Consider the following 56,955-nt stretch of genomic DNA (forward strand, 5'->3'; position numbering starts at 1 on the left):
CCCGGAACTTCACGAAGCAGAGCCGTCACACCTACGCCGAGCTGGCCAACCGCAGCCTGAACGGCACGCTGGTCCGCTCGATCAACACCTCGGTGGTGGCCCTTCTCCCGGTCAGCGCCCTGCTGTTCATCGGCGGTGGCGCGCTGGGCGGCGGCATGCTCAACGACATCGCCCTGTCGCTCTTCGTCGGCCTCGCCGCGGGCGCGTACTCCTCGATCATGATCGCGACCCCGCTGGTCTCGGACTTCAAGAGCCGTGACCCGGTGGTCGCCGCCCATGACCGCAAGGTGCTCGCCCGGCGGGCCAAGCGCGAGGAGCTCGGCCTCGGCGCGGACGCCGACGACGAGGACGAGTCCGCGGACGACGACGCCTCGCCGAGGCTCTCGGACCGGGACCTCGAGGTCCCGGGCCTCGAGCACGGCGGCCACGACAGCCACGGCGACCACGACCTTGAGGACGAGGGCCGCCCGCCCGTCGCCGCCGCGGGCGCCGCCGCCCGAGGCTCCCGCGGGCCGCGCCGCCAGCCGACGTCGCGGGGCCGCGGCAAGGGCCGTCCCTCGGGGAAGCGCCGGTGACGGCCGCCGCCCGGTCGCGCGCCGAGGTCGAGGCGCTGCTGCGTGGCCGGATCCGCGATGTCCCCGACCACCCCGAGCCCGGGATCGTCTTCAAGGACATCACCCCGCTGCTCGCCGACCCGGAGGCGTTCACCGCGCTCACCGACGCGCTGGCCGCGTTCAGCATCGAGCACGGCGCCACCAAGGTCGTCGGGCTCGAGGCCAGGGGCTTCATCCTGGCCGCCCCCGTGGCCGTCCGCGCGGGCCTGGGCTTCGTCCCGGTCCGCAAGGCGGGCAAGCTCCCCGGGGCCACCCTCGCGCAGGCGTACGAGCTCGAGTACGGCAGCGCCGAGATGGAGATCCACGCCGAGGACCTGTCGGGCTCCGACCGCGTGCTGGTCATCGACGACGTGCTGGCCACCGGAGGCACCGCCGAGGCCGCCCTGCGGCTGATCCGGCGCTCCGGCGCCCAGGTCGCCGGACTGGCCGTGCTGATGGAGCTGGGATTCCTGCCGGGCAGGGCGCGGGTGCTCCCCGCCCTCGACGGCGCCCCCTACCAGGCGTTGCTCACCGTCTGAGAACGCCCGCGCACGCTCCCGGCTCCCGTCACACGGCGGGGGCCGGGGAGCGTACGCGGGCTTGCGCGCGTGCGGATCCCCTGGGCTCGTTACCATGGCAGTCCGATCAATTCCGGCCGGACTCTCCTCAGGCCGCCCGCGGCTCGGAGGACCGCTCCCCCTCCCGGCCGTTCACGGCGGGGAAGGGCCCGAGAAGGAGTGCTCTTGCCAGACGACGCCCAGCCGCTCACCTCAGCCCAGCGGAAGAGTGCCAAGCCGTCCGCCGCCGCCCTCGGCTGGCGGGACGGGGAGGACAGCCGTGCCCCGGCACCGGCGGCGCAGTCGGCCCCCGCCGTCTCCGGCGTCTCGGGCCGCTCCGGCTCGTCGAACCGCGTACGGGCCCGCCTCGCCCGGCTCGGCGTCCAGCGCTCCAGCCCGTACAACCCCGTCCTCGAGCCGCTGCTGCGCGTCGTCAGGGCCAACGACCCCAAGGCCGACACCGCGCTGCTGCGCCGCATCGAGCGCGCCTACCAGGTCGCCGAGCGGTGGCACCGCGGCCAGAAGCGCAAGAGCGGCGACCCGTACATCACCCACCCGCTGGCCGTGACGACGATCCTGGCCGAGCTGGGCATGGACGCGGCGACGCTGATGGCCGGGCTGCTGCACGACACCGTCGAGGACACCGAGTACGGCCTCGACACCCTCCGCAGGGACTTCGGCGACCAGGTCGCCCAGCTCGTCGACGGCGTCACCAAGCTGGACAAGGTCAAGTTCGGCGAGGCGGCCCAGGCCGAGACCGTCCGCAAGATGGTGGTGGCCATGGCCAGGGACCCCAGGGTCCTGGTCATCAAGCTCGCCGACCGCCTGCACAACATGCGGACGATGCGCTTCCTCAAGCGGGAGAAGCAGGAGCAGAAGGCCCGCGAGACGCTGGAGATCTACGCCCCGCTCGCCCATCGCCTGGGCATGAACACCATCAAGTGGGAGCTCGAGGACCTGGCGTTCGCGATCCTCTACCCCAAGATGTACGACGAGATCGTCCGCCTGGTCGCCGAGCGCGCGCCCAAGCGCGACGAGTACCTCGCCACCGTCATCGACGAGGTGCAGTCCGACCTGCGCGGCGCCCGGATCAAGGCCGCGGTCACCGGGCGGCCCAAGCACTACTACAGCGTCTACCAGAAGATGATCGTGCGCGGCCGCGACTTCGCGGAGATCTACGACCTGGTGGGCATCAGGGTCCTGGTGGACACCGTCCGCGACTGCTACGCCGCGCTCGGCACCGTGCACGCGCGGTGGAATCCGGTGCCCGGGCGGTTCAAGGACTACATCGCGATGCCCAAGTTCAACATGTACCAGTCCCTGCACACGACCGTGATAGGGCCGGGGGGCAAGCCCGTCGAGCTCCAGATCCGCACGTTCGACATGCACAGGCGCGCGGAGTTCGGCATCGCCGCCCACTGGAAGTACAAGCAGCAGGCGGTCGCCGGCTCCTCCAAGGTGCGCTCCGACGCCCCGAAGAAGGGCGAGCGCAGGGGCGGCCGTTCCACCGTGGACGACATGGCCTGGCTGCGGCAGCTGCTCGACTGGCAGAAGGAGACGGAGGACCCGGGGGAGTTCCTCGAGTCGCTGCGCTTCGACCTGTCGCGCAACGAAGTGTTCGTCTTCACGCCCAAGGGCGACGTGATCGCGCTGCCCGCCGGCGCGACGCCGGTCGACTTCGCGTACGCCGTGCACACCGAGGTCGGCCACCGCACGATAGGGGCCAAGGTCAACGGCCGCCTGGTGCCGCTCGAGTCCACGCTGGACAACGGCGACACCGTGGAGATCTTCACGTCCAAGGCCGATGGCGCGGGCCCTTCGCGTGACTGGCTCGGCTTCGTCAAGTCCCCCCGCGCGCGCAACAAGATCAGGGGCTGGTTCTCCAAGGAGCGCAGGGACGAGGCGATCGAGCAGGGCAAGGACTCCATCGCCCGCGCCGTGCGCAAGCAGAACCTCCCGATCCAGCACGTGCTCAGCGGCGACGCGCTGGTCACGCTGGCCCACGAGATGCGGTACCCCGACATCTCGTCGCTCTACGCCGCGATCGGCGAGGGCCATGTCTCGGCGCAGAGCGTGGTGCAGAAGCTCGTCCAGGCGGTCGGCGGCGAGGAGGCGGCCAACGAGGACATCTCCGAGGCGGCCCCTCCGGTCCCGGTCCGCGCCAAGCGGCGCACGACCGCGGACCCCGGCGTGGTGGTCAAGGGCGTGGACGACGTCTGGGTCAAGGTCGCCCGCTGCTGCACGCCGGTGCCGGGGGACCCGATCATCGGCTTCGTCACGCGCGGGAACGGCGTCTCCGTGCACCGGGCCGACTGCCTGAACGTCGACTCCCTCGCCCAGGAGCCCGAGCGGATCCTGGACGTCGAGTGGGCGCCCACCCAGTCCTCGGTCTTCCTGGTCGCCATCCAGGTCGAGGCACTCGACCGTTCACGGCTGCTCTCGGACGTCACGCGCGTCCTGTCGGACCAGCACGTGAACATCCTCTCGGCCGCCGTCCAGACCTCGCGTGACCGGGTGGCCACGTCCCGCTTCACGTTCGAGATGGGCGACCCCAAGCACCTGGGGCATGTGCTGAAGGCCGTGCGCGGCGTCGAGGGCGTCTACGACGTCTACCGCGTCACCTCGCCGCGCAGGCCCTGACGCGAGCGGCGGCGGGGAGAGCGGTGAACGCCGCCCCTCCCCGCCGCCACCGGCGCCCCGCTCGAGCTCAGCCGCCGAACTCCTGAAGCCCCTTGAGCGCCTGGTCGAGCAGCGCCTGCCGCCCGGCCAGCTCCTGCTCGAGCTTCTGCGCCTTGGCGGCGTTCCCCTGGGCCCTGGCCCGCTCCGCCTGCTCCCGCAGCCGGTCGACGGCGTCCTGCAACTGCCCGGTCAGGCCCGCGGCCCGTGCCCGCGCCTCGGGGTTGGTGCGCCGCCACTCGACGTCCTCCGCCTCGGCGATGGCCCGCTCGACGGCGTGCATCCGGCCCTCGATCGCGGCCCTGGCGTCCCTGGGCACATGGCCGACGGCCTCCCAGCGCTCGCTGATCGAGCGCAACGCGGCACGCGCCGCCCGCAGATCGGTGATCGGCAGCAGCTTCTCGGCCTCGGCCGCCAGCTCCTCCTTGCGCGCGAGGTTGTCGCGGTGCTCGGCGTCCCGCTCGGCGAACGCCGACCCCCGGGCCTGGAAGAAGATGTCCTGCGCCGCCCTGAAGCGGGCCCACAGGTCCTCCTCGGCGTCCCGGTGCGCCCGGCCCGCCGCCTTCCACTCCCGCATCAGCTCGCGGTAACGGGCCGCCGTCGGGCCCCAGTCCGAGGACTCCGACAGGCTCTCCGCCTCCGCGATCAGCTTCTCCTTGCGCCGCCGCGTCTCCTCGCGCTGCGAATCGAGCGCGGCGAAGTGCGACTTGCGGCGCTTGGAGAACGCCGACCTGGCCTGCGAGAACCGGTGCCACAGCTCGTCGTCGGTCTTCCTGTCGAGCCGCGGCAGGCCCTTCCACGTGTCGACGAGGCCGCGCAGCCGCTCACCCGCGACCCGCCACTGCTCGCTCGCGGCCAGCTCCTCGGCCTCGGCGACCAGCGCCTCCTTGGCCGACCTGGCCTCCTCGGTCTGCCGCGCCTTGGTCGCCTTCCGCTCCTCGCGGCGCGCGTCGACCAGGGCGACCAGCTCGTCGAGGCGGCGGCCGAGCCCGGCGAGGTCGCCGACCGCGTGCCCGGCGTCGACCTGCTCGCGCAGGTGGCCGATGGCCGTCATGGCGTCCTTGGCCGACAGGTCGGTGGTCCGCACCCGCCGCTCGAGGAGGTCCACCTCGACGACGAGGCCCTCGTATTTGCGCTCGAAATAGGCGAGCGCCTCCTCGGGGGAGCCCGCCTGCCAGGAGCCGACGACCTTCTCGCCGTCCGGCGTCCGCACGTACACGGTCCCGGTCTCGTCAACACGGCCCCACGGCTCGCTGCTCACAGCGCCTCCTCGTTTGATGCGCACGACGGGGCCTGACGCCCCCGGCACCGTCCACACTTCTCGACCGGTCGGCGGCCCTGTTCTCCCGCCCGACCGGCGCAGGCACCCTGCACAACGCCAACATAGGTGACACCGTGCCCGGCTGTCCGCACCTTGCTCGCCGGAAAATACCGGTGAACGGGGCTCACTCCGCCGCAACCTCCTCCACGGTCGCCTCGTTGATCACCACCGTGGCGTTCGGCGCGGTCGTCCCGTTGGCGTCGGGCGGGGCCGCGCCCGTCCCGGCGATCAGCTCGACCACGTCGAGCCCGGCGGTCAGCGTCCCGAACGGCGTGTACTGCGCGGGCAGCTGGCTGTCCTCGTACACCACGAAGAACTGGCTGCCGCCGGTGTCGGGGCCGCTGTTGGCCATGGCCACCGTGCCCGCGGGGTAGACGCCATCGGCCACCTCGGGGGCGTCGAGGTTCTCGTCGGGCAGGCTGTACCCGGGGCCGCCCTGGCCCGTGCCCTGCGGATCGCCGCACTGGAGCACGTAGATGCCCTCGGTCACCAGCCTGTGGCAGCGGGTGTGGTCGAAGTAGCCCTCGCCGGCGAGGAAGTTGAACGAGTTCACCGTCTGTGGCGCCGCCTCGGCGTCCATCGTGATCTCGATGTCGCCGCACGTGGTCGCGAGCCGCATCACGTAGTCGTTCGCGGCGTCGACGGCCATCTCGGGCTGCTCCTCCCACTGCGCCGTGGTCGGCTCGCCCTCCGCGGGGGCCTCGCAGGGGTCGTCGAGTGGCGTGGTCGGCTCGTCGCTCGGCTGCGCGTTGTCCTCCGCCGCCGGGTCCGAGCCGCCGTCGTCCCGGTTCACGGCCACCAGGGCGGTCGCGCCGCCGGCCACGAGCACGACCAGCGCGACCGAGAGCAGGATGCGGCGGCGGCGACCCCGGCGGTGCCGATTCGCCCTCCGCTGCTGCTGCCGCTCGAACTTCGCGCGCGCGAGCTGCTTGCGCCGCTGCTCCTTGCTGACCACCGCGCTCTCCCTTGTCTGTCGGGGACTGGAACTCATGTACATCAAGTGCGCCCGTGGCGTCACCGTATACGGGTTCGCCCGTCCTGCACCGCCGCCGGTAGGCTCTGGCCAGGCAGCCACCCACGACGACCGTGAGGACGACCGTGCTCATCGCTGGCTTCCCCGCCGGGGCCTGGGGGACCAATTGCTACCTGGTCGCGCCCGCCGCGGGCGAGGAGTGCGTGATCATCGACCCGGGGCACCGGGCCGCCCCCGGCGTCGCCGAGGCCATCGCCAAGCACCGGCTCAAGCCGGTGGCCGTGATCCTCACCCATGGCCACATCGACCACGTCGCCTCGGTGGTGCCCGTCTGCGGCGCCCATGACGTGCCCGCCTGGATCCACCCGGCCGACCGCTACATGCTGGACGACCCGGAGAAGGCGCTCGGCGTCCGCATCGGCCAGCCGCTCATGGGCGAGCTGACCGTGGGGGAGCCCGACGACCTGCGGGAGCTGGCCGACGGTGCCGAGCTCGATCTCGCGGGGATGACCCTCACCGTCGCGCACGCCCCGGGCCATACCAAGGGGTCGGTGACCTTCGGGCTGCCCGAGCAGGCGGACGTTCCGCCGGTGCTGTTCTCGGGCGACCTGCTGTTCGCCGGCTCCGTCGGACGCACCGATCTGCCCGGGGGTGACCACCTCGAGATCCTGCGCTCGCTGGCCCGTGTCTGCCTGCCGCTCAGTGACTCGACCGTGGTGCTCTCCGGGCATGGCCCGCAGACCACCATCGGCCGCGAGCGCGCCACCAACCCGTTCCTGCGGGAGCTGGCCGCCGGCCGGGCGGCGGCCGACGCCGCCGCACAGCGACCAGGAATGTGAAGAATCCTTTCGTGAGCAGTTTCACCGCCCCCAAGGGCACGTACGACCTCATCCCGCCGGACTCCGCCGCGTTCACCGCGGTGCGCGACGCGCTCGCGGCCCCGCTGCGCGGCGCGGGCTACGGCTATGTCGAGACCCCGGGCTTCGAGCACGTCGAGCTGTTCTCCCGGGGCGTCGGCGAGTCCACGGACATCGTGACCAAGGAGATGTACACCCTCACCACCAAGGGCGGCACGCGCCTCGCGCTGCGCCCCGAGGGCACCGCGTCCGTCCTGCGCGCCGCGCTCCAGGCCAATCTGCACCGGGTCGGGAACCTCCCGGTCAAGCTCTGGTACTCGGGCACGTACTACCGCTACGAACGCCCCCAGGCCGGCAGGTACCGCCACTTCTCGCAGGTCGGCGCCGAGGCGATCGGGGCCGAGGACCCGGCGCTCGACGCGGAGTTGATCATCCTGGCCGCCGAGGCCCACCGCTCGCTCGGCCTGACCGGGGTGACGCTGCTGCTCAACTCCCTGGGCGACGCCGAGTGCCGCCCCGCGTACCGGGCCGCGCTCCAGGCGTTCCTGCGCGGGCTCGACCTCGACGAGGACACCAGGGCCAGGATCGAGATCAACCCCCTGCGCGTCCTTGACGACAAGCGCGAGAGCGTGCGGCGTCAGCTCACCGGCGCCCCGATGATGCGTGACCACCTGTGCGAGTCGTGCAAGGCGTACCACGAGGGCGTCCGCGACCTGCTGCGCGAGGCGGGCGTCCCCTTCACGGATGACGACCGGCTGGTCCGCGGCCTGGACTACTACACCCGCACCACGTTCGAATTCGTGCACGGCGGCCTCGGGTCCCAGTCGGCGGTCGGCGGCGGCGGGCGGTACGACGGGCTCTCCGAGATGATCGGCGGGCCAAGGCTCCCCTCGGTCGGCTGGGCGCTCGGCGTGGACAGGACGGTGCTCGCCCTGCGCGCCGAGGGCGTCGCGCTCGATCTGCCGTCGGCCACCGACGTGTTCGCGGTGCCGCTCGGCGAGGACGCGAGGCGCGCGTTGTTCACGCTGGTCACGGAGCTGCGGCGGGCCGGGGTCCGCGCCGACTTCGCCTATGGTGGACGAGGGCTCAAGGCCGCGATGAAGGCGGCCAACCGCAGTGGCGCCCGCTACGCCGTCGTGGCGGGGGACCGGGACCTGGGCGAGGGCGTCGTCCAGGTGAAGGACCTGGCCAGCGGGGAGCAGGCGCCCGTCGCCCTGACCGGTGCGGTCGGGGAGCTGCGCCAACGGCTCGGCTGAGGGCCCGGATTCCCCTCGCTCGGGACCTTTGCCAGGTTGACATCAGCGGCGGGTGAGCGTTGTGTCACTGATGGACGTCACCGAGGGACGTCACCGAGGAACAGGGTGGGCCGCACCCGGACACGAGGGATGAACGAGATGGCAGCAGCTGCGGTGGACGTGGCCCCGTCGGACGGGGTCAGGGCCGAGGGCGGGCGTGGGGCCGTGGGCGCGGGGCGCGGCTTCGCGCTGACGCTGGTGATCACCGGCTTCGCCGGCCTGCTCGCGGCCTGGGTCATCACGCTGGACAAGTTCCACCTGCTCGAGGACCCGGACTTCTCCCCGGCGTGCAGCATCAACCCCGTGGTCTCCTGCGGCAACATCATGGAGAGCGACCAGGCCGGGGTCTTCGGGTTCCCCAACCCGATGCTCGGCCTGGTGACCTACGGCATGGTGATCGCCATCGGCATGGGCCTGCTGGCCGGGGCCAGGTACCGGCGGTGGTTCTGGCTCGGGCTCCAGGCGGGGACGCTCTTCGGGGTGGGCTTCTGCACCTGGCTCCAGTACCAGTCGCTGTACGAGATCGGCGCGCTGTGCCTGTGGTGCTGCCTGGCCTGGGTCGCCACCATCGTCATGTTCTGGTACACGACGCTGCACAACGTCCGCCACGGCTTCCTGCCCGCGCCCGAGGGCGTGCGGCGGACGTTCGAGGAGTTCCACTGGCTGGTCCCCGCGGTGCACATCGGGATCATCGGCATGCTGATCCTGACCCGCTGGTGGGACTTCTGGACCAGCTGAGCCGCCGGGCGGCGTTGTCGGTGGCGTGACCTGTTGTCGGTGGCGTGACTTAGGGTCGGGGTGTGGAGCCCGACCTGTTCACCGCGGCCGCCGAGGAGCGCGCCGAGAAGGACCCCACCGGGCGGCCGTTGGCCGTCCGGATGCGTCCGCGCACCCTTGACGACGTCGTGGGGCAGCGCCATGTGCTGCGCCCCGGGTCGCCCCTGCGGCGTCTGGTGGGGGAGGGCGGCGGCGGCCCGGCCGGGCCCTCGTCCGTCATCCTGTGGGGCCCGCCGGGCACCGGCAAGACGACGCTCGCCTATGTGGTCAGCCAGGCGACCGACAAGCGCTTCGTGGAGCTCTCCGCCATCACCGCGGGGGTCAAGGAGGTGCGGTCGGTCATCGAAGGGGCCCGCCGCTCCTCGGGGGCGTACGGCAAGGACACGGTCCTCTTCCTCGACGAGATCCACCGCTTCAGCAAGGCGCAGCAGGACTCCCTGCTCCCCGCCGTGGAGAACCGCTGGGTGACCCTGATCGCGGCCACCACGGAGAATCCGCACTTCTCGGTGATCTCCCCGCTGCTCTCGCGCTCCCTGCTGCTGACGCTCGAGCCGCTGACCGAGGAGGACCTGAGGGCGCTGCTGCGCCGGGCCGTGGCCGACGAGCGGGGCCTCGGCGACGCGGTCACGCTGCCCGAGGACACGGAGTCGCACCTGCTGCGGATAGCGGGCGGCGACGCGCGCAGGGCGCTGACCGCGCTCGAGGCCGGGGCGGGCGCGGCGCTGGCCAAGGGCGAGAAGGAGATCGGGCTCGCCACCCTCGAGGAGGCGGTCGACCGCGCCGCCGTGCGGTACGACAGGGACGGCGACCAGCACTACGACGTGGCCAGCGCGTTCATCAAGTCGATCAGGGGCTCCGACGTGGACGCGGCGCTGCACTACCTGGCCAGGATGGTGGAGGCCGGGGAGGACCCGCGTTTCATCGCCAGGCGGCTGATGATCTCGGCGAGCGAGGACATCGGCCTCGCCGACCCGACGGCCCTGCCGACGGCCGTCGCGGCGGCTCAGGCGGTCGCGATGATCGGCTTCCCCGAGGCGGCCATCACCCTCGGGCACGCCACCATCGCCCTGGCGCTTGCCCCCAAGTCCAACGCCGCGGTGGTCGCCATCGGCGAGGCGCAGGCCGACGTGCGCGCGGGCCTCGCGGGCCCGGTGCCCGCGCACCTGCGCGACAGCCACTACAAGGGCGCGGAGAAGCTCGGCCATGGCCAGGGGTATCAGTACCCCCACGACCTGCCCGGCGGCATCGCGGCCCAGCGGTACGCCCCCGACGCGGTGCACGGCAAGCGGTACTACCGCCCGACCACGCACGGCGCCGAGGCGCGGTACGGCGAGGTGCTCGACCGGGTCCGTCGGCGGCTGACCGAGGAGTGACCGGCCGGGTGTCCCCTTCGGCGCGGTCGGGCGTTCAGGCGCTCGCGGCCTCGAAGAGCTGGCGCATCGCGCGGCGGAGCTGGGCGATGTCCCCGACGGGGGCCGGGAATTCGAAGCGGGCGTCGAAGCACGAGGCGCCCGCGCGGAAGCGCACCCGCAGCCCGAAGCGGTCGAGGCACAGGGGCGTGACGGCCTCGGCGCACGAGGCGTTGGTGCCGTCCAACAGCGCGCAGAGCGAGCGGAGTTGGGCGCCGTGCGCGGTGGCGAGGTGCTGGAGCAGCTCCGCCTCGTACCGGGCCAGGGGATCGGGGTCCGCCTCGGCGAGCTCGTCGGGCTCGACGTGCGAGCTGCCCCACAGGTCGTCGATGTACGCCTCGCCCGCCTCCAGGCGGAGCAGCGACCAGCCGGGGCCCGGCATCGGCCCGCACTCGGCGAGCAGCCGCGCGCCCGCGGCGTGCGCGCGGCCCCGCGCCACCGTCAGCCAGCCCGCCACCCAGCCGCGGCCCCTGACCCGGTGGGGCACGGCCACCGGCGCGATGTCGGTGATCTCCATCACGGCCGTCACCTCGTCGTCCCGCGCGTGGGCGGCGGCCCGCGCCGCCGGACAGGTGTCGGGGACCAGCAGGAAGAGGTCTCCGGTGGCCGCCACCGCGCGTGACTCCACGACGCTCGGCCCCGGCTCACCAGGCTCGGCCTCGGGAATCGACAGCACCGCCGAGGAGTTGGACTCCACCAGGGTGCGCACCCGCTCGGCGGCCGAGGGGCCCCGGGCCTCCTCGCCCGGACATCTCGCGGGAGCGGGAACTCCGAATCGCGTCATGCTCACTCCTCAGATAAGGTAAGCCTCACCTAACTTACATGAGATACCCGGAGGTCCGCTCCCCGTGAACCAGTCGCGTCCCAAGATCAAGAAGTCACGCGCCCTCGGCATCGCCCTGACCCCGAAGGCGGTCAAGTACTTCGAGAAGCGCCCCTATCCGCCGGGCGAGCACGGGCGTGGCCGCAAGCAGACCAGCGACTACAAGGTCCGCCTCCTGGAGAAGCAGCGCCTGCGCGCCCAGTACGACATCAGCGAGCGCCAGATGGTCCGCGCCTACGAACGTGCGCGCAAGGTCGAGGGCAAGACCGGCGAGGCCCTCATCATCGAACTGGAGCGCCGCCTCGACGCGTTGGTGCTGCGCTCGGGGCTGGCCCGCACTATCTACCAGGCGCGTCAGATGGTGGTGCACGGTCACATCGCGGTCAACGGGCGGAAGGTGGACAAGCCGTCGTTCCGGGTGCGCCCGCAGGATGTCGTCGCCGTCCGCGAGCGCAGCCGGGCCAAGCACCCCTTCCTGGTCGCCCGCGAGGGCGGCTACGCCGCGGACGGCGAGACCCCGCGCTACCTCGAGGTCAACCTGGAGGCCCTGGCCTTCAGGCTCGACCGCGACCCGCAGCGCCGCGAGGTCCCCGTGCTGTGCGACGAGCAGCTCGTGGTCGAGTACTACGCCCGCTGACCGCCGGGCGACGGCTCGGGCTCCCCGCCGTCCCCGCGCGCGGCCGCGGGGAGCGCGGGCCGAGAGCCGTCGCGGCTCGCGGGCAGCGCCCTGGGAGCGGCGGCCTCGGGGCGCGCGCCCGCGCCGTCCGCGCGGCGCAGCGCCCTGGCCACCGCCCGGTCGGTGTCGAGGCGTTCGCCCTCCCGGAAGCACGCGCGGAAGCGCGTCGCCCCCAGCCGCCGCCGCAGATGGCGCTCGCAGTGGATGTGGGGCGCGTTGAAGTACTCCGAGCCGAACATCTGCATCCCCACCGAGGCCCACACCTTCGCGGCCGCCCCCTGGATCACCGCGGCCTCGGCGGGATCGCCCTCCGAGGCCGTGATCCCGGCGAGCAGCTCGAGCGCGAGGACCGTGCCGACCAGGTCGTGGAAGGCGTGGGCGGCGGGCAGCGACGCCTCCACCAGCTCGCGGGCCTCGGCCAGGTCCCCGCGGCTCCACGCCGCGAAGCCCAGGACGTAGAGCGCGTAGGTGCGCGCCCAGCGCTCGCCGTGCTCGTCGCACACCCCGCGCGCCTCCTCGCACAGCCGCACCGCCCCCGCGAGGTCGCCCTGGAACGCGATGGCCATCGCCAACTGCGCCTTGCACATGAGCACTTCGCTGTTCAGCTCGCTGATCTCCTCGAAGCGTTCGAGCGCCGCCCGCAGCAGCTTCTCGGCCCGCTGCACCTCGTCGCTGATCAGCGCGAGGCAGCCGCGCCTGTGGTTGCTGTAGGCGGCGGCCCTGGCGTTGCCCGTGCGCTCCGCGCCCTCCTGGCACTCGTGCAACGCCGTCAGGGCCTCCACCGTGTCGCCCTGGAGCACGGCCACATAGCCGACCACCCACAGCGCCTTGAGCCGGATCTCCTCGTGGTCGGTCCCCCGCAGCAGCGCCCGCCGCAGCCAGTACCGGCCCTCGCCGAGCCGCCCGCAGCCGATCCAGCAGAACCACAGCGTTCCCGCGAGGTAGAGCCCGAGGCGGCCCTCCTCCTCGTCGTTCAACGCGAACTCGAGGGCGGCCCTCAGATTGGGCATCTCGTCCTCGACGCGCCGCGCCACCTCGGCCTGGCGCGGGCTGAACCACTCGAGCTCGCACCAGGTGACGAGCCCCGTGCACCAGTCCCGGTGACGGCGGCGCAGCCGGTCGGTGTCCCCGGTCGCCGCCAGCCAGTCGGCGCCGTACGCCCGCAGTGTGTCCAGCATCCGGTAGCGCACGCCCGAGGCGGCGTCCTCGCGGGTCAGCACCGACTGCGCGACCAGCTCGGTCAGCACGTCGAGCACCGCGTCGGCGGGCAGGTCGGGCCCCGAGCACACGTACTCGGCCGCCTCCAGGTCGAAGTGGCGGGCGAAGACCGAGAGCCGCGCCCACAGCAGCCGCTGCGACGGGGTGCACAGCTCGTGGCTCCAGCCGATCGCGGTGCGCAGCGTGTGGTGGTGCGGGGGCGCGCCCCTGTGGCCGCCGACCAGCAGCCTGAAGCGGTCGTCGAGGCGGTGCAACGTCTGGTCGAGCGACAGCGTCCGCAGCCGACCCGCGGCCAGCTCCAGGGCCAGCGGGATCCCGTCGAGCCGGTGGCACAGCTCGGCCACCACCGAGTGGTTCTCCTCGGTCACCGCGAACCCCGGCAGCACGGCCGCCGCCCGGTCCGCGAACAGCCAGGCCGCCTCGCTCAGCGGCGCCAGCTCGCTGGCCTCGCCCGAGCCCGGCGTCGGCGCCGAGAGCGGCGGCAGGGGGTAGAGGCGTTCCCCCGCGACGCCGAGCGGGCACCGGCCCGTCGCGAGCACCCGGAGACCCGGCGCCCTGCGCAGCAGGTCGAGCACCAACGCGGCGGACGGCTCCACCAGATGCTCGAAGCCGTCGAGGACGAGGAGCAGCCGCCGGTCGGCCAGCCGCTCGGTGAGCACCGCGCGCGGCGGCCTGCCCGTGTGGTCGGTGAGGCCCAACGCCTCGACCACCGCGTGGTCGAGCAGCTCGGGGTCCCGCACCGTGGCCAGCTCCACCAGCCAGACGCCGTCGGAGAACCGCTCCTGGAGCTGCCGCGCCGCCTGCACCGCGCACCGCGACTTGCCCACGCCCCCGACCCCGGTCACCGTGACCAGCCGCGAGGAGGTCAACTGCTGTGTCAACGCCCCGACTTCGGCGTGACGCCCGATGAACCTGGTGAGCTCAGCCGGGAGGTTGCCCGGCCCGCGGCCGAGCCTCGCCGTCTCCCGAGCCTCGGGCTCGGAACCCTGAAAGCCTCGCATGGAACACGCAGCGTACTCGGATGTATGCAGAACGTACAATTGCGGCCTTCGGCCCTTGGCAGGAGCCCGGGAATGCGGTACAGGCGTGGGCGCGGGGCGCGATAGGGTCGGGTCCTGCCGCCGCCCCCACCCGGGCCGCCGAGCCGGTGAGCGGCGGCCGACCCCGTGTGCCGGGGAGTGGGAAATGACCCGTCCGAGGGAAGCGGTGCGAACGTGTCCGGTGGTGAAGTGGCCGGCCTCCTGGTGGCCGTCTTCTGGGCGATCCTGGTCTCGTTCCTCGCCGTGGCCCTGGTCAGGCTCGCACAGGCCCTCAGGGCCGCGACCGAGCTGGTCACCAGCGTCACCGAACGGGCCGTGCCGCTGCTCGGCGAGGCGTCCGACACCGTCCGCTCCGCCCAGGCGCAGCTCGACCGCGTCGAGACCATCACCACCGATGTGCAGGAGGTCGCCGCCAACGCCTCGGCGCTCTCGAGCACCGTGGCCACCACCTTCGGCGGGCCCCTGGTGAAGGTCGCGGCGTTCGGCTACGGCGTGCGCCGCGCGCTGCGCCGCCGCGCCGCCGCGACCCCCGAGGCGGGGGCCGCCCCACGGGCCCGAAGGCTCCCGGGGCCGCGCCGCCGCTCGACCGGAAAGGACTGATCCGCCCGTGTTCCGCCGTGCGTTCTGGTTCACCACCGGCGCCGCCGCAGGCATCTGGGCCACCACCAAGGTCCAGCGCACCCTCCGCGGCCTCGCGCCCGAAAGCCTCGCCGTCAGGGCGGCCGACCGCGCCGCGGCGGCGGGGCACCGGGTGCGCGACTTCGCGCTCGACGTCAGGTCAGGCATGGCCCAGCGGGAGGGCGAGCTGAACGACGCGCTCGGCATCGAGCCCGCGCGCGACCCCCACGCGCTCCCGCCCGCCCCCGAGCCCGATCCCGCGCCCGTGATCCACCCCCACCGCCCTCGACGAACCGAACGCCCCGAGCGCCTCGAGCGACCCGAGCGATCCGGACCATCCGGACGACCCGAAAAGAGGACCACTGATGGAGTCGGCTGAAATCCGCCGCCGCTGGCTGAGCTTCTTCGAGGAGCGCGGGCACCTCGTCGTGCCCTCGGCGTCGCTGATCGCGGACGACCCCACGCTGCTGCTCGTCCCCGCCGGGATGGTGCCGTTCAAGCCCTACTTCCTCGCCGAGGCACGGCCGCCCCACCCGCGCCTGGTCAGCGTGCAGAAGTGCGTGCGCACCCCCGACATCGAGGAGGTCGGCAAGACCACACGGCACGGCACGTTCTTCCAGATGTGCGGGAACTTCTCGTTCGGCGACTACTTCAAGGAGGGCGCGATCACGCTCGCCTGGGAGCTGCTGACCAGCTCCGTCGCCGACGGCGGCTACGGCCTCGACCCCGAGCGGCTGTGGATCACCGTCTACGAGCAGGACGACGAGGCCGAGCGGATCTGGCGCGACGTCGTCGGCGTCCCCGCCGAGCGCATCCAGCGCCTCGGGATGGGCCCCAACTTCTGGTCGATGGGCGTGCCGGGACCCTGCGGTCCCTGTTCCGAGATCAACTACGACCGCGGCCCCGAGTTCGGCCCCGAGGGCGGCCCCGCCGTCAACGAGGAGCGCTACGTCGAGCTGTGGAACCTCGTGTTCATGCAGTACGAGCGCGGCCCGGGCCAGGGCAAGGAGGACTACCCGATCCTCGGCGACCTCCCCGCCAAGAACATCGACACCGGGCTCGGCCTCGAACGCCTCGCGATGGTCCTCCAGGGCGTCCAGAACATGTACGAGACGGACACCCTGCGCGTCGTCATCGACAAGGCGGGCGAGCTGACCGGCGTCCCCTACGGCAGGTCCGACGCCACCGACGTCTCGCTCCGCGTGGTCGCCGACCACATGCGCACCTCCGCCATGCTCATCGGCGACGGCGTCACCCCGGGCAACGAGGGCCGCGGCTACGTCCTGCGCCGCATCATGCGCCGCGCCATCCGCAACATGCGGATCCTGGGCGCCACGGGACCCGTCGTCGCCGACCTCGCCGACGTCGTGCTGACCACCATGGGCCGGCAGTACCCCGAGCTGCTCACCGACCGCCGCCGTATCGAAACGGTCGCGCTGGCCGAGGAGTCGGCGTTCCTCAAGACCCTCAAGGCGGGCACCAACATCCTGGACTCCGCCGTCACCGAGACGCGCGCCGCCGGGTCCACCGTGCTCCCTGGCGACAAGGCGTTCCTGCTCCACGACACCTGGGGCTTCCCGATCGACCTCACCCTCGAAATGGCCGCCGAGCAGGGCCTGTCCGTGGACGAGACGGGCTTTCGGCGGCTGATGAAGGAGCAGCGGGAGCGCGCCAAGGCCGACGCCCGCGCCAAGAAGCAGGGCCACGCCGACCTGTCCGCCTACCGGGCCGTCGCCGACGCCGCAGGGCCTTCGGAGTTCATCGGCTACACGCGGACCGCCGCCGAGTCCTCGGTGGTCGGGCTGCTGGTCGACGGCGCCTCGTCGCCCGCCGCCGTCGAGGGCGACGACGTCGAAGTGGTCCTCGACCGCACCCCGTTCTACGCCGAGGGCGGCGGCCAGCTGGCCGACACCGGGCGGATCAGGCTGGAGTCGGGGGCCGTTGTCGAGGTCCGCGACGTGCAGCAGCCGGTGCCCGGCGTCATCGTGCACAAGGGAGTCGTCCAGGTCGGCGAGGTGACGGTGGGCGCCGCCGCGCACTGCCACATCGACATCCACCGCCGCCGCGCCATCGCCCGCGCCCACAGCGCCACGCACCTCACGCACCAGGCGCTGCGCGACGCCCTGGGCCCGACGGCCGCCCAGGCCGGGTCCGAGAACGCGCCGGGCCGCTTCCGTTTCGACTTCGGCTCGCCCGCCGCGGTGCCGGGCTCCGTGCTCGGCGATGTCGAGCAGAAGATCAACGAGGTGCTCGGCCGCGAGCTCGACGTCACCGCCGAGGTGATGTCGATGGACGAGGCCCGTAAGCAGGGCGCCATCGCGGAGTTCGGCGAGAAGTACGGCGACCGGGTCCGCGTGGTCACCATCGGCGACTACTCCAAGGAGCTGTGCGGCGGCACCCATGTGCACAACACCGCCCAGCTCGGCCTCGTCAAGCTGCTCGGCGAGTCCTCCATCGGCTCGGGCGTGCGCCGCGTCGAGGCCCTCGTCGGCACCGACGCCTACCGCTTCCTGGCCCGCGAGCACGCCGTGGTCGCGCAGCTCACCGAGCTGGTCAAGGGCCGCCCCGAGGAGCTGCCCGAGCGGATCTCCGGGATGCTGAGCCGCCTGAAGGACGCCGAGAAGGAGATCGAGCGCTTCCGCGCCGAGAAGGTCCTCCAGGCCGCCGGCGGCATCGCCGCCGCCGCCCGCGACATCCACGGCGTCGCCCTGGCCAGCGGGCGCGTCCCCGACGGCACCACCGCCGACGACCTGCGCCGCCTCGTGCTCGACGTGCGAGGCAGGATCCAGGGCGACCGGGCCGCCGTGGTGGCGCTGTTCACCGTGGCGGGCGGGCGCCCGCTCACCGTCGTCGCCACCAACGAGGCGGCCAGGGAACGCGGTCTGAAGGCGGGCGACCTGGTCCGCGCCGCCGCCAAGGCACTCGGCGGCGGGGGCGGTGGCAAGCCCGACGTGGCCCAGGGCGGCGGGCAGGACCCCGCGGCCATCGACGACGCGCTGGCCGCCGTCGAGCGCCAGGTCGGGGACACCGCCTGATGCGACGCGGCAGGCGCCTCGGCGTCGACGTGGGCGAGGCCAGGATCGGGGTCGCCTCGTGCGACCCCGACGGGCTCATCGCCACCCCGGTGGAGACCGTGCCGGGGCGCGATGTCCCCGCCGCCAGGCGCCGCCTTGCCCAACTGGTCGCCGAGTACGAGCCGATCGAGGTCGTTGTCGGGCTGCCGCGCTCCCTCGGCGGCGGCGAGGGCCCGGCAGCGGCGCGGGTGCGGGCGTTCGCCGAACGGATCGCCCGCGATGTCGCGCCGGTCCGGGTCCGGCTGGTCGACGAGCGGCTGAGCACCGTCACCGCGACCCGCGGCATGCGCGCCTCGGGCGTCAAGGAGCGCAAGGGCAGATCGCGCGTCGATCAGGCGGCCGCGGTCGTCATCCTCCAGAGCGCCCTGGAGACGGAGCGGTCCTCGGGCCGCCCGCCGGGGCAGTGCGTCGAAGTGGTTGTCTGATCGCGATACGGTAACGTTCCGCGCGACAGGGCAGTGTTGTGGACTGCGGGGGAAAGCGGCTGCCGCCTTGCTTCACAAGGGGTTCGATGACTGAGTATGGCCGGAGTCCCGGCTCCGAACCGTGGCACCCCGACGACCCGCTCTACGGAGAGCAGAACTGGTCGGGCGGGTACGACGGCACGGGTGGCCAGTCCGCGCGGAGCGACGGCTGGCAGGAGGGGTACGGCGACCAGGCGCAGTATCCGCAAGCGCAGTACTACCCCGGGCAGCAGGCGGAGCAGGGCGGCTGGAACGCGGGCGACCCCTACTACGGATCGGGCCAGTACCCGCACCAGGCCCACCACCCCCAGCAGCCGCACCCCCAGCAGGGGGGCTATGGCACCGGTGAGTTCCAGCAGCCTTACGGCACACAGGAGATGTACCTCCAGCAGGACCCGCACGGGCAGCAGCACCCCCAGCATCCGCAGCACCCCCAGCATCCGCAGCACTCCCACCATCCGCAGCACCCCCAGCACCCCCAGCAGGCCCAGCAGCCGTACCAGACACAGGCGATGCCCCAGCGGCAGATGCCGCCGCAGGGCATGCCGCGCCAGCAGGGGGGTCAAGGCCCGGGCGGCGCCGCGCCCGGCGGCCCCTACGACGACCTGGCGGGCCCCGACCCGGAGACGGGCTGGGATCCAGGACCCGACCAGGGCGAACGGGACTTCTTCACCCGCGACGACGACGATGACGACGCCGACCGCGACGCCCCCACGCGTTCGGGCCGCCGCGGCGACCGCCCCAAGAAGCGGCGCGCGGGCTGCGGCTGCGTCGCGATCGCGCTCGTCGTCGTGGGCGGCCTCGGCGGCGTCGCGTGGTACGGCTACGGCTTCTACCAGGATCGTTTCGGCGCCGCCCCGGACTACGCGGGCGAGGGTTCCGGCGAGGTCCAGATCGAGATCCCCGAGGGCTCATCCGTCTCCGCCATCGGCAACATCCTCAGGGAGGCGGGCGTGGTCAGGAGCCATGACGCGTTCGTCGAAGCCGCGGGCGACGACGGCCAGTTGATCCAGGCGGGCATCTACACCCTGCGCGAGCAGATGTCGGCCGAGTCCGCCGTCGCGCTGCTCCTCGACCCCGCGTCATCCGCCGCCAACACCCTCATCATTCCCGAGGGCGAGCGCGCCTCCGACATCTACGCCATGATCGACGCGCAGTTGGGCCTCGAGGAGGGCGCGACCGCCGAGGTCGCCGAGACCGCGGACATCGGGCTGCCCGAGTGGGCCGAGGGCGACCCGGAGGGCTTCCTCTTCCCCGCGCGGTACGACGTGGGCGAGGAGACCACGCCCGAGCAGCTGCTGTCGCGCATGGTCGACCGCGCCGAGAACGAGTTCGCCGAGATCGACCTGGAGGGCCAGGCGGCCGAGCTCGACCGCTCCCCGCGCGAGATCGTCATCATCGCCTCGCTCATCCAGGCCGAGGCGCAGGAGGACGAGGAGTTCGGCCAGGTCTCGCAGGTCATCTACAACCGGCTCGAGCTGCCGATGCTGTTGCAGTTCGACTCGACGATCAACTACGCGCTCAACCGCGACACCCTCGAGGTCTCCTACGAGGACACCGAGCTCGACTCCCCCTACAACACCTACCAGGTGCAGGGACTTCCGCCGGGCCCCATCGACAACCCAGGGCACCAGGCGCTCGAAGCGGCGCTCAACCCCACCCAAGGCGACTGGCTGTACTTCGTGACCGTCCGCCCCGGCGACACCCGGTTCACCGCCGACCACGCCGAACACGAGCAGAACGTCGAGGAGTTCAACGCCGCCCAGGCCGAGGGGGGGGACGGCTGATGGGAGACCCACCGGCGGACCGGCACGCCGCGGTCATCGGCTCGCCCATCGCGCACTCGCTCTCCCCGGTCCTGCACCGGGCCGCCTACCGCGCGCTCGACCTGGAGACGTGGGACTACGGGCGTTTCGAGGTGGACGAGAAGGGCCTGCCGGGATTCCTCGAAGGGCTGGGGCCCGGCTGGGCGGGGCTCTCGCTGACCATGCCGCTCAAGCGGGCCGTGCTCCCGCTGCTCGACGACATCACCGAGACCGCCGCGTCCGTCGAGGCCGCCAACACCGTGGTCTTCACCGACGACGGGCGGCGCCACGGCGACAACACCGACGTCCCCGGCATGGTCCAGGCCCTCCGCGAGCGGGGCGTGACCGAGGTGGAGAGCGCCGCGATCCTGGGCGCGGGCGCCACCGCGGCCTCGGCCGTCGCCGCGCTCGACCAGGTCTGCACCGGCCACATCACCGCCTATGTGCGCAGCGACGACCGCGCCCGCGAGATGCGCGGCTGGGGCGAGCGCCTCGGCGTCCCGGTGCGCACCGCCGCGTGGTCCGAGGCCGAACGCGCCCTGACCGAGCCCCTGGTGATCGCCACCACCCCGGCCGGCGCCACGGACCGCCTCGCGGGCGCGGTGCCCGACCACCCCGGCGTCCTGTTCGACGTGCTCTACGACCCCTGGCCCACCGCGTTGGCGGGCGCCTGGACCCACAGGCGCGGCCATGTCATCGGCGGCCTCGACCTCCTGGTGCACCAGGCCGTGCTCCAGGTCGAGGCGATGACCGGCATCGCCCCCGCGCCCGTCAGGCAGATGCGCGCGGCGGGCCGCGCCGCCCTCGCCGCCCGCTGAGCGGCCCCGCCGTCTCGCGACGCAGACGGCGGGCGGGCGCCACGCGCGGACGTGGCAGGATCGGCGGTGGTACACCGCCAGGTCGAGGAACCCTAAGGAGCACCGTTGAGCAGGCTGCGCTGGCTGACAGCGGGAGAGTCGCACGGACCGGCCCTGGTGGCCACGCTTGAGGGGCTGCCCGCGGGGGTCCCGATCACCACCGACATGGTGGCGGACGCCCTGGCGCGGCGCCGGCTCGGCTATGGCCGCGGCGCCAGGATGAAGTTCGAGCGCGACGAGGTCACGTTCCTCGGCGGCGTCCGGCACGGCCTCACCCTCGGCTCGCCCGTGGCCGTCATGGTCGGCAACACCGAGTGGCCCAAGTGGGAGCAGGTCATGGCCGCCGACCCGGTGCCCGACGAGGTGCTCGCCGGGCTCGCGAGGAACGCCCCGCTGACCCGCCCGCGCCCCGGCCACGCCGACCTGGCGGGCATGCAGAAGTACGGCGTGAACGACGCCAGGCCCATCCTGGAGCGGGCCTCCGCGCGCGAGACGGCCGCCCGCGTCGCCCTCGGCACCGTCGCCCGCTCGTATCTCCGCGAGACCGCGGGCGTCGAGATCGTCTCGCACGTCGTGGAGTTGGGCGGCGCGGCGGCCCCCCGCGGCCTGCTGCCCCGCCCCGAGGACACCGCGCGGCTCGACGCCGACCCGGTGCGCTGCCTCGACCCCGAGGCGAGCGAGGCGATGGTGGCCGAGATCGACCAGGCGCACAAGGACGGCGACACCCTCGGCGGCGTCGTCGAGGTGGTCGCCCACGGCGTGCCGGTGGGTCTGGGCTCGCACGTCCACTGGGACCGCCGCCTCGACGCCCGCCTCGCCGGGGCGCTCATGGGCATCCAGGCCATCAAGGGCGTCGAGTTGGGCGACGGCTTCGGCCTGGCCCGCGTCCCCGGCTCGCTCGCGCACGACGAGATCGTGCCGGGCCCCGACGGCGTCCGCCGCGCCTCGGGGCGCTCGGGCGGCACCGAAGGCGGCCTGTCCACGGGCGAGTCGCTGCGCGTGCGCGCCGCGATGAAGCCCATCGCCACGGTGCCGAGGGCGCTGGCCACGGTGGACGTCGCGACCGGTGAGACGACGCGCGCGCACCACCAGCGTTCCGACGTGTGCGCCGTCCCGGCCGCCGGGATCGTCGCCGAGGCGATGGTCGCGCTCGTGCTCGCGGACGCCGTCGCCGAGAAGTTCGGCGGGGACAACGTGGTCGAGACCCGCCGCAACGTGACCGGCTTCCTCGACCACCTGGAGATCCGATGACCGCCGCCGCGCCTGACCACGGGCCCGCCGTCGTGCTGGTCGGCCCGCCGGGGTCGGGCAAGTCCACCGTCGGCACGCTGCTCGCCGAACGCCTCGGCCGCACCCTGCGCGACACCGACAGGGACATCGAGGAGACGGCGGGCAAGGCCATCCCCGAGATCTTCCTCGAGGACGGCGAGCCGCGCTTCCGCGAGCTCGAGGCCGCCGCCGTCCACGCCGCCGTCACCGGGCACGACGGCGTGGTCGCGCTGGGCGGCGGCGCCGTGCTCGACCCGGGCACCCGCGCCCTGCTGGCGGGTCGGCCGGTCGTCTTCCTCGACGTCGCGCACGGGGAGGCCGTCCGCCGCGTCGGCCTTGACGCCGCACGCCCGTTGCTCGCCATGAACCCGAGGCAGCAGTGGCGCACGCTCATGGAGCAGCGCCGCCCGTTCTACACCGAGGTCGCCCGCGCGGTGGTGCAGACGGCCGACCTCACCCCCGGCGAGGTCGCCCAGGCCGTTCTCGACGCATTGGAGCTCACGACCGCATGACCACCACCCCGGCCCAGGGCGGCCGCATCCCCGCCGCGACCAGGATCGCGGTCGGCGGCAGCGCGGGCACGGCGCCCTACGACGTGCTCGTCGGCCGCCGCCTCCTCGGCGAGCTGCCGGGACTCATCGGCACCGCGGCCCGCCGCGTCGCCGTCCTGCACCCCGAGGCGCTGACCGAGACCGGCGAGGTGGTGCGCCAGGACCTCGCCGACCACGGGTACGAGACGATCGCCGTCCAGCTGCCCAACGCCGAGGAGGCCAAGACCGCGGGCGTCGCCGCGTACTGCTGGAAGGCGCTCGGGCAGTCGGGGTTCACGCGCACCGACGTCATCGTGGCGGTCGGCGGCGGCGCGACCACCGACGTGTCAGGGTTCGTGGCCGCGAGCTGGCTGCGCGGCGTCCGCTGGGTCGCGGTGCCGACCACCGTGCTCGGCATGGTGGACGCGGCCGTCGGCGGCAAGACCGGCATCAACACCGCCGAGGGCAAGAACCTGGTGGGCGCCTTCCACCCCCCGGCGGGCGTGCTGTGCGACCTGGCCGCGCTCGACTCCCTGCCGGTCAACGACTACGTCTCGGGGCTCGCCGAGATCATCAAGGCCGGCTTCATCGCCGACCCCGCGATCCTCGACCTCATCGAGGCCGACCCCGGGTCGGCCCGCCGCCCCGAGGGGCCGCACACCGCCGAGCTGATCGAGCGCGCCATCCGCGTCAAGGCCGAGGTGGTGGCCGGCGACCTCAAGGAGTCGGGCCCACGGGAGATCCTCAACTACGGCCACACCCTCGCGCACGCCATCGAGAAGAACGAGCGCTACTCCTGGCGGCACGGCGCGGCCGTCTCCGTCGGCATGGTCTTCGCCGCTGAGCTCGGCCGCCTCGCGGGCCGCCTCGACGACGCGACGGCCGACCGGCACCGGGCCGTCCTCACGTCCGTCGGCCTGCCGGTGACCTACCGCGGCGCGCCATGGGAGCGGCTGCTCGGGACGATGCGCGTGGACAAGAAGTCCAGGGGCGACCGGCTGCGCTTCATCGTCCTCGACGGGCTGGCCCGCCCCGCCGTCCTCGAAGGCCCCGACCCGGCCCTGCTGGTCGCCGCGCACGCGGAGGTGGCCGGATGAGCCGCCGTGTCCTGGTCCTCAACGGGCCCAACCTCGGCCGCCTCGGCTCGCGCGAGCCCGACGTCTACGGCTCGACGTCCTACGCCGGGCTCGTCGAGCGCTGTGCCGCGCTGGGCGAGGAGCTCGGCCTCGACCCCGAGGTCAGGGAGACCAACGACGAGGGGCAGCTGATCCGTTGGCTGCACGAGGCCGCGGACGGCGCGGTGCCCGTGGTGCTCAACCCCGGCGCGTTCACCCACTACTCCTACGGCCTGCGCGACGCGGCCGCCCAGCGCACCGCCCCGCTCATCGAGGTGCACATCTCCAACCCGTACCGCAGGGAGGAGTTCCGTCACACCTCGGTGATCGCCTCGGTGGCCAGCGGCACGGTCGCGGGCTTCGGCATCGGCTCGTACCTGCTGGCCCTGCGGGCGGTCGCCGACCAGCTCGCCGACTGAAGCAGCCCCGGGCGGCACTGTCCGGGCTCCCCATGCGTTCACGACAACGAAAGGCCCGACCGGTACGGTGTGTCAGGCCCGAAGGGACGCACGAGCGGCCGCGCCGTGCGCTGAGATGACGGACATGGGGATCGGATGCAACAGCCCGGTGGGATGCCCGTGCCACCCCCGGCTCCGCTCGACGGGGGGACGAGCGGGTACCTCAAGCTGCCGCCCGGCGGGGTGGTGCCCGCGCCGACCCCGGCGCCGGGCGCCGCGGCGCCCGACATCGCGCACGCCGGGGTGGCGGTGCTGCTGATCGGCCCGGCGGGGGCGGGCAAGACGACGGTGGCGAGGTTCTGGGCCGAGCGCAGACCCGTGCCCACGGCCCACATCAGCCTGGACGACGTGCGCGAGTGGGTGCGTTCAGGGTTCGCCGACCCCCGATCGGGCTGGGACGACCGCTCCGAGGCCCAGTACCGCCTCGCGCGGCGCACATGCGGCTTCGCCGCACGGAACTTCCTGGCCAACGGCATCTCCTGCGTCCTCGACGACGCCGTCTTCCCCGACCGCCCGGCCGTGGGCCTCGGCGGCTGGAAGCGCCATGTGGGCCCCGGGCTCATCCCGATCGTGCTGCTGCCAGGGCTCGATGTCGTCCTCGAGCGGAACGCCGCGCGCACCGGCACCCGGCGCCTCTCCGACGAGGAGGTGGCCACGATCCATGGCCGCATGGCCGGGTGGTACGGCTCGGGCCTGCCCATCATCGACAACTCCCGGCACGACGTGGCGACCACCGCGAGGATGCTGGACGACGCGGTCGCCCGGAGCCTGTCCCACCCGCCGCAGTGGTGACCCGTCGCGCTCGTCCGGACGTGTTCAGGCGGCCGAAGAGGGGCGGGCCCGCATAGGCTCGGTCCATGTCCGAGGTTCACGCGGCCCGAAGGTCACGGCTGCGGGCCCGCTGCTCGCCAGCGGGTGGCAGCGTGGCCGCCCTCGTCTCCCTGCCGGCCAACGTCCGCTACCTGGCCGGCTCCGTCCCCGAGGGGGCCGTGCTGCTCGTGGGCCCCTCGGGCGAGGACGTGCTGCTCGGCCACTGGGACCACGGCGGCGACCCCGCGGGCCCGCTGCCCGCCGAGGACCAGGGCCTGCGCATCGCGCCCCTGGGCGGTGAGGCCGACCCCGCGGTGGCCGCCGCCGAGCTGGCCGCCGAGGGCGGCGCCGACACCCTGGCCGTCGAGGAGCACCACCTGACCGTCGCCCGCCATCGGGCCGTCGCGGCCGGTGCCGTCGGGGTCAGGCTCGTCGACCTGGAGTGCGCGGTGGAGCGGCAGCGGCTGGTGAAGGACGAGGAGGAGATCGCGGCGCTGCGGGTGGCCGCCGAGATCACCGACAGGGCGCTGGGGGAGCTGCTCGAGTCGATCCTGGTGGGCCGCACCGAGCGCCATCTCGCGCTGGAGCTCGAACGCCGCCTGGTGGACCACGGCGCGGACGGCCCGGCGTTCCCCACCTCGGTGGCCACCGGCAGCCACTCGGGCCTGGCCGGGCACCGGCCCACGGACCGGCGGGTGGAGGAGGGCGACTTCCTGACCGTGTGCCTCGGCGCCCGCTTCCGCGGGTACCGCTGCCGGATCGGGCGGACGTTCGTCATCGGGACCAGCCCCGACGACTGGCAGATCGAGCTGTACGAGGTGGTCTTCGCCGCTCAGCGGGCCGCGCGGGAGGCGTTGACCCCGGGCGCGGAGTACGCGGCCGTCGACCGGGCCGCGCGGGACGTGCTCGACGCCGCGGGGCACGGCACGGCGCTCGGCCCGGTGACCGGGCGCGGGGTCGGCCTGGAAATCGGGGAGGACCCTCGGTTGTCCCCGGCGGCCATGGGTAGACTGGGCCCTTGCGTGCCGGTCACCGTCGAGCCGGGGGTGCATCTTCCAGGCCGGGGTGGTGTCCGGATCGATGACACGCTGGTCGTCCGCTCACCGGCGGACGGCGGACCCGAGCTACTCACCATCACGACCAAGGAACTCCTCGCCCTGTAGCCCTGCCCGGGTGGCCGGGGGGCCTCGGTCACCGCAAGCAGCAGTCGGTAGGAGAATCCGCAACCGTGGCCACCACCAACGACCTCAAGAACGGCATGGTGCTCAAGCTCGACGGGGGCCAGCTGTGGTCCGTCGTCGAGTTCCAGCACGTCAAGCCCGGCAAGGGCGGCGCTTTCGTGCGCACCAAGCTCAAGAACGTACTCTCCGGCAAGGTGGTCGACCGGACCTTCAACGCCGGCACCAAGGTGGACACCGCCACCGTGGACCGGCGGGGCATGCAGTTCTCCTACAAGGACGGCAGCGACTTCGTGTTCATGGACACGGAGACCTACGACCAGCTGCACATCACGCCCGAGACCGTGGGCGAGGCCGCCAACTACCTGCTGGAGGGCCAGGACTGCACGGTCGCCATCCACGAGGAGAACCCCCTCTTCGTGGAGCTGCCCGCCGCCGTCGAGCTGGTCATCGAGTACACCGAGCCCGGCGTCCAGGGCGACCGCTCGACCGGTGGCACCAAGCCCGCGAGGCTGGAGACCGGGTACGAGATCGGCGTGCCGCTGTTCATCACGACCGGCGAGAAGATCAAGGTCGACACCCGCTCCGGCGAATACCTCGGCCGGGTGAACAGCTAACCGTGGCTGCCCGCAGCAAGGCCCGCAAACGTGCCCTGCAAATCCTCTTCGAGGCCGACCAGCGCGGCGTGCCCGCCACCGACGTCCTCGCCGACTGGGCCAGGCTGGCCCTCACCGACGACCGGCAGCCCCGGGTCAGCGACTTCACCCGCGAGCTGGTCGAGGGCTACGCCGGGCACGCCGGGCGCATCGACGAGCTGATCGCCCAGTACACCGTCAGCTGGCCGATCGACCGCATGCCGGTCGTCGACCGCAACATTCTGCGGCTCGCCACCTTCGAGCTGATCTGGCAGGACGAGACGCCCGACGCCGTGGTCCTCGACGAGGCGGTGCAGCTGGCCAAGGAGTTCTCCACGGACGACTCACCGGCCTTCGTCAACGGCCTGCTCGGCCGCCTGAAGGACCTGAAGCCGACGCTTCGCCGCTGAGCCGTGCCGCTGACCTGAGCCGCTGACGCGCGACGCCAGGGAGTCGGCTCCCACGAGGGGGTGGCGGGCCGCACCGGCCCGTCACCCCCTCGGCCGCTCTGGGCGAGGACGCCTCAGGACTCCTCGGCCTGCACCGCACGCCGCGCGTCCGCGCCCAGCACGCCCCAGCTGATCAGCTGCTCGGTCAGCACCGAGGGCGACTGGTCGTAGATCACGGCCAATGTGCGCAGGTCGTCCTGACGGATCGACAGCACCTTGCCGTTGTAGTCACCGCGCTGACTCTGGATCGTCGCGGTGTACCGCTGGAGCGGCCCGGCCTTCTCACTGGGCACATGGGCCAGGCGCTCCAGGTCGAGGACGAGCTTGGGCGGCGGCTCGGCGGCGCCCCCGGGGGTCGAGCCGGGCAGCAGCTCCTGCACCGGGACCCCGTAGAAGTCCGCCAGCTCCGCGAGGCGCTGCACGGTGACGGCTCGGTCGCCGCGCTCGTAGGAGCCGACGACGACCGCCTTCCAGCGGCCCTGCGACTTCTCCTCGACCCCATGGAGCGACAGACCCTGCTGGGTGCGGATGGCCCGGAGCTTGGCCCCGAGCTGTTTGGCGTATTCGCTGGACATGTGTCTCCCCGGAACGGCTGCTTCGTAACTCACTGTGAGGTTACGCAGCGTAATAAGTCCCGTCAAGCCGGGGGTGGGGACCATGCCTCTGACCTGCGAGAATGCGGAGCGTACCGGTGACCCTGGTACGCTCGGGGCGTTCGACCGACGTCCTTTAAGACCCGTCCCGTGAGGCGGGGAAGGAGGTCCGCACTTCCATGGACTCAACGCCCGACACCCAGCCCTCCGTGCCCGCCCCCTCCGCCGCGGCGCGCACCGTTCTCGAGGGCCCCGACATCGCGCGGGCCCTCACCCGCATCGCCCACGAGATCGTCGAGCGCGCCAAGGGCGCCGACGACGTGGTGCTCCTCGGCATTCCGACCCGGGGCGTCTTCCTGGCCAGGCGGCTGGCCGACAAGCTGCGCGAGATCACCGAGCTCCCGCTCCCCGTGGGCTCCCTCGACATCACGATGTACCGGGACGACCTGCGGCTGCGCCCGGCGCGCGCCCTGGCGCGCACCGACATCCCTGGCGAGGGCGTCGACGGGCGGCTCGTCGTCCTGGTGGACGACGTGCTGTTCTCGGGGCGCACCATCCGCGCCGCCCTCGACGCCCTGGGCGACATCGGCCGCCCACGGGCGGTGCAGCTGGCGGTCCTGGTGGACCGCGGCCACCGCGAGCTGCCGATCCGCGCCGACTACGTCGGCAAGAACATCCCCACCTCGCTGCGCGAGACGGTCAAGGTGCAGCTCACCGAGGAGGACGGCCGCGACGGCGTGCTGCTCGGCGTGCGCGAGCCCGCCCCGTCCGGCGAGCGGTAGCCCCCTTCGCCGCCCCGGATCCCCGCACGCCGACACCACGCTTCCCTCACCCGCGCCCGCACGCCGCGGAAGACACCCACGGAAGGCACCAGATGAAGCGTCACCTCATCTCGGCCACCGATCTCACCCGTGACGACGCGGTCCTGATCCTCGACACCGCCGAGGAGCTGGCCCGCGTCGCCGACCGGCCGATCAAGAAGCTGCCGACCCTGCGCGGTCGCACCGTCGTCAACCTCTTCTTCGAGGACTCCACCCGCACCCGGATCTCCTTCGAGGCCGCCGCCAAGCGGCTCTCCGCCGATGTGATCAACTTCTCGGCGAAGGGCTCGTCCGTCTCCAAGGGCGAGTCGCTCAAGGACACCGCGCTGACCCTCGAGGCCATGGGCGCCGACGCCGTGGTCATCAGGCACCACGACTCGGGCGCCCCGCACCGCCTGGCCACGTCCGACTGGATCGGCGGCTGCGTGGTCAACGCGGGCGACGGCACGCACGAGCACCCCACGCAGGCGCTGCTTGACGCGTTCACGCTGCGGCGCAGGCTCACCGAGGGGCCGAACGGCGGCGTCGGGGGCGACCTCGAGGGCCGTCGCGTCACCATCGTCGGCGACATCCTGCACAGCCGGGTGGCCCGCTCCAACCTCCACCTGCTCACGACGCTGGGCGCCGAGGTCACCGTGGTCGCCCCGCCGACGCTGCTGCCCATCGGCGTCGCCCACTGGCCCTGCGCGGTCTCCTACGACCTCGACTCCGTGCTGTCCAAGTCGGACGCGGTGATGATGCTCCGCGTCCAGCGCGAGCGCATGAACGCCGCCTACTTCCCGACCGAGCGCGAGTACGCCAGGCGTTACGGCCTCGACGGCGACCGGATGGCGCGCATGCCCGAGCACGCCGTCGTGATGCACCCAGGCCCGATGAACCGGGGCATGGAGATCACCGCCGAGGTGGCCGACTCGCCCCGCTGCACCGCCGTCGAGCAGGTCTCGGGCGGCGTCAGCGTCCGCATGGCGGTGCTCTACCTGCTGCTCGGCGGCGCGGGCCCCGCCGACACCACACCCGCCGACACCACCCGATCCGACGAGAACGGACAGCCAGCATGAGCCAGACCCAGCGGACCCTGATCCGTGGCGCCCACGTCCTTGGTGGGGCGCCGGGGGACGTCCTGATCGACGGCGGCGCGATCGCCGAGGTCGGCACCGGGCTGCCCGCCGAGGGCGCGAGGGTGATCGACGCGGCGGGGCTCGTCCTGCTGCCGGGTCTCGTCGACCTGCACACCCATCTGCGCGAGCCGGGCCGTGAGGACTCGGAGACGGTCCTCACCGGCACCAGGGCCGCCGCCGCGGGCGGCTTCACCGCGGTGCACGCCATGGCGAACACGTTCCCGGTCGCCGACACCGCGGGCGTCGTCGAGCAGGTGTGGCGCCTGGGCCGGGAGTCCGGGTACTGCGACGTGCAGCCGGTGGGCGCCGTCACCGTGGGCCTCGAGGGCAAGCAGCTCGCCGAGCTGGGCGCGATGCACGACTCGGCCGCGGGCGTCGTGGTGTTCTCCGACGACGGCAAGTGCGTCGACGACGCGGTGATCATGCGCCGCGCCCTGGAGTACGTGAAGGCGTTCGACGGCGTGATCGCCCAGCACGCGCAGGAGCCGAGGCTGACCGAGGGCGCCCAGATGAACGAGGGCGTCGTCTCCGCCGAGCTCGGCCTGACCGGCTGGCCCGCCGTCGCCGAGGAGGCGATCATCGCCCGCGACGTCCTGCTCGCCGCCCATGTCGGCTCCCGGGTCCACGTGTGCCACCTGAGCACCGCGGGCTCCGTCGAGCTGGTGCGCTGGGCCAAGTCCAAGGGCTGGAACGTCACGGCCGAGGTCACCCCGCACCACCTGCTGCTCACCGACGACCTGGTGCGTTCCTACGACCCGGTCTTCAAGGTCAACCCACCGCTGCGCACCGAGGCCGACGTGCTGGCGCTGCGCGAGGCGCTGGCCGACGGCACCATCGACTGTGTGGCCACCGACCACGCCCCGCACCCCCACGAGGACAAGGACTGTGAGTGGGGCGCCGCCGCCATGGGCATGATCGGCCTGGAGACGGCGCTCTCCGTCGTGCAGCACGCCATGGTCGACACGGGCCTGCTCGACTGGGCGGCCGTCGCCGACCGGATGTCCGCGCGGCCCGCCGCCATCGGCCGCCTGGCCGGGCACGGCCGCCCGATCGCCCCGGGGGAGCCCGCCAACCTGACGCTGGTCGACCCCGCGCACCGCGCCGTCGTCGAGCCGACCGCGTTCGTCTCGCGCAGCCGCAACACCCCGTATCGCGGCCTCGAGCTGCCGGGGCGCGTGGTCCACACGTTCCTGCGCGGGCGGGCCACCGTCCTGGACGGTGAGCTGGCATGAGCGCCGCCCTCCACCCCGTCCTCCGCCCCGCCCTGCTCGCCGCCGAGGAGGTCGAGCGCCGCTCCGCCGAGGTCACCGACTGGGCCGCCAGGATCGCCTGGGTCGTCGGGCTGCTGCTCTTCGTCGCCCTGGTCTACTGGCTGATGCGCGAGGGCTGGAAGTGGCGGGCCACCCTCCAGGGCGACCTGCCGCCGCTCGCCCCGCTCCCCGAGGAGGGCGGCGCGCCCGCGCTGCGGCTGAGCGGCAGATACCACGGGACGACCACGGCGGGGCGCTGGCTCGACCGCATCGTTGCGCAAGGTCTTGGCGCGCGGAGCCGCGCCGAGCTGTCCCTCACCGACGCGGGCGTGGCCGTGGAACGCCCGGGCGCCGCCGGGTTCCTCATCCCGGCCGACCGGATCCGCGGCGCACGCCTGGACAAGGGCATCGCGGGCAAGGTGCTGACCGAGGGCGCCCTGCTGGTGATCACCTGGTCGCACGGCGACCGGCTGCTCGACTCGGGGTTCCGCTCCGACCGCGCCGCCGGGCACGCCGACTGGCTCGACGCGCTCGGCCCGTTCTCCCCCTTCGACCCGCCGGTGCCCGAGACCGCCGCCCGAGAGACCGCCGCCCCAGAGACCGCCCCGGAAGGTGCCCGATGACCACCACCCCAGCCGTGCTCGTCCTCGAGGACGGCCGCGCGTTCCACGGCCGGGCCTACGGCGCGGTCGGCGAGACGTTCGGCGAGGCCGTCTTCGCCACCGGCATGACCGGCTACCAGGAGACCCTGACCGACCCCTCGTACCACCGCCAGGTGGTCGTGATGACCGCCCCGCACATCGGCAACACCGGTGTCAACGACGAGGATCCGGAGTCACGGCGCATCTGGGTCGCGGGCTACGTCGTGCGCGACCCGGCGCGCACGCCCTCCAACTGGCGTTCCGTGCGCTCCCTCGACGACGAGCTGGCCGCCCAGGGCGTCGTCGGCATCAGCGGCGTGGACACCCGCGCGCTGACCCGGCACCTGCGCGAGCGCGGCGCCATGCGCGCCGGAGTGTTCTCCGGGCCCGCGCTCGGTGACCACGCGACCCTGCTGGAACGCGTCCGCTCCGCCCCGGTGATGACGGGCGCCGACCTGGCCGCCGAGGTCGCGACCACGGAGCCGTACGTCGTTCCCGCGGTGGGGGAGAAGCGCTTCACCGTTGCCGCGGTCGACCTGGGCATCAAGGGCATGACCCCGCGCCGCATGGCCGAGCGCGGCGTCGAGGTCCATGTGCTGCCCGCCACGGCCACGGTGGACGAGGTCTACGCGGCCGAGCCCGACGGGGTGTTCTTCTCCAACGGCCCGGGCGACCCCGCCGCGGCCCACCACCCCGTCGACCTGATGCGGGGCGTGCTGGAGCGGTCGACGCCGCTGTTCGGCATCTGCTTCGGCAACCAAGTGCTGGGCCGCGCCCTGGGGTTCGGCACGTTCAAGCTCAAGTACGGCCACCGCGGCATCAACCAGCCGGTCAAGGACCTGGCCACGGGCCGCGTCGAGGTCACCGCGCACAACCACGGCTTCGCCGTGGACGCCCCGGTCGGCGAGGTGTCCGAGACGCCGTTCGGCCGTGTCGAGGTCTCCCATGTCTGCCTCAACGACAACGTCGTCGAGGGGCTGCGGCTCCTCGACCGCCCGGCGTTCAGCGTCCAGTACCACCCCGAGGCGGCGGCCGGACCCCACGACGCCGCCTACCTGTTCGATCGCTTCACCGCACTGATGGAGGGCCAGCGTGCCTAAACGCTCCGACATCCGGTCCGTCCTGGTCATCGGCTCGGGCCCGATCGTCATCGGCCAGGCGGCCGAGTTCGACTACTCGGGCACCCAGGCGTGCCGCGTCCTCAAGGCCGAGGGGCTGCGGGTCATCCTGGTCAACTCCAACCCCGCCACGATCATGACCGACCCCGAGATGGCCGACGCCACGTATGTGGAGCCGATCACCCCGGAGTTCGTCGAGCGGATCATCGCCAAGGAGCGCCCCGACGCGCTGCTGCCCACCCTGGGCGGCCAGACCGCGCTCAACACCGCGGTGGCGCTCCACGAGTCGGGCGTCCTGGCGGCGCACGGCGTGGAGCTGATCGGCGCCGACGTCGACGCGATCCGCAAGGGCGAGGACCGCGACCGGTTCAAGGACGTCGTCACCGCCGTCCGCGCGGCCACGGGCCATGGCGAGTCGGCGCGTTCGGTCATCTGCCACTCGATGGACGACGCGCTCGCGGGCGTCGCCGAGCTCGGCGGCTACCCCGTGGTGGTGCGCCCCTCGTTCACCATGGGCGGCGCGGGCTCGGGCTTCGCGCACGACGAGGCGGAGCTGCGCCGCATCGCGGGGCAGGGCCTCGAGCTCTCGCCGACCACCGAGGTGCTCCTCGAGGAGTCCATCCTCGGCTGGAAGGAGTACGAGCTCGAGCTGATGCGCGACCGGAACGACAACGTCGTCGTGGTCTGCTCCATCGAGAACCTCGACCCCATGGGCGTCCACACCGGCGACTCCATCACCGTCGCCCCCGCGATGACCCTCACCGACCGCGAGTACCAGATCCTGCGCGACATCGGCATCGCCGTCATCCGCGAGGTCGGCGTCGACACGGGCGGCTGCAACATCCAGTTCGCCGTCAACCCCGAGGACGGCCGCGTCGTCGTCATCGAGATGAACCCCAGGGTGTCCCGCTCCTCCGCGCTCGCGTCCAAGGCCACGGGCTTCCCGATCGCGAAGATCGCCGCCCGCCTCGCCATCGGCTACTCGCTCGACGAGATCCCCAACGACATCACCGAGCGCACGCCCGCGTCGTTCGAGCCCACGCTCGACTATGTGGTGGTCAAGGTGCCGAGGTTCGCGTTCGAGAAGTTCCCGGCCGCGGACGCCACCCTGACCACCACGATGAAGTCGGTCGGCGAGGCCATGGCCATCGGCCGGAACTTCACCGAGGCCCTCAACAAGGCGCTGCGCTCGGTCGAGAAGTCCGGGTCGCAGTTCGACTTCGGCTCGGGCCCCGGCGACCCGAGGGAGCTGGGCGACCGGCACGCCCTGCTGGCCAAGGCCGCCATCCCCACCGACGGTCGGCTGAACACCGTGATGCGCGCCATCCGCGCGGGCGCCACCCCCGATGAGGTGTTCGAGGCCACCCGCATCGACCCGTGGTTCGTCGATCAGCTCTTCCTCATCAAGGAGACGGCCGACGCGCTCGGCGCGGCGGAGCGGCTCTCGCCCGAGCTGCTCACCGAGGCCAAGCGGCACGGCTTCTCCGACGCGCAGATCGGCGCCATCCGCGGGCTGCGCGAGGACGTGGTGCGCGAGGTCAGGCACGCGCTGGGCGTGCGCCCGGTGTACAAGACGGTGGACACGTGCGCCGCCGAGTTCGCCGCGCGCACCCCGTACCTCTACTCGTCCTACGACGAGGAGACCGAGGTCACCCCGCGCGAGCGGCCCGCCGTGATCATCCTGGGCTCAGGGCCCAACCGCATCGGCCAGGGCATCGAGTTCGACTACTCGTGCGTCCACGCGTGCTTCGCGCTGAGCGACGCGGGCTACGAGACCGTGATGGTCAACTGCAACCCCGAGACCGTCTCCACCGACTACGACACCTCCGACCGGCTCTACTTCGAGCCGCTCACGTTGGAGGACGTCCTGGAGATCGTGCACGCCGAGACCCAGGCCGGGCCCGTCGCCGGGGTCATCGTCCAGCTCGGCGGCCAGACCCCGCTCGGCCTCGCCCAGGCGCTCAAGGACAACGGCGTGCCCATCGCCGGCACGTCGCCCGAGGCGATCGACCTGGCCGAGGAGCGGGGGGCGTTCGGGCGGGTGCTCGCCGAGGCGGGGCTGCCCGCGCCCAAGTACGGCACGGCGTTCTCGTTCGACGAGGCCAAGACCATCGCCGCGGGCATCGGCTACCCGGTCATGGTGCGCCCCAGCTATGTCCTGGGCGGGCGCGGCATGCGCATCGTCTACGACGAGCCCGCGCTCGCCGAGTACCTGGAGCACCACGCCGGGCTGATCTCCGAACACCCGGTCCTGATCGACCGGTTCCTCGACGACGCCATCGAGATCGACGTGGACGCGCTCTTCGACGGCCACGAGCTCTACCTCGGGGGCGTGATGGAGCACATCGAGGAAGCGGGCATCCACTCGGGCGACTCCGCGTGCGCCCTGCCCCCGATCACCCTGGGCGCCAGCGACATCACGCGGCTGCGGTCGTCGACCGAGGCCATCGCGCGGGGCGTCGGCGTGCGGGGCCTGATCAACATCCAGTTCGCGCTCGCGGGCGACATCCTCTACGTCCTCGAGGCCAACCCCCGCGCCTCGCGCACCGTTCCGTTCACCTCCAAGGCCACCGCCGTGCCGCTGGCCAAGGCCGCCGCCCGCGTCTCGCTCGGCGCCACCGTCGCGGAGCTGCGCGCCGAGGGCCTGCTGCCGCCGACCGGCGACGGCGGGACGCTGCCGCTGACCGCGCCGATCTCCGTCAAGGAGGCCGTGATGCCCTGGTCACGCTTCCGCGACGCGCACGGGCGTGGCGTGGACACGGTGCTCGGGCCCGAGATGCGCTCCACGGGCGAAGTCATGGGCATCGACACGGTGTTCGGCACGGCGTACGCCAAGTCCCAGGCGGGCGCGTACGGCGCGCTGCCGACCAAGGGCCGGGCGTTCGTCTCCGTCGCCAACCGCGACAAGCGCGCCATGATCTTCCCCGCCCGCGCCCTGGCCGAGCACGGCTTCACGCTGCTGGCCACCGAGGGCACCGCCGAGGTGCTCAAGCGGAACGGGATCAGCGCCACCGTCGTGCGCAAGCACAGCGAGGGCCCTGGCCCCGACGGCGAGCCCACCATCGTCCAGCTCATCCACGAAGGCCAGGTGGACCTCATCATCAACACCCCCTTCGGCACGGGCGGTCGGCTCGACGGATACGAGATCCGCACCGCCGCCGTCGCCCGCGGCGTCCCGTGCCTCACCACCGTCCAGGCGCTGTCCGCCGCGGTCCAGGGCATCGACGCGCTGGGGCGCGGAGAGGTCGGCGTGCGCTCCCTCCAGGACCACGCGCGCGACCTGACCGCCGCGCGGAAGGGCTGACCGCGATGTCCGCCTATGGACTGCTGTTCAACGCCGTGCTGCGCCGGCTCGACCCGGAGCGCGCCCACCGCGCCGCCTTCGGGCTGATCCGCGCGGCTGGGCGCGTTCCCGGGCCGCGCGCCGTGGTGCGCGCCGCCTACGCGCCCGCACACCCCGAGCTGCGCGTGCGCGCCCTCGGGCTCGACCTGCCGGGCCCCTTCGGCCTCGCCGCCGGGTTCGACAAGAACGCCGTCGGCATCGGCCCGCTCGCCGCGCTCGGCTTCGACTTCGTCGAGGTCGGCACGGTCACCGCGCGCCCCCAGCCGGGGAACGAGCGCCCCCGCCTCTTCCGGCTCGCCCCCGACCGCGCCCTGGTCAACCGCATGGGCTTCAACAACGACGGCGCCGATGCCGTCGCCGCCCGCCTGGCCCGAAGGCCCGGCCACGGCCCGGTCGTCGGCGTCAACATCGGCAAGACCAAGGTCGTTCCCGAGGCGGAGGCCGCGGCCGACTACGCCGCCGCCGCCGAGCGGCTCGCCGCCCACGCCGACTACCTCGTGGTCAACGTCTCCTCGCCCAACACCCCGGGCCTGCGCGACCTCCAGGCCACCGACCGGCTGCGCCCGCTGCTCGCCGCGGTCCGCGCGGCGGCCGACCGGGCCACGCCGGGGCGGCGCGTTCCGCTGCTGGTGAAGATCGCGCCCGACCTGGCGGACGAGGACGTCGACGCCGTCGCCGACCTCGCCGTCGAGGCCGGGCTCGACGGCGTCATCGCCACCAACACCACCGTGTCCCGTGACGGGTTGGCCACGGACCCGCGCACGGTGGTTTCCACCGGCGCGGGCGGACTGTCGGGCGCCCCCTTGCGCGACAGGTCGCTCGCCGTGCTCCGCCGCCTCCACGCGCGCGCCGGGGACCGGCTCACGCTCGTCGGCGTCGGCGGCATCGAGACCGCCGATGACGCCTGGCGGCGCATCCTCGCGGGCGCGACCCTGATCCAGGGCTACAGCGGCTTCGTCTACGCCGGACCCGGCTGGGCCCGCGCGATCCACCGCGGCCTGGCCGAGCGCCTGGCGGCCAGCCCGTACGCGACGCTCGCCGACGCCGTCGGCGCCGAGGGAAGGGACCGCACCCGATGACCGCACCCGAGCCGTTCGGCGCCAGGCTGCGCCGCGCGTTGGACGCGCGCGGCCCGCTGTGCGTCGGCATCGACCCGCACCCGGCGCTGCTCACCGAGTGGGGCCTCGGCGACGACATCGGCGGCCTCGAACGCTTCTGCGCCACGGCCGTCGAGGCGCTGGCCGACCGTGTGGCGGTCCTCAAGCCGCAGTCGGCGTTCTTCGAGCGCTTCGGCTCGCGCGGCATCGCCGTCCTCGAGCGCACCGTCGCCGAGGCGCGCGCCGCCGGGGCGTTGGTGATCATGGACGCCAAGCGCGGCGACATCGGCTCGACGATGGCGGCGTACGCCGGCGCGTTCCTGGACAAGGGCTCCCCGCTGTTCTCCGACGCCGTCACCGTCAGCCCCTACCTCGGCTACGGCGCGCTGCGCCCCGCCCTCGACCTCGCGGCGGCTGGCGGCTGCGGCGTGTTCGTCCTCGCGCTCACCTCCAACCCCGAGGGCGCCGAGGTCCAACGCGCCACATCCGCGGGGGGCTTGAGCGTCGCGCAGGGCGTGCTCGACCGGCTCGCGGCGGACAACGCGGGCGCCACGCCGCTCGGTTCGTTCGGCGCGGTCGTCGGCGCCACCCTCGAAGAGGCGGGGGCCGACCTGGCGATCAACGGCCCGCTGCTCGCGCCGGGGCTCGGCGCCCAGGGCGCCACGGCGGCCGATCTCCCGCGCGTCTTCGGCGGGGTGCTGCGCAACGTCGTGCCGAGCACCAGCCGTGGCGTCCTGCGGCACGGCCCCGAGGTGGCGGCACTGCGTGCCGCGGCGGAGCGCCAGGCCGCCGAAGTGGCCCGATTCACCGGTGCCTGAGCGTCACGAGCCGTGGCGATGAGGCGCCAGCCGTAGGTATATGCCCGGAAATGTCGGTGACGCTCTCCATCTGACCTGGAGTTTTTGTCGATTCTCCCTGACTTATTGCGGTGACGGCCGCTAGTCTCCGTCGAGAGCGGAGCACCCGAGCGTCGCTCGTTGCTCCCCCGGTGCGGGGCTACTAGGTTCCTCACCGTTCCGTATCCGACACGTTCGACAACCGAGGTGACGTAGGCGTGGCTCTACCGCCCCTTACCCCTGAACAGCGCGCAGCCGCGCTTGAGAAGGCCGCAGCGGCTCGCCGGGAGCGCGCCGAGGTCAAGAATCGGCTCAAGCACTCAGGCGCATCGCTGCACGAGGTCATCAAGCAGGGCCAGGAGAACGACGTCATCGGCAAGATGAAGGTCAGTGCCCTGCTCGAGTCGATGCCCGGCGTCGGCAAGGTCCGCGCGCGCCAGATCATGGAGCGGCTCGGCATCTCCGAGAGCCGCAGGGTCCGCGGGCTCGGGTCCAACCAGATCGCCGCGCTCGAGCGCGAGTTCGGCACCAGCAAGGCCTGACGTCCCGCGCCCGCCGACCGGATTTTCCTCGTCGGCGTGGGAGGCGGGATAATCGCCGCATGACCGATCGTCCGCGACTGACCGTGCTCTCCGGCCCCTCAGGGGTCGGCAAGAGCACGGTCGTCGCCCATCTCCGCAAGGCCCACCCCGAGGTGTGGCTGTCCGTCTCCGCGACCACGCGGAAGCCGCGCCCCGGGGAACGGCACGGCGTGCACTACTACTTCGTGGACGACGGGGAGTTCGACAAGCTGATCGCCAACGGCGAGCTGCTCGAGTGGGCCCAGTTCGCCGGGCACCGTTACGGAACGCCCCGCCGCGCCGTGCTCGAGCGGCTCGACGCGGGGAAGCCGGTGCTCCTCGAGATCGACCTCCAGGGCGCGAGACTGGTCCGCGACTCCATGCCGGAGGCCCGCCTCGTGTTCCTCGCGCCGCCCAGTTGGGACGAGCTGGTCCGCCGCCTCACGGGCCGCGGCACCGAGCCGCCCGAGGTGATCGAACGCCGCCTCGCCGTGGCCAGGACGGAGCTGGCGGCCGAGCCCGAGTTCGACGTCACCCTGGTCAACACCTCGGTCGAGGACGTCGCCGCGGAGCTGCTAGCCTTGATTCGTTGACCCATATGTCACCGCGGGGTATCGCGAACGTCCTCCCGCGGACATCCAGCGGAAGGCAGAGCGTGTCCTCTTCCATCACCACGCCCGAGGGCATCATCAACCCGCCGATCGACGAGCTGCTTGAGGCGACCGACTCGAAGTACAGCCTGGTGATCTACGCGGCCAAGCGCGCCCGCCAGATCAACGCGTACTACTCGCAGCTCGGCGAGGGCCTGCTGGAGTATGTCGGCCCGCTCGTGGACACGCATGTGCACGAGAAGCCGCTCTCCATCTCGCTCCGTGAGATCAACGCCGGGCTGCTGACCTCCGAGGCCGTCGAGGGCGCCACGGACTGAGGCCGTCACCGGCCGGGGCGCGCGGCGCCCGAGGGTTCCCTTCACGAGGCCCGGCAGCTCCCGCTGCCGGGCCTCGCGTCTGCCGTGATGTCTGCCGAGCGGGCCAGGACCCGCGGAAGGGGCGAGCGATGGATCAGCCCGAAGTCGTGCTCGGGGTGGGCGGCGGCATCGCCGCCTACAAGGCGTGCGAGCTGCTGCGGCGCTTCACCGAGTCGGGGCACGCGGTCCGCGTCGTGCCCACGGCCTCGGCCCTGCGTTTCGTCGGCGCCGCCACCTGGGCCGCGCTCTCAGGGGCTCCCGTGGCCACCGAGGTCTGGGACGACGTCGACGAGGTCCCGCACGTCCGGATCGGCAAGCGGGCCGACCTCGTCGTCATCGCCCCCGCCACCGCCGACGTCCTCGCGAGGGCCGCCGGGGGCCGGGCCGACGACCTGCTGACCAATGTCCTGCTGACCGCGCGCTGCCCCGTGGTGTTCGCGCCCGCCATGCACACCGAGATGTGGGAGCACCCGGCCACCCAGGAGAACGTCGCGACGCTGCGCCGCCGCGGCGCCGTCGTCATCGAGCCCGCCGAGGGGCGGCTCACGGGCGCCGACACCGGCAAGGGGCGGCTGCCCGACCCCGAGGCGATCTTCCAGATCTGCCGCCGCGTCCTGGCGCGCGGCCCCGGGGCCGTGGCCCCCGACCTCGCGGGCCGCCACGTCGTGATCAGCGCCGGCGGCACGCGCGAGCCCCTTGACCCCGTGCGTTTCCTGGGCAACCGCTCGTCGGGCAAGCAGGGCTACGCCCTCGCCCGCACGGCCGTCGCCCGCGGCGCCCGCGTCACCCTGGTCGCGGCCAACGCCGCGCTCCCCGACCCCGCGGGCGCCGATCTTGTGCGCGTCACCACGGCGTCGGAGCTGCGCGAGGCCGTGCTCAAGGCCGCCGCGGACGCCGACGCCGTGGTCATGGCGGCGGCCGTCGCCGACTTCAGGCCCGCGGCCCGCGCCGAGAGCAAGATCAAGAAGGTGCCCGGCAGGGACCCCGACCCCATCGCCCTCGTCCGCAACCCCGACATCCTGGCCGAGCTGTCCTCGGCGAAGACCCCGGGTCGCGTCGTCGTCGGCTTCGCCGCCGAGACCGACGACGTCCTGGCCAACGGCCGCGCCAAGCTCGCCGCCAAGGGCTGCGACCTGCTCGTGGTCAACCAGGTGGGCGAGGACCGCGCCTTCGGCGCCGAGGAGAACGAGGCGGTGCTCCTGGCCGCGGACGGCGGCGAGACGCCGGTGCCGCACGGCCCCAAGGAGGCGCTGGCGGACGAGATCTGGGACGCCGTGGCCCGCCTCTTGAGGGGCGCGTCCGCCGGCGCGTGAGCCGGGGCGCGTACTTACGGTACGGGCTGCCTCTACCCCCTTCGGCGGCCGGGCCGTTAGGGTGTCATCGGCATCCGTAGCCAGTCAGCAGCCGCTGCAACCCAAGGGAGCGATGTGTCCCGCCGTCTTTTCACCTCGGAATCCGTCACCGAGGGTCATCCAGACAAGATCGCCGACCAGATCAGTGACACCATTCTGGATGCGCTCCTGCGGGAGGACCCCGCCTCACGCGTCGCGGTCGAGACGCTGATCACCACCGGCCTCGTGCACGTCGCCGGCGAGGTGACCACCAAGGCGTACGCGCCCATCGCGCAGCTCGTGCGCGAGAAGATCCTTGACATCGGCTACGACTCGTCGAAGAAGGGCTTCGACGGCGCCTCGTGCGGCGTCTCGGTGTCCATCGGCTCGCAGTCGGCCGACATCGCCCAGGGCGTCGACTCCGCCTACGAGGCGCGCGTCGAGGGCGACGAGGACGAGCTCGACCGGCAGGGCGCGGGCGACCAGGGCCTGATGTTCGGCTACGCGTGCGACGAGACGCCCGAGCTGATGCCGCTGCCGATCCGCCTCGCGCACCGCCTGTCGCACCGGCTCTCCGAGGTCAGGAAGAACGGCACCATCCCCTACCTCCGCCCCGACGGCAAGACGCAGGTCACCATCGAGTACGACGGCGACCGCGCCGCCCGCCTCGACACCGTCGTGGTCTCGAGCCAGCACGCCGCCGACATCGACCTGGACTCGCTGCTCGCGCCCGACGTGCGGGAGTTCGTCGTCGAGGCCGAGCTGAAGCTGCTGCGCGACGAGGGCATCAAGCTCCAGACCGAGGGCTACCGGCTGCTGGTGAACCCCACGGGGCGCTTCGAGATCGGCGGCCCCATGGGCGACGCGGGGCTGACCGGCCGGAAGATCATCATCGACACCTACGGCGGCATGGCGCGGCACGGCGGTGGCGCGTTCTCCGGCAAGGACCCCTCCAAGGTGGACCGCTCGGCCGCCTACGCCATGCGCTGGGTCGCCAAGAACGTCGTGGCCGCGGGCCTCGCGGGCCGCTGCGAGGTGCAGATCGCGTACGCGATCGGCAAGGCCGAGCCGGTGGGCCTCTTCGTCGAGACCTTCGGCACCGCCACCGTCGCCCCCGAGCGCATCGAGCAGGCCATCTCCGAGGTCTTCGACCTGCGCCCGGCCGCGATCATCCGCGACCTCGACCTGCTGCGCCCCATCTACGCCCAGACCGCCGCCTACGGGCACTTCGGCCGTGAGCTGCCCGACTTCACGTGGGAGCGCACCGACCGCGTCGAGGCCCTGCGCTCGGCCGCCGGGATCTGACGGCGGGACCGGGCGGCCGGGGCCGGGTGTCACCGGCCTCTGGTGTACTGGCCACGTGGGTGGTCGAGAGGAACGCGGGGAGCAGCTCGCGCTGGTCAAGGGGGCCGTCCCCAGGGCCAGGCCGCGGACGTGGCGGGGCGTTCCCGCCGCCGAGCGGCTGCCGGTGGCGCGTGTGCTCGTGGACAAGGGCCTGGTGCACCTTGACCGGTTCTTCGACTACGCGGTGCCCGCCGCCATGGACGCCGAAGCCCAGCCGGGCGTCCGGGTCCGCGTGCGCTTCGGCGCGGGGCAGCGCGAGGGGCGCCGCGAGGGCGGCCGACTGATCAACGGATTCATCGTCGAGCGCCGCGCCGAGAGCGACTTCCCCGGCGTGCTCGCCCCCCTCGCCCAGGTGCTCTCCACCGAGCGCGTCCTCACGCCCGAGCTGCTCGCGCTGTGCAGGGCCGTCGCCGACCGTTACGCGGGCGCGCTCGCCGACGTGGTCTCGCTCGCGGTGCCCCCCCGGATGGCCAAGGCCGAACGCACGCCCTCGCCCGACCCCGTGCGCTCCCCGGTGGCTCCCGAGCCCGGTGGCTGGGCGCGTTATCCCAGGGGGCCCGCGTTCCTCGACGCCCTCGGCGGGGGCGGGGCGCCACGCGCGGTGTGGACGGCGCTGCCCGGGCCCGGGTGGCCCGACGAGCTGGCCCGCGCCCTGGCCACCGCGCTCGCCGCGGGCCGTGGCGCCCTCGCGGTGCTGCCCGAGGGGCGCGCCGCCGCCCGGGTGGACGCCGCGCTCACCGCGTTGATCGGCCCCGGCCACCATGTGCTGCTGACCGCCGACGCGGGGCCCGAGGCACGGTACCGGCGGTGGCTCGCCATCAGCAGGGGCTCGGTGCGTGGCGTGGTGGGGACGCGGGCGGCGATGTTCGCGCCGGTGCGGGACCTCGGCCTCGTCGCCGTGTGGGACGACGGGGACGACGGGCACCGCGACGAGCACGCGCCCCAGCCGCACGCCCGCGAGGTGCTGGTGCTGCGCGCCGCGCAGGAGCGGGCCGCCGCGCTGATCGGCGGCCACGCGGTGACGGCGGAGGCGGCGCGGCTCGTCGAGACGGGGTGGGCGGGACCGCTGCTGGCCGACCGGGAGACGGTCAGGGCGAAGGCGCCGCTGATCAGGACGGTCGGCGACGACGACCACGCGCGCGACCAGGGCGCGCGCTCGGCCCGGCTGCCCAGCCTCGCGTGGAACGTCCTGCGGGACGGCCTCGCCCTCGGCCCCGTGCTGGTCCAGGTGCCGCGCCGCGGCTATGCCCCGCGCCTGGCGTGCGCCCGCTGCCGCACGCCGGCGCGCTGCGGCGCGTGCCATGGCCCGCTGGCCGCCGTGGGCGCGGACGAGGCGCTGCGCTGCGGCTGGTGCGGCACCGACGCGCCCGCGTGGCACTGCGAGGAGTGCGGCGGCGGCAGGTTGCGCGCGGTGGTGGTGGGCGCCCGGCGCACGGCGGAGGAGCTGGGGCGCGCGTTCCCGGCCGTGCCGGTGCGCACCTCGGGCCGCGACCACATCCTCGACTCGGTGCCCGACGTCCCGGCGCTCGTCGTCAGCACGCCGGGCGCCGAGCCCGTTCCCGAGGGGCCCGGCTATGCCGCGGCGCTGCTGCTCGACGGCTGGACGCTGCTCGGCCGCCCCGATCTGCGGGCCGCAGAGGAGGCGTTGCGCCGCTGGCTCGGCGCCGCGGCGCTGGTCAGGGCGCGGGAGGAAGGCGGCACCGCGGTGGTGCTCGCCGAGCCGACCCTGCGCCCCGTGCAGTCCCTGGTGCGCTGGGACCCCGCGGGGCACGCCAGGCGCGAGCTGGCCGACCGGGCCGCGCTCGGCTTCCCGCCCGTGTCGCGGATGGCCGCCGTCAGCGGGCCCCCCGAGGCGGTCGAGGGGCTGCTCGCGGCGGCCGAGCTGCCCGGCGACGCCGAGGTGCTCGGGCCCGTGCCGCTGCCGGTGTCCGAGCCGGGGCGCCCGCGCCGCACGGGCGATCCGCCGCCGGGGGAGCGGTGGGAGCGGGCGCTGGTGCGCGTTCCGCCGGGGGGCGGGGCGGCCCTGGCCGCCGCGCTGCGCACGGCCCAGGCCGCCCGGCTCGCCCGCAGGGAGGGGCCGCCGGTCCGGGTGGTCATCGACCCCCAGGACATCGGCTGACCCCAGGACATCGGCCGACCCGGCGCGCCCCCGCGCTATCCGCTGCGCTGCCCCGGGAACGCCCCCGGCCTGGCCTCGCCCGGCACCGGCGCGGGCGGCCGCACGGGCACGCCGCGCGCGGCGGGGACCGCGGGGGGCGGAGGACTCTCGGCGTGCGCGGGCTCGTGCGCCGGAGCGGGCGGTCCACCCGGTGGGCCCGCCGGGCGCCGCGCGCCGTACCTGCGGTGGACGGCCTGCTTGGTGACCCCGAGCGCCGAGCCCACCGCGTCCCACGAGAAGCCGAGGGAGCGGTCGAAGTCCACCGCCGCGGTGACCAGGGCCTCCACGCTGTCCCGCAGCTCCTGGGCCAGCCGGACGGTCGGGGCGGGAGCGCGCCCGTACACCACGAATCCGGCCGAGGGGCCGGTGCGTCGGGGGCGGTAGACATTGCCCAGCTGTGCGGTCAGGGTGCGCAGCGCGTCCACCTGGCGGCGGACCCGCTCGATGTCCCGGACCAGCAGATGCAGGCTGGCCCGTGCCTGAGCGTCAGGGGTGGCGTGGTCGGCCATCAACAAGCCTCTCGAACCGGCGTCAAGGAAGCGGGCCCGAATTCGGCCCGTTGCGGTCAATCTGTCTTGACCAACGCGCGGCGGCGGTCGGGGTCACGCCCTCGGAGCGCATCGTCAACTCGGCGGAGCGCACGGGGAGCTGTACGCCCCCGCCCGCGCGCCACCGTCGCGGAACGTAGACTGTCCAGCCGCTCCACGTGTCCGTCCCGGCATCCGTCCGGCACCCGTCCGAGAGGTTGGCACCCGAACGATGAGGCTCGTCTTCGCCGGTACACCCGAGGTCGCCGTGCCCTCGCTCGACGCCCTGCTCGCTTCGGACCGGCACGAGGTGGTCGCCGTGGTCACCCGCCCCGACGCGCCCGCGGGCCGAGGGCGGCGGCTGGTGCCGAGCCCGGTGGCCGAGCGCGCCGCCGAGGCGGGGATCGAGATCCTGCGGCCCGCGCGGCCGAGGGAGCCGGAGTTCCTCGACCGGCTGCGCGCCCTGGCCCCCGACTGCTGCCCCGTGGTCGCCTACGGCGCGCTGCTGCCCAAGGTCGCGCTGGAGATCCCCGAGCGCGGCTGGGTCAACCTGCACTTCTCGCTCCTGCCCGCCTGGCGCGGCGCCGCCCCGGTGCAGCACGCGCTGCTCGCGGGCGACGAGGTGACCGGCGCGACGACGTTCCTCATCGAGGAGGGCATGGACTCGGGCCCGGTCTACGGGGTGCTGACCGAGCGCGTCAGGCCCGAGGACACCAGCGGCGACCTGCTGACGCGGCTCGCGCTCGCCGGCTCGGGGCTGCTCGCGGCCACGATGGACGGCATCGAGGACGGCTCGCTGGCCGCCAGGCCGCAGCCCGCCGAAGGCGTCAGCCTCGCGCCCAAGATCACCGTGGCGGACGCCGCCGTGGACTGGGCGGCGCCCGCGTTGCGCGTGGACCGCCAGGTGCGGGCGTGCACGCCGGCGCCGGGGGCGTGGACGACGTTCCGCGGCGAACGCCTCAAGCTGCGGCAGGTCTCCCTCGCGCCGGAGCACGGGGGGCTCGCGCCGGGTGAGCTGGCCGTGGACCGGCAGACCGTCCGCGCGGGCACCGGCTCGCACGCGGTCGCGCTCGGCTGGGTGCAGCCCCAGGGCAAGAAGCCCATGCCCGCCGCCGACTGGGCCCGCGGCGTCCGCGTCGCCCCGGGCGAGCGGCTCGGCGATGGCGACCAGGGGGCCCAGGGCGACCGGGGCTGAGCCCCGCCCCCGAGCCCCGTCCCCGAGACCACCCCGTCGGCTCCCCGCATGGCCGCCGTAGGCTGGGGAGGTATGTTCCCGCACCACCGGAGTTGACCGTCCCGATGAGCACTCGGCCGCGCCGCCCCGCCGCCAGGCCCTACCGCCGCCCCCGCAGGGACCCGGTGCGGATCCTCGCCTTCGAGGCGCTGCGCGCCGTCGACGAGCGCGGCGCCTACGCGAACCTGGTGTTGCCCCCGATGCTGGCCAAGGCCAGGGCGGCGGGCACGCTCGACGCCAGGGACGCCGCCCTCGCCACCGAGCTCGTCTACGGCACGCTGCGCCGCCAGGGCACCTATGACGAGGTGCTGCGGGAGTGCGTGGACCGGCCGCTCCGCGAGGTGGACCCGCCGGTGCTCGACGTGCTCTCGCTCGGCGCGCACCAGCTGCTCGGCACCCGCATCCCCAGCCACGCCGCGGTCAGCTCGGCCGTCGAGCTGGCCCGCTGCGTGCTGGGCGACGGGCGCGCCAAGTTCGTCAACGCCGTGCTGCGCCGCGTCGCCGCGCGCGATCTCGACGGCTGGCTGGCCGAGGTGGCCCCGCCCTACGACGACGACCCCGAGCGCCACCTCGGCCTGGTCCACTCCCACCCGCGCTGGGTGGTCTCGGCGCTGTGGGACGCGTTGGGCGGCGGCCGCGAGGAGATCGAACGCCTGCTGGCCGCGGACAACGAGCGGCCCACCGTCACCCTGGTCGCCCGGCCCGGGCGCGCCACCGTGGCCGAGCTGACCGAGGAAGGGCGGGCCGAGCCCGGGCGCTGGTCGCCGTTCGCGGCGCGCCTCGCGGACGGCGGCGAGCCCGGCGCGGTGGACGCGGTGCGCGAGGGCAGGGCCGGGGTGCAGGACGAGGGCAGCCAGCTGGTCGCGCTCGCGCTGGCCGACGCCCCGCTGACCGGCGCCGACACCCGCTGGCTCGACGTGTGCGCGGGACCGGGCGGCAAGGCCGCGCTGCTCGCCGCCCTGGCCGCGGGGCGGGGCGCCGAGCTGCTGGCCGCGGAGAAGCAGCCGCACCGCGCGCGCCTGGTCGCGCGCGCCCTCGCGGACAACCCCGGTCCGGTCGGCACCGTCGTCGCCGACGGCACCCGTCCCGCGTGGCGCCCCGGCACGTTCGACCGGGTGCTCGTGGACGTGCCCTGCACGGGCCTCGGCGCGCTGCGCCGCCGCCCCGAGGCGCGCTGGCGCCGCAGGCCCGAGGACCTCGACGGGCTCACCCGGCTCCAGCGCGCGCTGCTGCGCTCCGCGATCGAGTCGACGCGTCCAGGGGGCGTCGTCGGCTACGCCACGTGCTCGCCGCATCTGGCCGAAACCCGCCTGGTGGTCGGCGATGTGCTCAAGGGGCTCGCCGACGCGGGAGGCGTGGGCGCGGAGTGGATCGACGCGCGCCCCCTGCTGCCCGGCGTGCCCGACCTCGGCGAGGGACCCGACGTGCAGCTGTGGCCGCACCGGCACGGCACCGACGCGATGTATCTGGCGCTGCTGCGGCGGATCTGATCCCCCGCCATGGGCCGGAGGACGATGTTGAATACTGGCGCCATGGCTCAGATCAACCCCAGCATGCTGTCGGCCGACTTCGCGCGGCTCGCCGACGAGGCGAAGGCCGTCCAGGGCGCCGACTGGCTCCATGTCGACGTGATGGACAACCACTTCGTGCCGAACCTCACGCTCGGGGTGCCCGTCGTCGAGGCGCTGGGCCGGGCCACCGACACCCCGCTCGACTGCCACCTGATGATCGAGGACCCGGACCGTTGGGCGCCCGCCTATGTGGACGCGGGCGCGGGCTCGGTCACGTTCCATGTGGAGGCGGCCGCGGCCCCTGTGCGGCTGGCGCGGGAGATCAGGGCCAAGGGGGCCCGCGCGTCGATGGCGCTCAGGCCCGCGACCCCGATCGAGCCGTACGAGGACCTGCTGCCCGAGCTGGACATGCTCCTGGTGATGACGGTCGAGCCCGGCTTCGGCGGGCAGGCGTTCCTCGACGTCATGCTGCCCAAGATCCGCAGGACCCGGCGGCTCATCGAGCGGCACGGCCTCTCCCTGTGGCTCCAGGTCGACGGCGGGGTCTCCGCGGAGACCATCGAACGCTGTGCCGAGGCGGGCGCCGACGTCTTCGTCGCGGGCTCGGCCGTCTACGGGGCCGAGGACCCGGCCGCCGCGGTGAGCGCGCTGCGCGAGCTGGCCGAGCGGGCCGCGCCGCCCCACGCCACATCGCGGTGAACGTCGGCTGTCGATCCGGTTCCCCGGCCCTCCGCACCGGCGGGAACCGGCCGTCGGCCACCGGGATCTGCGAGGATGAACACGCGTATGTGCGCGGGGACACAAACCGGAGGACAGTGAGGTGAGTGCGGTGCCGACCGGGAGGTCAGCCACACGGATGGGGCCCGCGGAGCTGATGCAGGCGGCGGCGATGGCGCGCCGCTTCTACTTGGAAGGCAAGTCGAAGATCCAGATCGCGGACGAGTTCGGGGTCAGCCGTTTCAAGGTGGCCCGCGTCCTGGAGTCCGCCGTGGAGCACGATCTGGTGCGCATCGAGATCAGGGTCCCCGCCGAGCTGGACGCCGACCGCTCCGACGCGCTGCGGGCCCGGTACGGGCTGCGGCACGTCGTGGTCGCCGAGTCGCCGTCCGGAGCCGCGGACGACACGCCCGATCCCGAGCATCTGGGCGAGGTGGCCGCGGAGTTGCTCGGCGAGCTGGTGGCCGAGGGGGACGTGCTCGGGCTGGCCTGGGGCCGTTCCACGATCCACATGGCGGCGGCCCTGCGCGAGCTGCCGCCGTGCACCGTGGTGCAGCTGACGGGGGTCTACGACGCGGGCACGGCCGAGCGTGGCTCGGTCGAGGCGGTGCGGCGCGCGGCGGCCGTCTCGGGGGGCGCGGCCCACCCGATCTACGCGCCGATGCTGCTGCCCGACCCGGGCACGGCGGCGGCGCTGCGGCGGCAGCCTGGGATCGCGGCCGCGTTCGAGTACTTCGACAAGGTGACGATCGCCGCGGTCTCCATCGGCTCGTGGGAGACGGGCATCTCCGCGGTCCACGACATGCTGGGCAAGGAGGAGCGCGAGCACTACGCCTCGCTCGGGGTGGCCGCCGAGATGTCGGCGCACCTGTTCGCCTCGGACGGGCGCCGGGTCGGGCGCGACCTGGGGGAGCGGTGCATCACGGTCGAGGCCGAGCGGCTGCGCCGGGTGCCCGAGGTGGTCGCCATCGCGGGGGGCAGCAGGAAGGCCGACGCGATCGGCGCGGTGCTGCGTTCGGGCCTGGTCACCAGCCTGGTCACCGACACGGCCGCGGCCGACCGGCTGCTGACGCAGCCCGTGGGGGAGCGCCCCGCCCTGGAGCGCGCGGACCCGGACGGGACGTAGGCCTCGTCCGGGCGGGGGACCCGGGCCGTAGCCGCTTTCCGGACACCTGGTAGCGGATCCGGACACGTGGGGGACAATGACAGAGGAGCCGCAGCTCCCCACCGGCCGGATTCGCACAGCAGCAGGTGAAGGGCGAGCGCGCATGAGGTTCCTCAACGACTTGGCACCGTCGTACGACCTGACGTATGACGACGTCTTCATGGTCCCTGGCCGTTCGGCGGTCTCCTCCCGCCAGGACGTGGATCTGTCCACGCCGGACGGCACGGGGACGACGATCCCCCTGGTCGTCTCGAACATGACGGCGGTGGCGGGCCGCCGCATGGCGGAGACGGTGGCCCGCAGGGGCGGCCTCGCGGTCATCCCGCAGGACATCCCGCTCGACGTGGTCACCGAGGTGATCGCGTGGGTCAAGCGCCGCCACCTGGTCCTCGACACCCCGATCGTGCTCGCGCCCACCCAGACGGTGGGTGACGCCCTGGCGTTGCTGCCCAAGCGGGCGCACGGCGCGGGCGTCGTGGTGTCGGCGGAGCGGCCCGTGGGGATCGTCACCGAGGCCGACCTGCTCGGCGTGGACCGCTTCACCCAGGTCGGCGAGGTGATGTCGCGCGACCTGCTGGTGCTCGACGCGGGGATGGACCCACGTGAGGCGTTCACCGCGCTCGACTCCGCGCACCGCAAGATCGCGCCGGCCGTCACCGCGGACGGGCGGCTCGCCGGGATCCTCAGCCGCAAGGGCGCGCTGCGCGCGACGCTGTACCGGCCCGCGACGGACGGCGGCGGGCGGCTGCGGATCGCGGCGGCGGTCGGGATCAACGGCGATGTGCCGGGCCGGGCCAAGGCGTTGCTCGAGGCGGGTGTCGACACGCTGGTGGTGGACACCGCGCACGGGCACCAGGAGTCGATGATCGCGACGCTGCGGGCCGTGCGCGGGCTCGACCCCGGCGTGCCGGTGGTGGCAGGGAACGTCGTGTCCGCCGAGGGCACGCGCGACCTGATCGAGGCGGGGGCCGACATCGTCAAGGTGGGCGTGGGCCCCGGCGCGATGTGCACGACGCGGATGATGACGGGGGTGGGGCGGCCGCAGTTCTCCGCGGTGCTCGAATGCGCAGCCGCGGCGGCCGAGTTCGGGAAGCACGCGTGGGCGGACGGCGGCGTGCGGCACCCGAGGGACGTGGCGATGGCGCTGGCGGCCGGCGCCTCCAACGTGATGATCGGCTCGTGGTTCGCCGGGACGTTCGAGTCGCCCGGCGACCTCCAGCAGACGGCCGACGGGCGGCTGTACAAGGAGAGCTTCGGCATGGCATCGGCGCGCGCCGTGCGGAAGCGCACGAGCGAGGACTCGGCCTACGACCGGGCGCGCAAGGGGCTGTTCGAGGAGGGGATCTCCACGTCGCGGATGTTCCTCGACCCGGTGCGGCCCGGCGTGGAGGACCTGATCGACGCCATCGTGGCGGGCGTCCGCTCGGCGTGCAGCTACGCGGGCGCGGGGACGCTGCGCGAGTTCGCCGAGCGCGCCGTCGTCGGGGTGCAGAGCGCCGCCGGGTACGCCGAGGGGCAGCCGCTCCACGCCAGCTGGCAGTGATCCGGGGGTGGTCGGCACTTCGGCCCCTGGTGGGGGGCGGGCGTCCGGTGGTCTGATGGGCCCATGGGCGGACAGGCGCGCGAGGGCAACGTCGGAACGGGTCCCGGGGTCATCACCCCCGACGGGAGCCCGGTGGAGTGGTGGCTGCGGCTGCCGGTGGGGCGCGAGCCCGAGGTGATCGCCGCCGCCTCGCCGCCCGGCGCCCACCTCCTGGAGCTGGGCTGCGGCGTGGGCCGGGTGACCCGTCCCCTGCTCCGACGCGGCTTCGCCGTCACGGCCGTTGACGAGTCGCCCGAGATGCTGGCCCATGTCTCGGGCGCCCGCACGGTGTGCTCCCCGATCGAGACGCTCGAGCTGGGGGATGAGCGCTTCGACGTGGTGGTCCTCGGCTCGTTCCTGGTGCACACCGGCGATCCGGCGGTGCGGCGCGGCCTGTTGGCCACCTGCCGCAGGTATGTCGCCGGGGGCGGGGCGGTGTTGATCGAGCGCGAGGGGGACGACTGGCACGAACGGGTGCCGCGCGAGCGGGAGTTGGGCAACGGCGGTGTGGTGCGCGTCGTTTCGGCCGACCCGGTGGACGCCGACACCTCCAGGATCCGCGTGGAGTACGCGATCGACGGCGCGGAGTGGAGCCAGACGTTTCTCTCCCACCGGTACGGCGAGGGCGCGTTCGCGGGGGCGCTCGCCGAGGCCGGGCTGGCGTTCGACGCCGAGCTGACGGACGACGGGTGCTGGATCAGGGCGCTCCCCGCCTGAGCGCGTTGACGTTCTCCTCCGCGTCAACAGCCGTGCGTACGCGAAGGGTTGAGTATTCCTTTACCCACAAGTAGCTTCTCCCTCCGGAACCCCCACGCGGCCCGCTCGCCCGGCCGCCCGAATCCTCCGGAGGATGCGCATGCGCACCCGTCAACGGCTTGCCACCGCGGTGTCCGCTTCCGCCCTGGCGCTCGGCGCCGTCGCCGTCTCGGCGACCCCCGCCGCCGCTGCCCCGGCCGACAAGCCCCAGGTGCTGTCCAGTTGGACGCAGACCAGCGCGAGCAGCTACAACGCCTGGCTCAACGCGCGTAACAACCAGGGCGCTTGGGCCGCCTACGAGTTCGACTGGTCGACGGACCTGTGTTCGTGGTCCCCGGACAACCCCTTCGGCTTCCCCTTCGAAACGGCGTGCGCGCGCCATGACTTCGGCTACCGCAACCACAAGGACCTCGGCATCTTCGAGCCCAACAAGGCCCGCCTCGACAGCGCCTTCTACGAGGACCTGCTGCGCGTGTGCGACGGGTACTCGGGCGCCACCGGGGTGGCCTGCGACGGCACCGCGTGGACCTACTACCAGGCCGTCCGCAACTTCGGCTGAACGTCCGGGAGTTGACGCGACGCGCGTCGACCCCTGGGCCGGAGAGGACCGAGGGGCGTGGGCGGCGGCGGAGGCAGGGGCCGCCGCCCGCGCCGTCTCACTCGCGGGCCAGCCGCCCGCCCGCGTCCCCCGCCGCCCGCGCCCCGCCGGGCGCGGACAGGTCCGAGGCGACCGTGGCGCTCCGGCCCCCGGCGCCCAGCACGCCCGCCGCGGCCACGAGCACCGCGGTCGCGGCCGTCACGACGCCGAACGACACGGGCAGGGACGTCACTTCGCCGATGGTCCCGATGAGCGTGGGGGCGAAGAGGCCGGTCGTGTAGGTCACCGTCGCCACGCCCGCGATGGCCTGGCTCGGGTTGGGCCCGCTGCGCCCGGCCGCGGCGAAGGCCAGCGGCACCACGACCGCGACCCCCACCCCGAGCAGCGCGAACCCCGCGATGCCCTGCGCCGGCGCCTGCGCCGTCACCACCAGCGTTCCGCCGGAGACGGCGAGTGCCCCGCTCAGCCGCACGGCGCGCACCGGGCCCACGCGCCGCACCACGGCGTCCCCGGCGAGCCGCGCGGCGGCCATGGTGCAGGCGAACGCGGTGTAACTGGCCGCCGCCACCGTCTCCGACGCGCCCGTCACCTCCCTGAGGTAGACCCCCGACCAGTCGGCGCTCGCGCCCTCGGCCAGGATCGCGCACATCCCCACGGCGCCGATCAGCAGCGCCGAACGCGGGGGCAGCGCGAACCGCGGCGGCGGGTCCTCGTCCGGCTTCGGGCGCACGTCGAGCAGCCCCCGGCAGATGAACGGCGTGGCCGCCACCAGGGTCGCGGCGACGAGCGCGAGGTGCGCCCGCGCGTCGACGCCCAGATGGACCGCGCCCACGCCGACCGCGGCGCCCAGCAGGGTGCCCACGCTCCACAGGCCGTGCAGCCCGGACATGATGGAGCGGCCGTGGGCGCGTTCGACGTCCACGCCCTGGGCGTTCATGACGACGTCCGCCATCCCGGCCGTCGCGCCGAAGACCGCGAACACGGCGCAGAGCGCGACCAGCGAGGGCGCGACGGCGGGCAGCGCCAGGGCGGCGCACCAGAGCATCAACAGGGCGCGCACGGCGGCCAGCGCGCCGTACCGGTGCATGATCCGGCTGGCGAGCGGCATGGCGAGCGAGGCGCCGATGGCGGGGAAGGCCAGCGCGAGGCCGAGCACGGCGGTGCTGAGGTCGAGGTGCTCCTTGATCCACGGGATGCGCGTGGCGAAGCTGCCCTGCGCCGCCCCGTGCACGGCGAAGACGGCGCCCACGGCCAGGCGGGCGCGGCGTGTCGCGTCGGACGAGGGGGCGAGGGAGTCGGGGTGAGGCATGACCCGTAAACTATCAGGAAGCCTTACTGATAAAAAGTGGAAGGGTCTGCGAGGATGCCGGGATGAGCACCGCGCGCACCGCGTCCCCCCGTACGGCCAGGGCCATCAACGACCGCATCGCCCTCGAACTCCTCGTCGAGCGCGGCCCGTTGACCGCCACCCGGCTGCGGGAGCTGACGGGTCTCTCCCGGCCGAGCGTCTCGGACCTCCTCGACCGGCTGGGCCGCAGCGGCCTGGTGGAGGTCGTGGGCGAGGCGGGCGAGGAGCGGCGCGGGCCCAACGCCAAGGTCTACGGCCTCGTCGGCGAGCGCGCCCACGTGGCGGCGCTCGACGTGCGCACCGGGGGGGTGGCGTTCACGTTCGCCGACCTGACCGGCGCCACGGTCGGGCGCGGCGCGGTGCCGGTCGACGGGGGCGCGGACGCGGTGGGGAGCGTGCTGCTCGCGCTGGACGACGCGCGGCGCGAGGCGGGCGTCCCGGCGTTCCACACGGCCGTGATGGGCGCCCCCGGGCTCGCCGACCCGCGCACCGGCGCGCTGCCCCCGTTCGGTGGACTGCCGGACTGGCACGGGGAGTTGCTCGCGGCGCTGCGGGAGGGGATGGCCGCTCCCGTGCTGCTGGAGAACGAGGTGAACCTCGCGGGCATCGCCGAGCACCGCGTCGGCGCGGTCCGCGACCGCGACACGTTCGTGCTGATCTGGCTCGGCCACGGCATCGGCGCTGCGGTCGTCCTCGACGGGGCGCTGCGCAGGGGCGCCTCGGGCGGCGCGGGCGAGCTCGGCTTCCTGCCGGTGCCGGGCACGGGCGGGCTGCCCTCGGCGACCGACTGCGACGGCGGCTTCCACACGCAGGCGTCGAGCGGCGCGGTGTGCGCGCTGGCCCGCCGCCACGGCCTCCCGGCGGGGGCCGGGGACGACGCGGCGGCGGCCGAGGCGGTGGTGCGCGCGGCGGCGGAGGAGAACGCGGGGGCGGGCGCGGCGTTCCTCGACGAGCTGGCCGCGCGCGTCGCGGTGGCCATCGCCGGAGTGGCCGCGGTCCTCGACCCCGGCTGTGTGGTCCTCGGCGGTGAGGTCGGCCGCGCGGGCGGCGCCGCGCTGGCCGAACGGGTCGCCGCCCGCGTGCGGCCGCTGTCCCCGCTGGCGACGGAGGTCCGGGCCTCGACGGTCACCGGCAGCCCGGTGCTGAACGGCGCGCTGCTGACGGCTCTGGACGCGGCGCGTGAGGCGTTGTTCACGTCGACGGTGTGAGGGGTGCCCTGCGGGCGGCCGCGACGACGGCCACGGTGGGCCCGGTGGTTGCTGTCCTCGGCCGTTGTTCCTGTTGGTCGCGGGTGCGGGGCACCGATGCGCACCTACGGGAGGGAGGGAGGTGGGTGGCGGTCGTCCCGGTCACCGGTCGGCTTGCGGGTGCCCGGGGCCGTTCGCCGAACGGGCGCTGCCCCGGCCGCCCGAAGCGCCTTCATTCCCGGCGTCCGATGCGCTTGTGCACAGGCTCGCTCCATGCGTTCGACGACGGTGAGTGCCGGGGAGGCCGCCGGGCCGACCAGGGTGACGCCAGCCGCGCCACCGCCACGCCGCGCGCGAGGCGGTGCCGCCCTGGTCGCAGACCTTCTGTGAGGCGTCACACAGCCAGGACCCGCCGCAGGCGAGCCGTGGCACACTGGTCGGGTACCAATGACGTAGCGCACTCCGGGGTCGGTGAAACTCCGAACCGGCGGTTAAAGTCCGCGACCCGTCCGCCGCCAGCGGCCGGTTGACCAGGTGAAATTCCTGGACCGACGGTGAAAGTCCGGATGGGAGGCAGTGCGCGGCGGAGCGGGACCGGTGTGTGTCCCCGGCGTTGGTCCGCCCCTGGGGCGGACCGGGTGTCCGAGGCGGCCGTCTTCCGTTGCCGTCCTGTCTTTCGCGCCCCGGAGCCGTGCCCAAGAGGCAGGAGGATCCGGTGGCCGCCCCCGCAGCAGAGGCCGAGGCGATGCGCCGCGCCGTCGCGCTCGCCGCCCGTGGCCTCGGCACCGCGAGCCCCAACCCCGTCGTCGGCTGCGTCGTCCTCGACGCCACGGGTGCGCCCGTCGGCGAGGGCTGGCACCGGGCCGCGGGCGGCCCGCACGCCGAGGCGCACGCGCTCGCCGAGGCCGGGCCCGCCGCCCGGGGCGGCACCGCCGTGGTCACGCTCGAGCCATGCGCCCACACAGGCCGCACAGGCCCGTGCGCCCGCGCCCTGATCGCCGCCGGGATCGCCCGCGTCGTCTACGCCGTCCCCGACCCCGACCCCACCGCCTCGGGCGGCGCCGCCGTCCTCGCCGCCGCCGGGATCGACGTCGCGGCCGGGCTGCTCGCCGACGAGGCCGAGGCCGTCAACGCCGCGTGGCTGACCGCCGTCCGCCTCGGCCGCCCCCATGTCCGCTGGAAGTACGCCGCCACCCTGGACGGCCGCGTCGCCGCCGCCGACGGCACGAGCCGCTGGATCACCTCGCCCGAGGCCCGCGCCGACGTACACCTCCTGCGCGCCCGCGCCGACGCCGTGCTCGTCGGCTCCGGAACGGCCCACGCCGACGACCCGCACCTCGCCGCGCGCGACATCCCCGGCGCCCGCCAGCCCTTGCGCGTCGTCGCCGACACCGAGGCCGCGGCCGTCAAGCCGGGCGCCCGCGTCCTCGACGGCGCCGCCCCCACCCTCATCGCCGTCGCCGACGACATTCCCCCGGAGCGCACCGACCCGCTCGCGCCCCACGCCGAGATCGTGCGCCTGCCGCGCGCCCCCGGCGGGCGCGGGCTCGACATCCCCGCGCTCCTCGCCGCCCTGCACGCCCGCGATGTGCGGTCGGTGCTGCTCGAGGGCGGCCCCACGCTCGCGGGCGCGTTCGTCGCCGCCCACGCGGTCGACGAGGTCATCGGCTATCTCG

The 56,955-nt window shown here is 73.9% G+C and carries 52 protein-coding genes and 1 riboswitch (2 of these 53 only partly in view); of the genes, 45 read left to right on the forward strand and 7 right to left on the reverse strand.

Going from position 1 to position 56,955, the window contains the following annotated elements:
- From secF to D7318_RS01320, 3 genes are all read left to right on the forward strand, one after another.
- Window positions 1-575 carry the 3' portion of a protein translocase subunit SecF gene (gene secF, locus D7318_RS01310; protein ID WP_120694928.1) on the forward strand. It extends 658 nt beyond the left edge of the window, so the window shows 575 of its 1,233 coding nt (coding positions 659-1,233); the start codon falls outside the window, past its left edge; it ends in the stop codon at window positions 573-575.
- The gene (locus tag D7318_RS01315; protein WP_120694929.1) at window positions 572-1,132 is read left to right on the forward strand and encodes an adenine phosphoribosyltransferase; all 561 of its coding nucleotides are present in this window, start codon (window positions 572-574) and stop codon (window positions 1,130-1,132) included. The genes secF and D7318_RS01315 overlap by 4 nt, the downstream gene beginning before the upstream one ends.
- Before the next feature lie 204 nt (window positions 1,133-1,336).
- On the forward strand, window positions 1,337-3,790 hold the full coding sequence (locus tag D7318_RS01320) for a RelA/SpoT family protein (RefSeq protein WP_120694930.1): 2,454 nt from the start codon (window positions 1,337-1,339) through the stop codon (window positions 3,788-3,790).
- Window positions 3,791-3,857: 67 nt separating this feature from the next.
- Here D7318_RS01320 and D7318_RS01325 read toward each other — a convergent pair whose 3' ends face one another.
- Together D7318_RS01325 and D7318_RS01330 are read right to left on the reverse strand one after the other, a co-directional pair.
- A complete protein-coding gene (locus tag D7318_RS01325) occupies window positions 3,858-5,087 on the reverse strand; it encodes a DUF349 domain-containing protein (protein WP_120694931.1) in 1,230 nt (409 codons plus the stop codon).
- A gap of 184 nt (window positions 5,088-5,271) precedes the next feature.
- On the reverse strand, window positions 5,272-6,102 hold the full coding sequence (locus tag D7318_RS01330) for a peptidylprolyl isomerase (protein WP_120694932.1): 831 nt from the start codon (window positions 6,100-6,102) through the stop codon (window positions 5,272-5,274).
- Window positions 6,103-6,245: 143 nt separating this feature from the next.
- Here D7318_RS01330 and D7318_RS01335 point away from each other — a divergent pair, with 143 nt between their 5' ends.
- The 4 genes from D7318_RS01335 to D7318_RS01350 all read left to right on the forward strand — a co-directional run bounded on the left by D7318_RS01335 (window position 6,246) and on the right by D7318_RS01350 (window position 10,422).
- Complete coding sequence (locus tag D7318_RS01335) at window positions 6,246-6,959, forward strand: MBL fold metallo-hydrolase (protein ID WP_120694933.1); 714 nt, start codon at window positions 6,246-6,248, stop codon at window positions 6,957-6,959.
- Window positions 6,960-6,970: 11 nt separating this feature from the next.
- On the forward strand, window positions 6,971-8,233 hold the full coding sequence (gene hisS, locus D7318_RS01340; protein ID WP_120694934.1) for a histidine--tRNA ligase: 1,263 nt from the start codon (window positions 6,971-6,973) through the stop codon (window positions 8,231-8,233).
- Between the two features lie 138 nt (window positions 8,234-8,371).
- On the forward strand, window positions 8,372-9,010 hold the full coding sequence (locus tag D7318_RS01345) for a vitamin K epoxide reductase family protein (protein ID WP_120695216.1): 639 nt from the start codon (window positions 8,372-8,374) through the stop codon (window positions 9,008-9,010).
- Window positions 9,011-9,072: 62 nt separating this feature from the next.
- Window positions 9,073-10,422 (forward strand): replication-associated recombination protein A, encoded by a 1,350-nt coding sequence (locus tag D7318_RS01350; RefSeq protein WP_120694935.1) that lies wholly within the window; start codon window positions 9,073-9,075, stop codon window positions 10,420-10,422.
- Window positions 10,423-10,456: 34 nt separating this feature from the next.
- On the opposite strand, the gene D7318_RS01355 is transcribed toward D7318_RS01350, so the two are convergent.
- Complete coding sequence (locus tag D7318_RS01355; protein WP_120694936.1) at window positions 10,457-11,242, reverse strand: DUF2470 domain-containing protein; 786 nt, start codon at window positions 11,240-11,242, stop codon at window positions 10,457-10,459.
- Window positions 11,243-11,306: 64 nt separating this feature from the next.
- On the opposite strand from D7318_RS01355, the gene rpsD reads away from it, so the two are divergent.
- Window positions 11,307-11,918: a 30S ribosomal protein S4 gene (gene rpsD, locus D7318_RS01360; RefSeq protein ID WP_120694937.1), complete on the forward strand. Its 612-nt coding sequence runs from the start codon at window positions 11,307-11,309 to the stop codon at window positions 11,916-11,918.
- Here rpsD and D7318_RS01365 read toward each other — a convergent pair.
- Window positions 11,906-14,176 carry an ATP-binding protein gene (locus tag D7318_RS01365; RefSeq protein ID WP_120694938.1) on the reverse strand — a complete coding sequence of 757 codons (2,271 nt, stop codon included), beginning with the start codon at window positions 14,174-14,176 and terminating at the stop codon, window positions 11,906-11,908. The two genes, rpsD and D7318_RS01365, sit on opposite strands and share 13 nt — an antisense overlap.
- 213 nt (window positions 14,177-14,389) lie before the next feature.
- Here D7318_RS01365 and D7318_RS01370 point away from each other — a divergent pair, with 213 nt between their 5' ends.
- The 14 genes from D7318_RS01370 (at window position 14,390) to nusB (ending at window position 27,438) form a co-directional block, all read left to right on the forward strand.
- Entirely contained in the window at window positions 14,390-14,815 is a 426-nt protein-coding gene (locus tag D7318_RS01370; RefSeq protein WP_120694939.1) for a DUF948 domain-containing protein, read from the forward strand.
- A gap of 7 nt (window positions 14,816-14,822) precedes the next feature.
- On the forward strand, window positions 14,823-15,212 hold the full coding sequence (locus tag D7318_RS33305) for a DUF6167 family protein (protein ID WP_220729458.1): 390 nt from the start codon (window positions 14,823-14,825) through the stop codon (window positions 15,210-15,212).
- Window positions 15,199-17,868, forward strand: coding sequence for an alanine--tRNA ligase (alaS, locus tag D7318_RS01380; protein ID WP_120694940.1), 2,670 nt, complete (start codon window positions 15,199-15,201; stop codon window positions 17,866-17,868). Before D7318_RS33305 ends, alaS begins: the two co-directional genes overlap by 14 nt.
- Window positions 17,868-18,332 carry a Holliday junction resolvase RuvX gene (gene ruvX / locus D7318_RS01385; RefSeq protein WP_120694941.1) on the forward strand — a complete coding sequence of 155 codons (465 nt, stop codon included), beginning with the start codon at window positions 17,868-17,870 and terminating at the stop codon, window positions 18,330-18,332. Before alaS ends, ruvX begins: the two co-directional genes overlap by 1 nt.
- Window positions 18,333-18,418: 86 nt before the next feature.
- Window positions 18,419-20,158 (forward strand): endolytic transglycosylase MltG, encoded by a 1,740-nt coding sequence (gene mltG, locus D7318_RS01390; RefSeq protein ID WP_120694942.1) that lies wholly within the window; start codon window positions 18,419-18,421, stop codon window positions 20,156-20,158.
- Window positions 20,158-20,994: a shikimate dehydrogenase gene (locus D7318_RS01395; RefSeq protein ID WP_120694943.1), complete on the forward strand. Its 837-nt coding sequence runs from the start codon at window positions 20,158-20,160 to the stop codon at window positions 20,992-20,994. Before mltG ends, D7318_RS01395 begins: the two co-directional genes overlap by 1 nt.
- 105 nt (window positions 20,995-21,099) lie before the next feature.
- Window positions 21,100-22,284, forward strand: coding sequence for a chorismate synthase (gene aroC / locus D7318_RS01400; protein WP_120694944.1), 1,185 nt, complete (start codon window positions 21,100-21,102; stop codon window positions 22,282-22,284).
- Window positions 22,281-22,814: a shikimate kinase gene (locus D7318_RS01405; protein WP_120694945.1), complete on the forward strand. Its 534-nt coding sequence runs from the start codon at window positions 22,281-22,283 to the stop codon at window positions 22,812-22,814. The genes aroC and D7318_RS01405 overlap by 4 nt, the downstream gene beginning before the upstream one ends.
- The gene (gene aroB / locus D7318_RS01410; protein ID WP_120694946.1) at window positions 22,811-23,929 is read left to right on the forward strand and encodes a 3-dehydroquinate synthase; all 1,119 of its coding nucleotides are present in this window, start codon (window positions 22,811-22,813) and stop codon (window positions 23,927-23,929) included. The genes D7318_RS01405 and aroB overlap by 4 nt, the downstream gene beginning before the upstream one ends.
- Window positions 23,926-24,366: a type II 3-dehydroquinate dehydratase gene (gene aroQ, locus D7318_RS01415; protein WP_120694947.1), complete on the forward strand. Its 441-nt coding sequence runs from the start codon at window positions 23,926-23,928 to the stop codon at window positions 24,364-24,366. Before aroB ends, aroQ begins: the two co-directional genes overlap by 4 nt.
- 135 nt (window positions 24,367-24,501) lie before the next feature.
- Window positions 24,502-25,197 carry an AAA family ATPase gene (locus D7318_RS01420; RefSeq protein ID WP_230423237.1) on the forward strand — a complete coding sequence of 232 codons (696 nt, stop codon included), beginning with the start codon at window positions 24,502-24,504 and terminating at the stop codon, window positions 25,195-25,197.
- Window positions 25,198-25,262: 65 nt separating this feature from the next.
- Window positions 25,263-26,378 carry a M24 family metallopeptidase gene (locus D7318_RS01425; RefSeq protein ID WP_120694949.1) on the forward strand — a complete coding sequence of 372 codons (1,116 nt, stop codon included), beginning with the start codon at window positions 25,263-25,265 and terminating at the stop codon, window positions 26,376-26,378.
- A 65-nt stretch (window positions 26,379-26,443) separates the two neighbouring features.
- A complete protein-coding gene (gene efp / locus D7318_RS01430; RefSeq protein WP_120694950.1) occupies window positions 26,444-27,010 on the forward strand; it encodes an elongation factor P in 567 nt (188 codons plus the stop codon).
- A gap of 2 nt (window positions 27,011-27,012) precedes the next feature.
- Complete coding sequence (nusB, locus tag D7318_RS01435; RefSeq protein WP_120694951.1) at window positions 27,013-27,438, forward strand: transcription antitermination factor NusB; 426 nt, start codon at window positions 27,013-27,015, stop codon at window positions 27,436-27,438.
- Window positions 27,439-27,551: 113 nt separating this feature from the next.
- Here the strand turns inward: nusB and bldD are convergent, their stop codons facing one another.
- The gene (gene bldD, locus D7318_RS01440) at window positions 27,552-28,052 is read right to left on the reverse strand and encodes a transcriptional regulator BldD (RefSeq protein WP_113685051.1); all 501 of its coding nucleotides are present in this window, start codon (window positions 28,050-28,052) and stop codon (window positions 27,552-27,554) included.
- A 197-nt stretch (window positions 28,053-28,249) separates the two neighbouring features.
- Here bldD and pyrR point away from each other — a divergent pair, with 197 nt between their 5' ends.
- The 14 genes from pyrR to D7318_RS01510 all read left to right on the forward strand — a co-directional run bounded on the left by pyrR (window position 28,250) and on the right by D7318_RS01510 (window position 44,615).
- A complete protein-coding gene (pyrR, locus tag D7318_RS01445) occupies window positions 28,250-28,852 on the forward strand; it encodes a bifunctional pyr operon transcriptional regulator/uracil phosphoribosyltransferase PyrR (RefSeq protein WP_120694952.1) in 603 nt (200 codons plus the stop codon).
- A 92-nt stretch (window positions 28,853-28,944) separates the two neighbouring features.
- Window positions 28,945-29,949, forward strand: coding sequence for an aspartate carbamoyltransferase catalytic subunit (locus tag D7318_RS01450; protein ID WP_120694953.1), 1,005 nt, complete (start codon window positions 28,945-28,947; stop codon window positions 29,947-29,949).
- Entirely contained in the window at window positions 29,946-31,241 is a 1,296-nt protein-coding gene (locus D7318_RS01455; RefSeq protein ID WP_120694954.1) for a dihydroorotase, read from the forward strand. Before D7318_RS01450 ends, D7318_RS01455 begins: the two co-directional genes overlap by 4 nt.
- Window positions 31,238-31,882, forward strand: a complete 645-nt coding sequence (locus D7318_RS01460; RefSeq protein WP_230423238.1) for a PH-like domain-containing protein — start codon at window positions 31,238-31,240, stop codon at window positions 31,880-31,882. The genes D7318_RS01455 and D7318_RS01460 overlap by 4 nt, the downstream gene beginning before the upstream one ends.
- On the forward strand, window positions 31,879-33,000 hold the full coding sequence (carA, locus tag D7318_RS01465; protein WP_120694955.1) for a glutamine-hydrolyzing carbamoyl-phosphate synthase small subunit: 1,122 nt from the start codon (window positions 31,879-31,881) through the stop codon (window positions 32,998-33,000). Before D7318_RS01460 ends, carA begins: the two co-directional genes overlap by 4 nt.
- Window positions 32,993-36,322: a carbamoyl-phosphate synthase large subunit gene (carB, locus tag D7318_RS01470; RefSeq protein ID WP_120694956.1), complete on the forward strand. Its 3,330-nt coding sequence runs from the start codon at window positions 32,993-32,995 to the stop codon at window positions 36,320-36,322. Before carA ends, carB begins: the two co-directional genes overlap by 8 nt.
- A gap of 5 nt (window positions 36,323-36,327) precedes the next feature.
- On the forward strand, window positions 36,328-37,440 hold the full coding sequence (locus tag D7318_RS01475) for a quinone-dependent dihydroorotate dehydrogenase (protein WP_120694957.1): 1,113 nt from the start codon (window positions 36,328-36,330) through the stop codon (window positions 37,438-37,440).
- Complete coding sequence (gene pyrF, locus D7318_RS01480) at window positions 37,437-38,276, forward strand: orotidine-5'-phosphate decarboxylase (protein ID WP_120694958.1); 840 nt, start codon at window positions 37,437-37,439, stop codon at window positions 38,274-38,276. The genes D7318_RS01475 and pyrF overlap by 4 nt, the downstream gene beginning before the upstream one ends.
- Before the next feature lie 236 nt (window positions 38,277-38,512).
- On the forward strand, window positions 38,513-38,836 hold the full coding sequence (locus tag D7318_RS01485; protein ID WP_049564398.1) for an integration host factor: 324 nt from the start codon (window positions 38,513-38,515) through the stop codon (window positions 38,834-38,836).
- 59 nt (window positions 38,837-38,895) lie between these two features.
- The gene (gmk, locus tag D7318_RS01490; RefSeq protein ID WP_120694959.1) at window positions 38,896-39,447 is read left to right on the forward strand and encodes a guanylate kinase; all 552 of its coding nucleotides are present in this window, start codon (window positions 38,896-38,898) and stop codon (window positions 39,445-39,447) included.
- 62 nt (window positions 39,448-39,509) lie between these two features.
- The gene (gene rpoZ, locus D7318_RS01495; RefSeq protein ID WP_049564394.1) at window positions 39,510-39,782 is read left to right on the forward strand and encodes a DNA-directed RNA polymerase subunit omega; all 273 of its coding nucleotides are present in this window, start codon (window positions 39,510-39,512) and stop codon (window positions 39,780-39,782) included.
- Window positions 39,783-39,910: 128 nt separating this feature from the next.
- On the forward strand, window positions 39,911-41,134 hold the full coding sequence (coaBC, locus tag D7318_RS01500; protein WP_120694960.1) for a bifunctional phosphopantothenoylcysteine decarboxylase/phosphopantothenate--cysteine ligase CoaBC: 1,224 nt from the start codon (window positions 39,911-39,913) through the stop codon (window positions 41,132-41,134).
- 114 nt (window positions 41,135-41,248) lie between these two features.
- Window positions 41,249-42,457, forward strand: a complete 1,209-nt coding sequence (gene metK, locus D7318_RS01505) for a methionine adenosyltransferase (RefSeq protein ID WP_120694961.1) — start codon at window positions 41,249-41,251, stop codon at window positions 42,455-42,457.
- Window positions 42,458-42,512: 55 nt separating this feature from the next.
- Window positions 42,513-44,615, forward strand: a complete 2,103-nt coding sequence (locus D7318_RS01510; RefSeq protein WP_120694962.1) for a primosomal protein N' — start codon at window positions 42,513-42,515, stop codon at window positions 44,613-44,615.
- A 35-nt stretch (window positions 44,616-44,650) separates the two neighbouring features.
- On the opposite strand, the gene D7318_RS01515 is transcribed toward D7318_RS01510, so the two are convergent.
- Window positions 44,651-45,163 (reverse strand): hypothetical protein, encoded by a 513-nt coding sequence (locus tag D7318_RS01515; protein ID WP_120694963.1) that lies wholly within the window; start codon window positions 45,161-45,163, stop codon window positions 44,651-44,653.
- Between the two features lie 250 nt (window positions 45,164-45,413).
- On the opposite strand from D7318_RS01515, the gene fmt reads away from it, so the two are divergent.
- From fmt to D7318_RS01550, 7 genes are all read left to right on the forward strand, one after another.
- Window positions 45,414-46,376 carry a methionyl-tRNA formyltransferase gene (fmt, locus tag D7318_RS01520; protein WP_120694964.1) on the forward strand — a complete coding sequence of 321 codons (963 nt, stop codon included), beginning with the start codon at window positions 45,414-45,416 and terminating at the stop codon, window positions 46,374-46,376.
- A 104-nt stretch (window positions 46,377-46,480) separates the two neighbouring features.
- Window positions 46,481-47,905: an RsmB/NOP family class I SAM-dependent RNA methyltransferase gene (locus tag D7318_RS01525; RefSeq protein ID WP_120694965.1), complete on the forward strand. Its 1,425-nt coding sequence runs from the start codon at window positions 46,481-46,483 to the stop codon at window positions 47,903-47,905.
- A gap of 42 nt (window positions 47,906-47,947) precedes the next feature.
- Window positions 47,948-48,625, forward strand: coding sequence for a ribulose-phosphate 3-epimerase (gene rpe / locus D7318_RS01530; protein WP_120694966.1), 678 nt, complete (start codon window positions 47,948-47,950; stop codon window positions 48,623-48,625).
- Between the two features lie 157 nt (window positions 48,626-48,782).
- A complete protein-coding gene (locus D7318_RS01535; protein ID WP_120694967.1) occupies window positions 48,783-49,769 on the forward strand; it encodes a sugar-binding transcriptional regulator in 987 nt (328 codons plus the stop codon).
- 142 nt (window positions 49,770-49,911) lie between these two features.
- A complete protein-coding gene (locus tag D7318_RS01540; RefSeq protein ID WP_120694968.1) occupies window positions 49,912-51,351 on the forward strand; it encodes a GuaB1 family IMP dehydrogenase-related protein in 1,440 nt (479 codons plus the stop codon).
- Window positions 51,352-51,414: 63 nt separating this feature from the next.
- Entirely contained in the window at window positions 51,415-52,107 is a 693-nt protein-coding gene (locus D7318_RS01545) for a class I SAM-dependent methyltransferase (RefSeq protein ID WP_120694969.1), read from the forward strand.
- A gap of 139 nt (window positions 52,108-52,246) precedes the next feature.
- Window positions 52,247-52,705: a phospholipase gene (locus D7318_RS01550; RefSeq protein ID WP_120694970.1), complete on the forward strand. Its 459-nt coding sequence runs from the start codon at window positions 52,247-52,249 to the stop codon at window positions 52,703-52,705.
- A gap of 97 nt (window positions 52,706-52,802) precedes the next feature.
- On the opposite strand, the gene D7318_RS01555 is transcribed toward D7318_RS01550, so the two are convergent.
- Window positions 52,803-54,053, reverse strand: a complete 1,251-nt coding sequence (locus D7318_RS01555; protein WP_120694971.1) for an MFS transporter — start codon at window positions 54,051-54,053, stop codon at window positions 52,803-52,805.
- Window positions 54,054-54,115: 62 nt separating this feature from the next.
- Here D7318_RS01555 and D7318_RS01560 point away from each other — a divergent pair, with 62 nt between their 5' ends.
- Both D7318_RS01560 and ribD read left to right on the forward strand, forming a co-directional pair.
- Window positions 54,116-55,300: an ROK family transcriptional regulator gene (locus tag D7318_RS01560; protein ID WP_120694972.1), complete on the forward strand. Its 1,185-nt coding sequence runs from the start codon at window positions 54,116-54,118 to the stop codon at window positions 55,298-55,300.
- Between the two features lie 432 nt (window positions 55,301-55,732).
- Window positions 55,733-55,863, forward strand: a riboswitch (FMN riboswitch).
- A gap of 161 nt (window positions 55,864-56,024) precedes the next feature.
- Window positions 56,025-56,955 carry the 5' portion of a bifunctional diaminohydroxyphosphoribosylaminopyrimidine deaminase/5-amino-6-(5-phosphoribosylamino)uracil reductase RibD gene (ribD, locus tag D7318_RS01565; RefSeq protein ID WP_120694973.1) on the forward strand. It continues 155 nt past the right edge of the window, so 931 of the gene's 1,086 nt are visible here — the first part of the coding sequence; it begins with the start codon at window positions 56,025-56,027; the stop codon falls past the right edge of the window.

The sequence above is a fragment of the Streptomyces radicis genome (genome assembly GCF_003626575.1).
Classification (GTDB): Bacteria; Actinomycetota; Actinomycetes; order Streptomycetales; family Streptomycetaceae; genus Streptomyces; species Streptomyces radicis.

Excerpts from the sequence above, each read along its gene's own strand:
- D7318_RS01345 (WP_120695216.1), top strand. The coding sequence starts at position 8,372 with ATGGCAGCAGCTGCGGTGGACGTGGCCCCGTCGGACGGGGTCAGGGCC.
- D7318_RS01355 (WP_120694936.1), bottom strand. The coding sequence starts at position 11,242 with ATGACGCGATTCGGAGTTCCCGCTCCCGCGAGATGTCCGGGCGAGGAG.
- D7318_RS01365 (WP_120694938.1), bottom strand. The coding sequence starts at position 14,176 with ATGCGAGGCTTTCAGGGTTCCGAGCCCGAGGCTCGGGAGACGGCGAGG.
- alaS (WP_120694940.1), top strand. The coding sequence starts at position 15,199 with ATGGAGTCGGCTGAAATCCGCCGCCGCTGGCTGAGCTTCTTCGAGGAG.
- ruvX (WP_120694941.1), top strand. The coding sequence starts at position 17,868 with ATGCGACGCGGCAGGCGCCTCGGCGTCGACGTGGGCGAGGCCAGGATC.
- mltG (WP_120694942.1), top strand. The coding sequence starts at position 18,419 with ATGACTGAGTATGGCCGGAGTCCCGGCTCCGAACCGTGGCACCCCGAC.
- D7318_RS01395 (WP_120694943.1), top strand. The coding sequence starts at position 20,158 with ATGGGAGACCCACCGGCGGACCGGCACGCCGCGGTCATCGGCTCGCCC.
- D7318_RS01405 (WP_120694945.1), top strand. The coding sequence starts at position 22,281 with ATGACCGCCGCCGCGCCTGACCACGGGCCCGCCGTCGTGCTGGTCGGC.
- aroB (WP_120694946.1), top strand. The coding sequence starts at position 22,811 with ATGACCACCACCCCGGCCCAGGGCGGCCGCATCCCCGCCGCGACCAGG.
- aroQ (WP_120694947.1), top strand. The coding sequence starts at position 23,926 with ATGAGCCGCCGTGTCCTGGTCCTCAACGGGCCCAACCTCGGCCGCCTC.
- D7318_RS01420 (WP_230423237.1), top strand. The coding sequence starts at position 24,502 with ATGCAACAGCCCGGTGGGATGCCCGTGCCACCCCCGGCTCCGCTCGAC.
- D7318_RS01425 (WP_120694949.1), top strand. The coding sequence starts at position 25,263 with ATGTCCGAGGTTCACGCGGCCCGAAGGTCACGGCTGCGGGCCCGCTGC.
- bldD (WP_113685051.1), bottom strand. The coding sequence starts at position 28,052 with ATGTCCAGCGAATACGCCAAACAGCTCGGGGCCAAGCTCCGGGCCATC.
- pyrR (WP_120694952.1), top strand. The coding sequence starts at position 28,250 with ATGGACTCAACGCCCGACACCCAGCCCTCCGTGCCCGCCCCCTCCGCC.
- D7318_RS01450 (WP_120694953.1), top strand. The coding sequence starts at position 28,945 with ATGAAGCGTCACCTCATCTCGGCCACCGATCTCACCCGTGACGACGCG.
- D7318_RS01455 (WP_120694954.1), top strand. The coding sequence starts at position 29,946 with ATGAGCCAGACCCAGCGGACCCTGATCCGTGGCGCCCACGTCCTTGGT.
- D7318_RS01460 (WP_230423238.1), top strand. The coding sequence starts at position 31,238 with ATGAGCGCCGCCCTCCACCCCGTCCTCCGCCCCGCCCTGCTCGCCGCC.
- carA (WP_120694955.1), top strand. The coding sequence starts at position 31,879 with ATGACCACCACCCCAGCCGTGCTCGTCCTCGAGGACGGCCGCGCGTTC.
- D7318_RS01475 (WP_120694957.1), top strand. The coding sequence starts at position 36,328 with ATGTCCGCCTATGGACTGCTGTTCAACGCCGTGCTGCGCCGGCTCGAC.
- pyrF (WP_120694958.1), top strand. The coding sequence starts at position 37,437 with ATGACCGCACCCGAGCCGTTCGGCGCCAGGCTGCGCCGCGCGTTGGAC.
- gmk (WP_120694959.1), top strand. The coding sequence starts at position 38,896 with ATGACCGATCGTCCGCGACTGACCGTGCTCTCCGGCCCCTCAGGGGTC.
- coaBC (WP_120694960.1), top strand. The coding sequence starts at position 39,911 with ATGGATCAGCCCGAAGTCGTGCTCGGGGTGGGCGGCGGCATCGCCGCC.
- D7318_RS01515 (WP_120694963.1), bottom strand. The coding sequence starts at position 45,163 with ATGGCCGACCACGCCACCCCTGACGCTCAGGCACGGGCCAGCCTGCAT.
- fmt (WP_120694964.1), top strand. The coding sequence starts at position 45,414 with ATGAGGCTCGTCTTCGCCGGTACACCCGAGGTCGCCGTGCCCTCGCTC.
- D7318_RS01525 (WP_120694965.1), top strand. The coding sequence starts at position 46,481 with ATGAGCACTCGGCCGCGCCGCCCCGCCGCCAGGCCCTACCGCCGCCCC.
- rpe (WP_120694966.1), top strand. The coding sequence starts at position 47,948 with ATGGCTCAGATCAACCCCAGCATGCTGTCGGCCGACTTCGCGCGGCTC.
- D7318_RS01535 (WP_120694967.1), top strand. The coding sequence starts at position 48,783 with ATGGGGCCCGCGGAGCTGATGCAGGCGGCGGCGATGGCGCGCCGCTTC.
- D7318_RS01540 (WP_120694968.1), top strand. The coding sequence starts at position 49,912 with ATGAGGTTCCTCAACGACTTGGCACCGTCGTACGACCTGACGTATGAC.
- D7318_RS01545 (WP_120694969.1), top strand. The coding sequence starts at position 51,415 with ATGGGCGGACAGGCGCGCGAGGGCAACGTCGGAACGGGTCCCGGGGTC.
- D7318_RS01550 (WP_120694970.1), top strand. The coding sequence starts at position 52,247 with ATGCGCACCCGTCAACGGCTTGCCACCGCGGTGTCCGCTTCCGCCCTG.
- D7318_RS01555 (WP_120694971.1), bottom strand. The coding sequence starts at position 54,053 with ATGCCTCACCCCGACTCCCTCGCCCCCTCGTCCGACGCGACACGCCGC.
- D7318_RS01560 (WP_120694972.1), top strand. The coding sequence starts at position 54,116 with ATGAGCACCGCGCGCACCGCGTCCCCCCGTACGGCCAGGGCCATCAAC.